The 57,671-nt window shown below is 34.9% G+C and carries 47 protein-coding genes and 1 riboswitch (1 of these 48 running past the window's edge); of the genes, 20 read left to right on the forward strand and 27 right to left on the reverse strand.

What is annotated here, in order from left to right; all coding sequences use genetic code 11:
- Nucleotides 1-205 precede the first annotated feature (205 nt).
- Together BZG01_RS13995 and BZG01_RS14000 are read left to right on the forward strand one after the other, a co-directional pair.
- The gene (locus tag BZG01_RS13995) at nucleotides 206-1,333 is read left to right on the forward strand and encodes a glutaminyl-peptide cyclotransferase (RefSeq protein ID WP_101310467.1); all 1,128 of its coding nucleotides are present in this window, start codon (nucleotides 206-208) and stop codon (nucleotides 1,331-1,333) included.
- A 71-nt stretch (nucleotides 1,334-1,404) separates the two neighbouring features.
- Entirely contained in the window at nucleotides 1,405-2,529 is a 1,125-nt protein-coding gene (locus BZG01_RS14000; protein WP_101310468.1) for a glycerate kinase, read from the forward strand.
- Nucleotides 2,530-2,820: 291 nt separating this feature from the next.
- Here BZG01_RS14000 and BZG01_RS14005 read toward each other — a convergent pair whose 3' ends face one another.
- From BZG01_RS14005 to BZG01_RS14030, 6 genes are all read right to left on the reverse strand, one after another.
- Nucleotides 2,821-4,533, reverse strand: a complete 1,713-nt coding sequence (locus BZG01_RS14005; protein WP_101310469.1) for a DUF2326 domain-containing protein — start codon at nucleotides 4,531-4,533, stop codon at nucleotides 2,821-2,823.
- Nucleotides 4,524-4,748, reverse strand: coding sequence for an ABC-three component system middle component 6 (locus tag BZG01_RS14010; RefSeq protein WP_101310470.1), 225 nt, complete (start codon nucleotides 4,746-4,748; stop codon nucleotides 4,524-4,526). The genes BZG01_RS14005 and BZG01_RS14010 overlap by 10 nt, the downstream gene beginning before the upstream one ends.
- A complete protein-coding gene (locus tag BZG01_RS14015; protein ID WP_101310471.1) occupies nucleotides 4,732-5,703 on the reverse strand; it encodes an ABC-three component system protein in 972 nt (323 codons plus the stop codon). Before BZG01_RS14015 ends, BZG01_RS14010 begins: the two co-directional genes overlap by 17 nt.
- A gap of 308 nt (nucleotides 5,704-6,011) precedes the next feature.
- The gene (locus tag BZG01_RS14020; RefSeq protein ID WP_101310472.1) at nucleotides 6,012-6,884 is read right to left on the reverse strand and encodes a DUF3108 domain-containing protein; all 873 of its coding nucleotides are present in this window, start codon (nucleotides 6,882-6,884) and stop codon (nucleotides 6,012-6,014) included.
- A 68-nt stretch (nucleotides 6,885-6,952) separates the two neighbouring features.
- Nucleotides 6,953-7,264: an MTH1187 family thiamine-binding protein gene (locus BZG01_RS14025; protein WP_101310473.1), complete on the reverse strand. Its 312-nt coding sequence runs from the start codon at nucleotides 7,262-7,264 to the stop codon at nucleotides 6,953-6,955.
- A gap of 2 nt (nucleotides 7,265-7,266) precedes the next feature.
- Entirely contained in the window at nucleotides 7,267-9,153 is a 1,887-nt protein-coding gene (locus tag BZG01_RS14030; RefSeq protein ID WP_143470919.1) for an Ig-like domain-containing domain, read from the reverse strand.
- Nucleotides 9,154-9,231: 78 nt separating this feature from the next.
- Here BZG01_RS14030 and BZG01_RS14035 point away from each other — a divergent pair, with 78 nt between their 5' ends.
- From BZG01_RS14035 to BZG01_RS14050, 4 genes are all read left to right on the forward strand, one after another.
- Nucleotides 9,232-10,554 (forward strand): hypothetical protein, encoded by a 1,323-nt coding sequence (locus BZG01_RS14035; protein WP_101310475.1) that lies wholly within the window; start codon nucleotides 9,232-9,234, stop codon nucleotides 10,552-10,554.
- A gap of 98 nt (nucleotides 10,555-10,652) precedes the next feature.
- Nucleotides 10,653-11,018, forward strand: coding sequence for a hypothetical protein (locus BZG01_RS14040; protein ID WP_101310476.1), 366 nt, complete (start codon nucleotides 10,653-10,655; stop codon nucleotides 11,016-11,018).
- Nucleotides 11,019-11,147: 129 nt separating this feature from the next.
- Nucleotides 11,148-13,595 carry a TonB-dependent receptor gene (locus tag BZG01_RS14045; RefSeq protein ID WP_101310477.1) on the forward strand — a complete coding sequence of 816 codons (2,448 nt, stop codon included), beginning with the start codon at nucleotides 11,148-11,150 and terminating at the stop codon, nucleotides 13,593-13,595.
- Nucleotides 13,596-13,872: 277 nt separating this feature from the next.
- Nucleotides 13,873-14,760, forward strand: coding sequence for a coiled-coil domain-containing protein (locus tag BZG01_RS14050; protein WP_101310478.1), 888 nt, complete (start codon nucleotides 13,873-13,875; stop codon nucleotides 14,758-14,760).
- Nucleotides 14,761-14,843: 83 nt separating this feature from the next.
- Here BZG01_RS14050 and BZG01_RS14055 read toward each other — a convergent pair whose 3' ends face one another.
- The 7 genes from BZG01_RS14055 to BZG01_RS14090 all read right to left on the reverse strand — a co-directional run bounded on the left by BZG01_RS14055 (nucleotide 14,844) and on the right by BZG01_RS14090 (nucleotide 20,600).
- Complete coding sequence (locus BZG01_RS14055) at nucleotides 14,844-15,302, reverse strand: hypothetical protein (protein WP_101310479.1); 459 nt, start codon at nucleotides 15,300-15,302, stop codon at nucleotides 14,844-14,846.
- A gap of 26 nt (nucleotides 15,303-15,328) precedes the next feature.
- Nucleotides 15,329-16,180: a hypothetical protein gene (locus tag BZG01_RS14060; RefSeq protein ID WP_101310480.1), complete on the reverse strand. Its 852-nt coding sequence runs from the start codon at nucleotides 16,178-16,180 to the stop codon at nucleotides 15,329-15,331.
- A gap of 350 nt (nucleotides 16,181-16,530) precedes the next feature.
- Nucleotides 16,531-17,310: a radical SAM protein gene (locus tag BZG01_RS14070; RefSeq protein WP_101310482.1), complete on the reverse strand. Its 780-nt coding sequence runs from the start codon at nucleotides 17,308-17,310 to the stop codon at nucleotides 16,531-16,533.
- 93 nt (nucleotides 17,311-17,403) lie between these two features.
- Nucleotides 17,404-18,219 (reverse strand): amidohydrolase family protein, encoded by an 816-nt coding sequence (locus BZG01_RS14075; protein WP_101310483.1) that lies wholly within the window; start codon nucleotides 18,217-18,219, stop codon nucleotides 17,404-17,406.
- Nucleotides 18,216-19,043 (reverse strand): DUF4296 domain-containing protein, encoded by an 828-nt coding sequence (locus BZG01_RS14080; RefSeq protein WP_101310484.1) that lies wholly within the window; start codon nucleotides 19,041-19,043, stop codon nucleotides 18,216-18,218. Before BZG01_RS14080 ends, BZG01_RS14075 begins: the two co-directional genes overlap by 4 nt.
- A 67-nt stretch (nucleotides 19,044-19,110) precedes the next feature.
- Nucleotides 19,111-19,863 carry an ABC transporter ATP-binding protein gene (locus BZG01_RS14085; protein WP_101310485.1) on the reverse strand — a complete coding sequence of 251 codons (753 nt, stop codon included), beginning with the start codon at nucleotides 19,861-19,863 and terminating at the stop codon, nucleotides 19,111-19,113.
- Complete coding sequence (locus BZG01_RS14090; RefSeq protein WP_101310486.1) at nucleotides 19,860-20,600, reverse strand: MlaE family ABC transporter permease; 741 nt, start codon at nucleotides 20,598-20,600, stop codon at nucleotides 19,860-19,862. The genes BZG01_RS14085 and BZG01_RS14090 overlap by 4 nt, the downstream gene beginning before the upstream one ends.
- Nucleotides 20,601-20,779: 179 nt before the next feature.
- Here BZG01_RS14090 and BZG01_RS14095 point away from each other — a divergent pair, with 179 nt between their 5' ends.
- A complete protein-coding gene (locus BZG01_RS14095; RefSeq protein ID WP_101310487.1) occupies nucleotides 20,780-21,868 on the forward strand; it encodes a mannose-1-phosphate guanylyltransferase in 1,089 nt (362 codons plus the stop codon).
- Between the two features lie 44 nt (nucleotides 21,869-21,912).
- Here the strand turns inward: BZG01_RS14095 and porN are convergent, their stop codons facing one another.
- From porN to topA, 6 genes are all read right to left on the reverse strand, one after another.
- A complete protein-coding gene (gene porN, locus BZG01_RS14100; protein WP_101310530.1) occupies nucleotides 21,913-22,758 on the reverse strand; it encodes a type IX secretion system ring subunit PorN/GldN in 846 nt (281 codons plus the stop codon).
- A gap of 15 nt (nucleotides 22,759-22,773) precedes the next feature.
- Nucleotides 22,774-24,321, reverse strand: a complete 1,548-nt coding sequence (porM, locus tag BZG01_RS14105; RefSeq protein ID WP_101310488.1) for a type IX secretion system motor protein PorM/GldM — start codon at nucleotides 24,319-24,321, stop codon at nucleotides 22,774-22,776.
- Between the two features lie 23 nt (nucleotides 24,322-24,344).
- Entirely contained in the window at nucleotides 24,345-25,382 is a 1,038-nt protein-coding gene (gene porL, locus BZG01_RS14110) for a type IX secretion system motor protein PorL/GldL (RefSeq protein ID WP_101310489.1), read from the reverse strand.
- Nucleotides 25,383-25,430: 48 nt separating this feature from the next.
- A complete protein-coding gene (gene porK, locus BZG01_RS14115; protein WP_101310490.1) occupies nucleotides 25,431-26,765 on the reverse strand; it encodes a T9SS ring complex lipoprotein PorK/GldK in 1,335 nt (444 codons plus the stop codon).
- Nucleotides 26,766-26,811: 46 nt separating this feature from the next.
- Nucleotides 26,812-27,744 carry a PorP/SprF family type IX secretion system membrane protein gene (locus BZG01_RS14120; RefSeq protein WP_180327327.1) on the reverse strand — a complete coding sequence of 311 codons (933 nt, stop codon included), beginning with the start codon at nucleotides 27,742-27,744 and terminating at the stop codon, nucleotides 26,812-26,814.
- Between the two features lie 377 nt (nucleotides 27,745-28,121).
- The gene (topA, locus tag BZG01_RS14125) at nucleotides 28,122-30,512 is read right to left on the reverse strand and encodes a type I DNA topoisomerase (protein ID WP_101310492.1); all 2,391 of its coding nucleotides are present in this window, start codon (nucleotides 30,510-30,512) and stop codon (nucleotides 28,122-28,124) included.
- Between the two features lie 209 nt (nucleotides 30,513-30,721).
- On the opposite strand from topA, the gene BZG01_RS14130 reads away from it, so the two are divergent.
- Nucleotides 30,722-33,103, forward strand: coding sequence for a penicillin-binding protein 1A (locus BZG01_RS14130; protein ID WP_245870377.1), 2,382 nt, complete (start codon nucleotides 30,722-30,724; stop codon nucleotides 33,101-33,103).
- 44 nt (nucleotides 33,104-33,147) lie between these two features.
- Nucleotides 33,148-33,344, forward strand: a riboswitch (cobalamin riboswitch).
- 138 nt (nucleotides 33,345-33,482) lie between these two features.
- Here the strand turns inward: BZG01_RS14130 and radA are convergent.
- The 4 genes from radA to panC form a co-directional block, all read right to left on the reverse strand.
- The gene (gene radA, locus BZG01_RS14135) at nucleotides 33,483-34,859 is read right to left on the reverse strand and encodes a DNA repair protein RadA (RefSeq protein WP_101310493.1); all 1,377 of its coding nucleotides are present in this window, start codon (nucleotides 34,857-34,859) and stop codon (nucleotides 33,483-33,485) included.
- A gap of 99 nt (nucleotides 34,860-34,958) precedes the next feature.
- Nucleotides 34,959-35,456, reverse strand: a complete 498-nt coding sequence (rfaE2, locus tag BZG01_RS14140; protein ID WP_101310494.1) for a D-glycero-beta-D-manno-heptose 1-phosphate adenylyltransferase — start codon at nucleotides 35,454-35,456, stop codon at nucleotides 34,959-34,961.
- 192 nt (nucleotides 35,457-35,648) lie between these two features.
- Entirely contained in the window at nucleotides 35,649-35,999 is a 351-nt protein-coding gene (gene panD / locus BZG01_RS14145) for an aspartate 1-decarboxylase (protein ID WP_101310495.1), read from the reverse strand.
- 18 nt (nucleotides 36,000-36,017) lie between these two features.
- Nucleotides 36,018-36,857 carry a pantoate--beta-alanine ligase gene (panC, locus tag BZG01_RS14150; RefSeq protein ID WP_101310496.1) on the reverse strand — a complete coding sequence of 280 codons (840 nt, stop codon included), beginning with the start codon at nucleotides 36,855-36,857 and terminating at the stop codon, nucleotides 36,018-36,020.
- A gap of 193 nt (nucleotides 36,858-37,050) precedes the next feature.
- Here panC and BZG01_RS14155 point away from each other — a divergent pair, with 193 nt between their 5' ends.
- The gene (locus BZG01_RS14155; protein WP_101310497.1) at nucleotides 37,051-37,860 is read left to right on the forward strand and encodes a glycogen/starch synthase; all 810 of its coding nucleotides are present in this window, start codon (nucleotides 37,051-37,053) and stop codon (nucleotides 37,858-37,860) included.
- 252 nt (nucleotides 37,861-38,112) lie between these two features.
- The gene (gene glmS, locus BZG01_RS14160; protein WP_101310498.1) at nucleotides 38,113-39,948 is read left to right on the forward strand and encodes a glutamine--fructose-6-phosphate transaminase (isomerizing); all 1,836 of its coding nucleotides are present in this window, start codon (nucleotides 38,113-38,115) and stop codon (nucleotides 39,946-39,948) included.
- Nucleotides 39,949-40,005: 57 nt separating this feature from the next.
- On the opposite strand, the gene rfbB is transcribed toward glmS, so the two are convergent.
- The gene (gene rfbB, locus BZG01_RS14165) at nucleotides 40,006-41,061 is read right to left on the reverse strand and encodes a dTDP-glucose 4,6-dehydratase (protein WP_101310499.1); all 1,056 of its coding nucleotides are present in this window, start codon (nucleotides 41,059-41,061) and stop codon (nucleotides 40,006-40,008) included.
- A gap of 250 nt (nucleotides 41,062-41,311) precedes the next feature.
- On the opposite strand from rfbB, the gene BZG01_RS14170 reads away from it, so the two are divergent.
- A complete protein-coding gene (locus BZG01_RS14170; protein ID WP_101310500.1) occupies nucleotides 41,312-42,256 on the forward strand; it encodes an HU domain-containing protein in 945 nt (314 codons plus the stop codon).
- 64 nt (nucleotides 42,257-42,320) lie between these two features.
- Here the strand turns inward: BZG01_RS14170 and metG are convergent, their stop codons facing one another.
- A complete protein-coding gene (gene metG / locus BZG01_RS14175; protein WP_101310501.1) occupies nucleotides 42,321-44,351 on the reverse strand; it encodes a methionine--tRNA ligase in 2,031 nt (676 codons plus the stop codon).
- 204 nt (nucleotides 44,352-44,555) lie between these two features.
- Between metG and BZG01_RS14180 the strand changes: the two genes are divergently transcribed.
- Both BZG01_RS14180 and BZG01_RS14185 read left to right on the forward strand, forming a co-directional pair.
- Nucleotides 44,556-45,482, forward strand: coding sequence for a S66 peptidase family protein (locus BZG01_RS14180; RefSeq protein ID WP_101310502.1), 927 nt, complete (start codon nucleotides 44,556-44,558; stop codon nucleotides 45,480-45,482).
- 2 nt (nucleotides 45,483-45,484) lie between these two features.
- Nucleotides 45,485-45,850 carry a YraN family protein gene (locus BZG01_RS14185; RefSeq protein WP_101310503.1) on the forward strand — a complete coding sequence of 122 codons (366 nt, stop codon included), beginning with the start codon at nucleotides 45,485-45,487 and terminating at the stop codon, nucleotides 45,848-45,850.
- Here BZG01_RS14185 and BZG01_RS14190 read toward each other — a convergent pair.
- Nucleotides 45,847-46,248 carry a response regulator gene (locus BZG01_RS14190; RefSeq protein ID WP_101310504.1) on the reverse strand — a complete coding sequence of 134 codons (402 nt, stop codon included), beginning with the start codon at nucleotides 46,246-46,248 and terminating at the stop codon, nucleotides 45,847-45,849. The two genes, BZG01_RS14185 and BZG01_RS14190, sit on opposite strands and share 4 nt — an antisense overlap.
- A gap of 172 nt (nucleotides 46,249-46,420) precedes the next feature.
- A complete protein-coding gene (locus BZG01_RS14195; protein ID WP_101310505.1) occupies nucleotides 46,421-48,229 on the reverse strand; it encodes an ATP-binding protein in 1,809 nt (602 codons plus the stop codon).
- An 84-nt stretch (nucleotides 48,230-48,313) separates the two neighbouring features.
- On the opposite strand from BZG01_RS14195, the gene BZG01_RS14200 reads away from it, so the two are divergent.
- The 7 genes from BZG01_RS14200 to BZG01_RS14230 form a co-directional block, all read left to right on the forward strand.
- On the forward strand, nucleotides 48,314-48,670 hold the full coding sequence (locus BZG01_RS14200; RefSeq protein ID WP_101310506.1) for an MmcQ/YjbR family DNA-binding protein: 357 nt from the start codon (nucleotides 48,314-48,316) through the stop codon (nucleotides 48,668-48,670).
- 58 nt (nucleotides 48,671-48,728) lie between these two features.
- The gene (locus BZG01_RS14205) at nucleotides 48,729-49,910 is read left to right on the forward strand and encodes a C1 family peptidase (RefSeq protein ID WP_101310507.1); all 1,182 of its coding nucleotides are present in this window, start codon (nucleotides 48,729-48,731) and stop codon (nucleotides 49,908-49,910) included.
- A 204-nt stretch (nucleotides 49,911-50,114) separates the two neighbouring features.
- On the forward strand, nucleotides 50,115-50,669 hold the full coding sequence (locus BZG01_RS14210) for an RNA polymerase sigma factor (protein WP_101310508.1): 555 nt from the start codon (nucleotides 50,115-50,117) through the stop codon (nucleotides 50,667-50,669).
- Nucleotides 50,670-50,781: 112 nt separating this feature from the next.
- Nucleotides 50,782-51,960, forward strand: coding sequence for a FecR family protein (locus BZG01_RS14215; RefSeq protein ID WP_101310509.1), 1,179 nt, complete (start codon nucleotides 50,782-50,784; stop codon nucleotides 51,958-51,960).
- Nucleotides 51,961-52,055: 95 nt separating this feature from the next.
- Nucleotides 52,056-55,715 carry a SusC/RagA family TonB-linked outer membrane protein gene (locus BZG01_RS14220; protein WP_101310510.1) on the forward strand — a complete coding sequence of 1,220 codons (3,660 nt, stop codon included), beginning with the start codon at nucleotides 52,056-52,058 and terminating at the stop codon, nucleotides 55,713-55,715.
- Between the two features lie 78 nt (nucleotides 55,716-55,793).
- Nucleotides 55,794-57,275 carry a RagB/SusD family nutrient uptake outer membrane protein gene (locus BZG01_RS14225; RefSeq protein WP_101310511.1) on the forward strand — a complete coding sequence of 494 codons (1,482 nt, stop codon included), beginning with the start codon at nucleotides 55,794-55,796 and terminating at the stop codon, nucleotides 57,273-57,275.
- An 11-nt stretch (nucleotides 57,276-57,286) separates the two neighbouring features.
- Nucleotides 57,287-57,671 carry the start of a substrate import-associated zinc metallohydrolase lipoprotein gene (locus BZG01_RS14230; protein WP_180327328.1) on the forward strand. 602 nt of this gene lie beyond the right edge of the window, so 385 of the gene's 987 nt are visible here — the first part of the coding sequence; the start codon lies at nucleotides 57,287-57,289; the stop codon falls past the right edge of the window.

Here is a 57,671-nt window from a genome sequence, read left to right on the forward strand (position 1 = left end):
GGATTTAGGTTTGTTTAATATGTCGAATAAATATGTACTGTTACAAAATTAATTTGAAATCGCCGTATACGAGAGTACGTACGGTGGTGTGAGAGGGCGAGGGAGTAATCCCTCTACCTACTCGATTTTTTTAGCTAATTTTAAAGCTCGTAATACGAAAACTAATTGTTGTTTTCACTGATCGTTTTATCCTAAAAGAATTACCATGAATACTCACTCTTTTTTATCGCTTGTTTGTTTTTTGCTGTTAGTCTCGTGCAATGGCAAGAGTGTAAACAATAATAAGTTTACCGATAAAAGTTTTGATGAGCAGACAGAAAAAACAACAGTGATTGTTAATAGTTTGCGCTTAAAACAACCGCATCGGGGTGATTTATATACCATGGGAGGAGATGTTGAAATAGAAATGACTCCCAGAAACAGAGCGGCTGGCATTGATTCTGTTCAGTTTTGGGCTGATGAGACTTTAATTGGAAGTCTGACCGATGAGCCATGGATTGTGAAATGGGTTCCTGAGGATCAAAAAATGGGGAAACACGACCTGAAGGTGATGGCTTATCATGAAGACGGGACAATTGGTATTGTTTCCACATTTGTAAATTTGAAAACGAATATCCCTCCTGTTGAATATTCATATGAAATAATTAATGAGTTTCCCCACGACAGAGGTGCTTATACCCAGGGATTGTTTTATCATGAAGGATTTCTATACGAGGGAACAGGGCAAAGAGGCGAATCTACTTTGCGAAAGGTAAAACTTGAAAATGGTGAGGCACTTTCGGTTAAGAATTTAGAGCAGGAATATTTTGGCGAAGGCATCACATTTTCCAAGGGTAAAATTATTCAATTGACCTGGAATGCAAAAAAAGTTTTTGTTGTTGATCCAGTAACTTTTGAACAGGAGGATACTTTTGAACCCAACACGTCCAATAATCAGGGCTGGGGAATTACATCAGCTAACAATGAGTTGATTCTTTCGGATGGGACAAATGTGCTGACAGTTCTTGATGCTGACAATTATAGCAGGAAGAGAATAATTGAAGTGTATGATAATTCCGGAATGGTAACCAATTTGAATGAATTGGAATATATAAATGGAAAAATTTATGCCAATGTTTGGCTTACGGACCGTATTGTGATTATAAATCCGGAAACGGGAAGAGTGGAAGGAAATTTAAATTTAGGTAAGATTTTAAAATTAGCCGACAAAAAAATATTGATAGAGGGAGATGAGGTATTGAATGGAATTGCCTGGGATTCTATTACAAATCGTTTGTTTGTTACCGGTAAAAGATGGCCTAAACTTTTTGAGATTAAAATAGATAAGAAATAAGCTTCTTTTTTTTCAATCTGTCCCAGTAATAGTAAGTTAAAATCCTCCTGATTTAAGCTAACTTACCAATGATGACAAAAATTATTTTAGCTCCTGATAAATTCAAAGGCTCTCTCACCGGAATGGAATTTTGTGATGCTGTTGAGAGAGGGATCAGAAAACATACTTCTGATGTTGAGATCATCAAACTACCGTTGGCTGATGGTGGTGATGGTACGATTGAAGTTCTGAACTTTTATCTGGAAGGAGAAATGAACTCCATCGAGGTTTATGATCCACTGCATCGAAAAATTAATGCCTTCTATTTGTATTCTGAAAAGAAGAAGACTGCTTATATTGAGATGGCAGAAGCTTCGGGAATTCGTTTGCTGCAAGGCGATGAGGCAAATCCGATGCTGACAAGCACTTACGGAACCGGCGAATTAATTAAAGATGCGTTGGACAAAGGTGCAGAACACATTATTTTGGGTATTGGAGGAAGTGCAACCAACGATGCCGGCTTGGGCATGGCACGGGCATTGGGTTATGCTTTTTTCGATAAAGGAAATTGTGAATTGAAAGGTGCCGGTCAGGATTTAATTCAACTTTATTCTATTGATGATTCAGCCGTGCATCCAAGATTAAAAGAGGTAAAGTTCGAAGTGGCCTGCGATGTTGATAATCCACTTTATGGAGAAAATGGAGCGGCTTATATCTATTCTCCGCAAAAAGGAGCAACACCCAAAATGGTGCTGGAATTGGATACCGGCTTACAGCATTTTAACGAAGTGGTTAAGAAACAATTCGAACTCGATTTACAACAAATAAGTGGTGCAGGCGCAGCAGGTGGTTTGGGTGCCGGTTGCATTCTGTTTTTAAATGCAGCCTTGAATCCGGGTATCGATTTAATTAAGAAAGAGGCCAATTTTGATGCACTCATTAAAGGTGCCGGTTGGATAATTACCGGAGAAGGAAAATTGGATGAGCAGACCTTCTCGGGAAAAGTAATCCGTGGCGTATTGGATTCCAGTACAGATCAAAAACTGGCAATTTTTTGCGGATTGCTTGATTTGGATGAGGCAAGAGTAAAAGAAATGAACATCGATTACCTATCGGAAGTGGCCGAATATGCTGCAAGCACAGATGATTCTATAAAAAACGCAGGCATTTATCTTGAAAAAGAAGCGGAAGATTTTGCCCTAAAGTTTTTGCAATAAATCGGACCACTACTGCTCCGGTAATGGGACTAGTACTAGTCCAGCAGTCGGACCACTACTTGTCCATCAATCGGACTACTACTAGTCCGGGAACCGGTCAGAAAAAATCTAATTCTGCGATATCTAAATTTAGTTTCCTGAAATCTCAAGCTGGTCATGTTCTGGCTATAAGCATGCTGTAAATGTCAGGATGTATGACTTGATTCAAATTTGATCTGATATCTGAACTGGATTTATCCATTACCATATGTTGCAGACTTAAGGTTGGTGGAGTTTTATAGCCTTTGTTTTCTAATTCTCTATCTGGAAAAGTTTATTATCTTCTGATAGTTCAACAATAAAATACTCTTCTTTATTAAGTTCATCTGGTAGCTTATCTTTTAGAATTGATGCAACAAATTGTATCTCACTTTCATTTACCAGTTCTGCTATTTTAACAAGCTGATTGTCATGCATTAATTCTTTTTTATCATTAAGAATAAAATGCATACATGGTATATTTTCATCGTCTGCGAAAAATGTATAGGCGATATCAAAACATGAAATTTCTCCTTGTTTTTTACCTGAACTAAAATTGGTATTAAAAGCACTAAACTTATAAAGTCGTTGTCCTTTTTTGTTTTTTATCTTGTCGTATTTTAAAGCGTATTTCTCATTATACAGAAGTTCCGATACGGAAGTGAAATGTTTGTTGAATTTGTTCAGCTGCGTTTTAACTGTCAATTCAAAATCATCTGAAAAAAGTTCCTCGTCAATTGAATTTAATGTCTTGTTATATGATTTAATATTACTTTCAACTTCGTTCAATTGTTGGATTATATTTTCATATTCCCCTTTTAGTCTATATTTTTCATTTAATTCTCCTATTAAAATTTCAAGTTCTTCAAAGGAATCACTTTTCGATATTACAAGAGATAATTCAGCTTCTTTTTTTAAAAGATTTTTTAATTCTCTATTCTGTTTTTTAATTTTAGATTCTATTGAGGGTAATTCATTTGATATGAATTTTGTCTTTTCAGAAATCATATTGTCATGATAATTAACCATATCTTCAAATGATTTCTGCAATTTACCTAATACATTTGTTGCCTGTTGGTATATTTGATTAAGCTGTTCTGTATCAATACCAGAGGTTGATGCTTCTAACTCTATTAGAGTTTCATTTATTAACTCTTTTCTGATATTTAATTTACTAATTTCAGAACTAAGCTTATTAATACCATATTTTAATTGATTAAGTGAATTAAGGTCTGTTTCAAAATTTTCATTTAGATTCAAACTTGATTTTTTAATATTAAGCTCTTCTATTTCACTTTCAATTAGAGACAATGTTGTTTCATAGGCAGATTTAGTTTGTACTTTTTCTAATCTTTTTCGAAATGTATCTTCCTGTCTTATTTGTTCTAACAACTCTTGCTTGCTATTGCCTTGCTTAAATTCACACCCTAATAAAAACAGATGTAAAGTTTCATAAACTGCATCTGAAGTATATCCATCAAGGGTTTTTAGTGTATTACTTATACTTAAGTCCTTATACCTAATGTTATGAGAAATAATCTGTCTTAGAGTTGGTTTATCTGTTACATGTTCAGGAAATAGTAATCCAGTTAGGTGTGGAACAAATTCATCATCTAATAATTGTTTACCATTTACTTTTCTAATCACTTTACTCTTTGCGCTTAAAAAATTTCTTTCAATTATTATTTCTGATGCATTTTCATCATCAAGATTTTCTGTCAAGCATAAAGAAATTAAGACTTCATTATCAATAAGGTAATCCTTTACAAGAGCATATATTTCTTTTTTGTTCTCGGGGTCTTCCCAGATATTTTTTGCTTTTGCACCAAAGCAAAAATCAATAAGCTTTAAAACTGTTGTTTTGCCAACACTGTTGCCAGTTATTTTACCTTCACTTCTGTCGACTATTAAATTGATACCTTTTCTAAATTCAATATCACGGAGAATAGAAGTCCCTTTTGAAATAGTAAGTGATTTTAAGAACATAATTCAACTCTCCCTTCTTTTACTTCTGCAATACGTGCAATAAATAACCAATCAAGGCACAAAATAAAAACAGGAAATGCCATTTCTTTAATTTGTTTAACTTCTTGATAAAGTTTAATTAAATCAATTCCACTTTTCTTTTGAAGTACTTGTAAAACAAGTGCACCATTATAATAGATACTATTTTCAGGGTGGATATTATCTGGTAGTAGCATAGTTGTAATTTTGAGGATTTTCAAAAATCTTACACCGAATAAATGCATCAACAACTAGAATGTCAACACATAATTCTAATTCATCAATTGGTATTTCAATGAAATTTGGGCTTTCTAGAATTTTATCTCTTACTTTTTCAACTACAGTTAAAAACGTGAGGTCTGAATTACCTATAGTTTTTACTTTTATGTATTCTTTTCTAATGGTTGATAATACAGAAATACTCTTATTTTTACCATAAGTATCAAATTCAGAATATTTTTCGTCAACTTTTTTATAGTAAACACAGTATTCATCAATTATCCCTTTTGAATCAATGAGGTCATTAAATGATATTTTTCTATCTATTTCAAAGCTATTTACAGAATCGCTTTTATTAGAATCGTCCCATGTCTCTTTTGATAGAATATTTATTACAGAAGCTAAGTTTGAATCTAATTTAACAATGTCAACTTCATTACCCAATTCACTTTTAATGAATTTATAAATATTATTTAACTCATTGCTTTGTTTACTCACTATATCATTTAATAGCGAGACAATATCAAATATATCTGAAGCTGGAGTGAATGATAAAGAATAAGGGTTCTTGAAGGTTTTTTTTCTGAGTTCCGAAGTTTCTTTTGAAAGAGATATAAACTTAAAAGAATAATTTTTATAATTATCCAATATCTGTTTTTCTAATGCAGATTCTATTTTTTGTTTTGTGCTAGTTGCTGAAACTTGAATAATTACCTGATTAGTGTGGTCAATTAAATCAATTGCTTCAACATTTTGTAGTTTTGAATTCAAATTTTTAAGCTTGAATCCATACAGAAGATTAAAGAAATGAAGGTAAAAATTCTCAGAATGTAAATGAATATCAAGAAGATTCAGCTTTCCTCTTGTTTCTATCCTTCTGGCTAAAACATGAAGCTTTTCTTCTATATAATTAAAATAAAGATTTCTATTCATTTCATTTAAACATTTGATGCAAATATACTCAATTCGATTTCAACTCAAACTTTCATTCGAAGCTCTTTCTTGCATTGGCTAAAATTAGTTCATAACAACCAATTATGGTCTAATAATCATAGATTATGTTCTAATTTCCTAATCTACAAAACAATAATCAGCCAACAAAATTTACTTAATAATATTTTACAGGATATTAGAAATAGAGTTTGCGCTTGGAAGTGTATGATTGTGCTTGGGTAGTTTGACCTTGGTAAATTTTCTTATGGAGTGAAAAAGTCAATCTAAATTGAAATTAAATCATTCTTTTACTCCGCAATATCCAGATTCCCTTTGTTATTCTTGAAGAAAGAATTTTTGGTGTTTCGCAGACCGTCGTAGCTTTCCAGAATTCCCTTAACGCTGCCAACCAATACTTTTGCTTCCACCATAATTGGAATGCGGTTGTCGTCGTTGCTTAGCCAAACGGTCATGTCTTCGCCACCTTTAAACATGGTGCCTTCAACCAAAAGGGGCGAGAATTTTAGGCATTCGAAACGTTCGCCCGAATTTGCCTTGATGGTTTCCAATCCGCGGTAGCGAATATAGAGGGAGTGAATTTCGTTATCGATCAGCATCGAAATCGGAATTTTATCGCCTTTTTTGTATTTCGAGAAATCGAGATTCCGCACATAGTAGGCAACCGATAAAATATCGAAAGTGCATGGCTTGTTTTTTAGCGTATCTAGCTTTACAGGCTTATCGCGTTTCTGAATTTGCGATCTAATCTGATTCGATTTGTAATCGAACCAATACTCATGATGTGCATCGTATTTAGCCTCATGAGTCCGTCTGTCGAAGTAGAGTGGAGCAAGAGTTTTAGCGTCGGCATAGCAGGTTAATGTATCTCTAAGCTTAAAAAACCAGTCAAATGCTTTTGTGTTTCGGCCTTCTCCTTTTATTTTGAACACCTCTTTATTTTGAAACAGGTCTTTTTTTACAGACAGTTCGACTTCACCCGCAGCAACCCAAATAAATCCCCAGTTGTAGTAGCCTCTGAAAACTAATTTTTCGCCCGATTGAAATGCGAAGTTGTTTTCCAGACACTGCGCATTTACAGCGAATGTTCCCACAAGCAAAAGCAGAACCATAATTGTTCTTTTTGAAAAAATACGGTACTTAAGTGAGGCTAAAAATTTCATTCGTGAATTTTCTTGATACTTAATCCTTGGTCCTTGACACTTGTTCCTTGACACTTGTTCCTTTTTCCTTACTTATTAACCTTGCCAATCTTATTTTCGATGGCCTCTACTTTGGTTTTTAGTCGATTGTGTTTGTTCTTCTGAATATCGATTGTCATAGTAGTATAAACACGTTCTGAATCTTCTGCTAAAACATCATAACAGCGGTTTACAAGTGCTAAAGCTTCCGGTAACGCATCGGTCTCAATCAGCGTTCCCATTGCTGTTAGTTGGTAGCTAATACCGCTTTCGCGGATCAACTCAATAACCTGACTAACTTGTTTGCTTACGCTATCGCCTTTGTCGGTTGGGAAAATAGCAAATTCCAGAAGTACTGACATATCTAATTGTTGTTTTTGGTTCTTGTTTTCTTCTTATTATTTTCAGCATCTTTCAGTAATGCTTTTTCAATCTTTTTCTGCCTTTTTTGCTCAAGTTCTATTAAATGCTGATTGAAATTGATTTCCGGACCATTTTCCGGAATATAAATACGATCTTCTACATCGAAATACGAACGGACTTTAATTTCTTTTCTAAAGTAATGAACCATTTCAGGCTGAAGACCTTCTTTGTAATTACCGGTGTCCCATTTACCATTGTCGTTCTCATCAACAATTAATTTAATGATATAGGTGTCAGGAGCTAAATAATCGAATATTACAGTTTGATCGGAATAAATCCTTTTTGCCTGAACAATCCCTTCACTTTTGTTGTTTTTTAATAGTTGAACAATCAGTGGTTTTTTTACATTGGATACATTCAATAATATTTTCCCGTAATATTCTTCTTCCCGGGTTGTAATTTTCCCATTGTATTTATCGCTGTACAAACCATAAATATTGCGAAATGCGGTTGAATCAAACTCAACCTTATATTGGGTTTCTGCTTTCCAGTCAATTTTAACATGATAGCGAAGAATAGCTGCGGAATCCTGCTCTATTTTATAATCAACAGGGATTAGTATCGTGTCCTGAAGTTGATACAAGTGAATACTGTCTTTATTGATTTCGGCAAGAGGTTCATTAAAATCGAGAATTATATCTTTATTTAAATCCTGCGAACTACTGGCGTTCAATTTAAATCCATATGTAGGAATTTTAATTTTTGCCTGTTTCTTTTTATTCTTCGAAGCTTTTGCTTTTTTCGGAGCCTTATAATTTAATTTAACCGTATCGGTAAAACTTACAAGTTTACCCAACGAGTCAGTTTTTAAATATTCCAGTTTAGCTAAAAGAGTATCTCTTTGGTAAATAGTCGAATCGGTTATCCAATAGGAAAGAGTATCGTTTGTTTTACTTTTATCAAGTAAAAACCAATTTGGATTTTCATCAACATTAATAAAATCAATCTTAAGACTATCGGTTCTTTTCGAGTTAAATTCAAAATAGATCTGTTCTCGGCGATCTCTTTTATAAGTGGTAAGGTATTGAAGAGGATTTTCTTCATCAAACATTCTAAGGTAAATATTCGAAGGTTCTGTTGTCATCATTTGTTTTACAACAACGGAGTCGGCATTAATGCTGTCCAATTGTTCGTAAACATGCATTTTTGGCGTAATTAAGTCATTGCTGAAACCGATCATTTCGCCCGGGCCATTGTAAAGAAAATCGCGGTTGCCATCAACAATTGCAAACAGCTTGTAATCCCCGCTGCTCAAATTGTTCAGCTGAAAATAACCTGCCGAATCGGTTTTAGCAACATAACTTGGAATTACTGTAAAGGGCACAGAATCATTCGTATTTAAGTAAGCCATTACCATCGCTTTTTCAACCGGCAATTGATTGAAGGAATTGTCTAATTTTCCCTTAATGCTTAGCGAATCCAGCTGATTGCCTGTTGAGAAAACAAATTGGTATTCTCCCAAAGGGTTTCCTTCATTATTATCGGCAATGCCATTTCCAAAATCGAGAGTATAGGTGGTGTTTTCGCGAAGTTTCTCTTCTAACTTCACGTAGATAGAACGACCTTTTAATTTCACCAAGGGTTTCTTTTTTAGTGGTGGGGAAATTGTGAAATTTGAACTTATATCTTTTAGCTGAACAAATTCATCAAAGAAAATTTCTACTTTTCCACCTTTAAAGTTTGTTGAGTAGTTTTGAGGCTTGGTTAATGTAACCTTTGGAGCTGTGTGATCAAGAGGCCCTCCGGTAGGCATTCCTTTTCGTGCACAAGAATATAATAGGGCTGAAATTGCAAATCCCACAAGGATATAAAAAGCTATCTTTTTCAAATTGATTAGTTTTGATATTTGATTATTAGGCAACAAAATTACAAAGATTCAAAACAAAAATAAGTTAATAAAAGTAAAATGGAGGACTCCTTACAATATTCCGTGTTAAAAAGAGATAAATTTCTTGAAACAGCAGCAAACACTCAATTCGATTTTGTGATACTAAGTGTTGGTATAAAGGAAGTTCTGTTTGCTTTTTTTGCTGCTGTTAACGGATATAAATGTGCCATTTTAACCGAAAATGATTTTCAGGAATCTTTGCACCCTATTGTTGATACTTCGGAAAGTACACATCCATTGGTTCTTGCTTTTCGCAACCGCTTCCCTCATTTAATTTTACCCGATGAATATTTAAAAGTCAAACGAAATACTTCGAAATGGGAAAAAATATTTACGGGAAGTATTCGCGATAAGGACATTTCAAAATACGAACCGACTCTTACTGCAGAAGCAGATGATGCTGTTTACATTGATAAGGAGTTTAAGATCTCAACAAACCGCCTGTTACTTTCTATACTGAAAAGTGCAGTTCAACAGGGGGCTGTAATTTTAAATCATGTTACAATAGAGATTAAAAGCGACTCAGAGATTGTATGCTACGATAAAACAAATGCGAAATCTTATGCCATTTCCTATCAATCGCTGCTTTCCTTTTCAGCGATAAAAAAAACAAAAACCAAGACCGAAATCAGGTTCTGTCTGCATAAAAAAGGCTTATTCTTAAAACGAAGTTTAAAATTTACTTTGGACGGAGTTCTGATAAGAATGGTTAGATATCAGGATTATTTTATGATTGTTTGCGATTCACAACCGGATAACAGGCAATTTGTCAGAATGATTCTTCAGGAAATAAACCGGATTGTGAAATGGGAGAATGAATTTAATGAAGATGATATCATCAGCTCAGAATTAGCAGCGACCACATCAAATGATTCTTTGAAAAATCACCTTATGGATTTTGCAAAAGTTGTTGAAAATAAGCTTTCCATTTCTTACTCTCAATTATTACAGCAAATACCATCACTTCCGGTTACCGACACACAATTTGAAGGGAAAACAGAAATACAGCAGTTGATCGAATTTGGAGATTCCCGTTTTGATGAGGCAAAGCAAACCGGTGTGCACCCTGTTCCTTTTAAAAATATGTTTTACCGGTTTGGTTCAGAAATAGAGGAGCTTACAGAAAAAGCATACGAACTACGAGCTCAATTTGGACCCGGAAATGATTTGTGGGTGTACGTTCAGCTTTGGTATTTGTATCAGAACGAGATGATATGCACGAAGGAAGATTATATTTCCCGAATCAGAAAATCTAAGCCTGTTTTGGACTCCGATTTGGGTGCTTCTGAGGATGTTATAAATGAGTATTTCAATCTCCTTAATGAAAAACATGTTAAGTAACATGGTTGGAGTCAATGAATACCAACATATAGGTATTGTTAAACAAATCCCGACTTTCTACTTTTGAGCCGTAATGTTAATGCCAATTTAATTCGGTAATGAACGGTTTTCGAAAAATAAAAACAGCGATTGTAAGTATACTGCTCCCGGCAATGATTTTGTTGGCGGGTAATGCTGTTTTTAATTGGCACGTTCATAGGCAAGTTGATGGAACTTTAATTGTTCATGCTCATCCCTATCAAAAATCAGGGAATTCTAACGGAACAGCAAATCATCATCATTCTTCTCATGAATGTTTTTCATTGCAGCAATTTACGAATTTCCTGTTCTCGCTCGGGTCAGTTTTGTTTATAGCTGCATTAATAGGAAAATCTTATGAAATCAGTAATGTTTACCACCTTTTTATTAAGAAAGGAATTATAAGTTCTCTTCTTGACAACAGGGCTCCGCCTGCCTTCCTGTAACACCTTTATTATTACCTGAAAAGGTCCATTTAAAATTAGAGTATGTAACTGTTTCCTGATACTGGATGAAAGTATGAGGGAGTGTTATGTATATCAACAAAAATAAACATCAAAAAAATACATCTAATAATGAGAGTACTAACTCATATATCTATTAGCATTGCTATGCTGATTTGTTTTGCATTTTCTGTTTCGGCCGAAAATATTACTTCCAGTGTAAAAGGCAAAGTGATTGACAGTAACAGCAGCAAACCTATTCCTTATGCCAGCGTTGCTCTCGAAGGATCGAGCATGGGAGCGGTAACAAATTTCGATGGTGAATTTGTAATTGAGAATGTTCCTGTGGGGCATTATCATGTAATTGCCACTTGTGTGGGATACAAATTGGATAAGAAGGAATTGGAACTAAAAGGAGGAAAGAACTCAGTTCTTGAATTTAAAATAGCAGAAGATTTTATTGGCTTGGATCAGGTTGTGGTTACGGCCGATCGAAACAGAATTCAACGTAAAGATGCTCCTGTTGTAGTAAATTCTATATCTACTAAGTTGCTGGAACAAACATCATCAGCAAACCTGGCTGATGGTTTGGTTTTTTCTCCTGGTTTGCGTGTAGAGAATAATTGTAACAATTGTGGTTTTTCGCAAGTAAGAATGAATGGTTTGGAAGGACCATATACGCAGATATTAATTAACAGCAGAGCTATTTTCAGCGGATTGGCCGGAGTATATGGGTTGGAACACATTCCGGCAAGTATGATTCAGCGTGTAGAGATTGTACGCGGAGGTGGTTCAGCTCTTTTTGGAGGGAATGCAATTGCCGGTACAATTAATATCATTACAAAAGATCCTGTTGCCAATACATTTAAAGCAGGAGTGAAATATGGAGTTGTAGGTGTTGGTGTTGATGGTGGTGGAGATGCTGCCAGTGATATGACTGCCGATTTTAATGCGTCTGTTGTTTCTGAAGATCATAACAGCGGGATATTTATTTTTGGGATGAACCGTCAGCGCGGCGAGTGGGATGCGAATAAGGATGGTTATTCCGACATGGTTAAATTGAAAAATATAAGTGCCGGTTTACGTGCTTATCATCGTCTTTCAGATTTAGCCAAATTGACTTTGGAATATCATGTAGTTGATGAGTACCGAAGGGGCGGAGATCAGCTGAATTTAAAGGCTCATGAAGCTACTGTTGCCGAAGAAGTAAGTCATCGTATTAATTCAGGAAGTTTGGCCTGGGATCAATATTTTAATCAGGATCGAATCAGTAAACTGTCTGTTTATGCTTCGGGACAAAGTATCGATAGGGATAGTTACTATGGAGCTGCCACTATTTATGATGAAAATGGTGTGGCCTTATCTACACCAATTCCTGATTATGGTGCTTATGGTCAAACCGATGATTTAGCTGTTTCAACAGGAATTCAGTTCTTTACAAAGTTTGATAATCTGTTTTTCGCTCCTGCAGATATCACTCTTGGATTGGAGAATGTTTACAACAGTCTGAAAGATGATAAATTGGGGTATTATGATTTTACAAATAATGAATTTGTGAAAACAACCAACATTGCCGATCAAACATCAAATACCATAGGTGCTTTTGCTCAAAGTAAATGGGATTTAGGGGCAGTAAAATTTCTATTGGGAGTAAGAATGGATTCCTATGAAATTAAAAATTCTGCTGAAAATTCCAATTATTCAAATACAGTATTTAGCCCCAGAGCTAACGTGTTATTCGATGTCTTTAAAGGATCGCAGTTGCGGGTTAGTTATGCAAGAGGTTTTAGAGCACCGCAAATTTTCGATGAAGATTTACACATTGAAGCTTCAACGGCCAGAAGAATCACACACGAATTGGCTGACGATTTAACAGAAGAAAAATCAAACAGTTATACTGTATCCTGGGATTACACCAAAGCCTTTGGTAAAATGCAGACCTATTTTCTTGCAGAGGGGTTTAATACACAGTTAATCGACCCTTTCTTTAACGAATTTAGTGAGGTAGATGCGAGTGGAAACATGGTTATGCTTCGAAAAAATGCCAATGGAGCAGTTGTTCGGGGGGTAAATTTTGAATGCAAACTGGCTCCATCCTATAAGTTGGATTTCCAAATGGGACTAACATTGCAATCCAGTAAATACGATGACGCTGTGGATCAGGGAGAGGATGAGGATACAGCCAATACGACTACTGATGATATTTTGAGAACACCAGAGCAGTATGGCTATTTTGCAATGAACTGGAAACCTCTTCATGAGTTTACTACTACCTTATCAGGATCATATACCGGACCAATGAATTTGATTCACTTAAGTGGAGGAGATGATAAATATGGAAATGAGATTCACGAAAGTTTAGTAAAATCAGATCGTTTTATGGATTTGGGAATCAATTTTTCTTACCATTTTGATTTAGGCAGTGATGTGAAGTTGCAGTTTGATTTGGGGATGAAGAATATCTTCAATTCTTTTCAGGATGATTTTGATTTTGGTCCGTCTCGTGATGCCAGTTACGTATATGGTCCTTTAAATCCAAGAACAATTTATTTTGGTGTGAAATTGGGTAACATCCTGTAGAAAAAATCTACTTCATAAAAAACAAACTATAGGGTTAGTTTGGTAACGGGGCGCATTCTTTAACAGGATGTTAGCTCCGTTATTTTGTTTAGTGATTTCAGATTTCGAAATTTGGTTTGTTTATTGCTGTGGTTCAATTGTCAATTGTATTTGGTTTTACAATGCATTGATTCTATTCATTATTGATGAGCATCATGTACTCAAACAAATATGAATTTGAGAATACTATTAAAAAAAAGATAAGTAAATTTGTTCGAATTAATTAAGTAGAGTTTTTATGGCAGAGATTAAAGGTAAAAGTAAAAAAGACAACATTTATATTGGGGTATTGTCAACTTTAGGGGTAATTCTTGTGATTTTAGCGGTTATGTATTACATGGAACATAGAGATAATAAGCGCTATATCTCCGAAATTACTACCGAGAAGATAAGTTTGGAAAACGAATTGAAATTACTTTCTCAGGATTACGATTCTCTGCAAACAAGTAACGATACTTTGAATGTTCAGCTGAAAATGGAACAGGAAAAGATAAATGAACTTTTGGATCGAATGAAAGTATTTCGAAACAATTCTTATTTCGAAATTAATAAATACAAAAAAGAGTTAGGAACTTTAAAAGGAGTATTAAGAGATTACATTGTTCAAATCGACTCTCTAAATACACGCAATCAATTGCTTACTGCTGAAAACGTAAGAGTTAAAAAGCAGATCGATTGGGTTAAAGATCGTAATACCAAACTCGAGGAATCAACTGAAACAATGAAAGAGGTAATTAGTAAGGCGGCTACTCTTTCGTTAGTGGATCTTGCTTGTTCTCCTATAAATAGAAAAGGCAAAGAGGTGAAAAAGATTTCCAAAACGGAAAAACTGGTCACTAATTTTACGATTCAAAAGAATGTAACTGCATCAACCGGGGTTAAAGCATTATTTGTGCGCATTACCCGACCTGATGAAGTTGTTTTGGGTAATCCGGAAAATCTTTTATTCGATTTTGAGAATACTAAACTTAGCTATTCTGCAACACGAGAGATTGACTACGAAGGGGAACAGCTTGATGTTGCTGTATTCTGGGATAATGATGGCAGTCTTATTGAAGGAGAATATAAAGTAGATGTTTTTGCTGAAGGAAACCATATTGGGACAGCTAAGTTTTTGCTGAAATAATAGATGAAACTATTGAAATGAAAAAAAAACCATCTTTTGCGGGATGGTTTTTTTTGTTTCGTAAGTTTCGACTCAGAAAATGATCATTTAAAAATGGTTCTCGATCCAAAAGCTCTAAAACCAACTAAAATTGAAACACAGCCACTTTCAATCCGCTCCTTTTTTTGATCTTCGGGGACTAGAACACGAATTACAAAATCATCGGTACTCTCAACCATAAAATCCCACAGGTTGGTGTGATCTTCATCAGCATTATCATACAATAAATTGTAATCAGTATCAAAAAGCTGAAATTGAATTTTACCAAGGCTCTCTTCTCCTTCAACCAAAATTCGATATTCTTGATCCTTATAAAAAGTAAGCTGCAATTCAGCAGTTTCACCTTCCGATAACACCGCATTATTTAATTGCCCGTTAAATGTATAAGGCGTAAGTTTCGGAATGCATTCCTTTTTGGTGTATTCATTACACTGCGCAAGCACAATATTTGGCAACGCGAATAAGTAAAAAATAAATAATATGGTTTTTATAGTCGTTTTCATCCCAATCTTTTTAGTGCTCCCCAATCCTATAATTCCGTAATTGTTTCTCTGATTTTGTTGTTGATTTCTTTTATCGCCCTGATTGTTTCGTTCGAGGCAGTTAAAGTAACCTGATTTTTTATAACTGTTTTGCCGTCTTTTGTTTTAATGCTCGATGCAGAAGATTTAGTTTGTGATATTTCCTGAAATTTTGCATCCAGTTTCTTTAAATCCGGCAGAATCTGATTTATTTTATAGTTATCTCTATATTGATTTAGTAAACCAATTAAGTTTTTTACAGAATGTTTTTGCTGTGAAATTAAGTTGACCATTTCTTTTTGAGGGTTTTTTAAATCAACAATATTTGTTGCCAGATATAAGGTTTCAATCCATCCACCAAAAACAATTAAAGCAGCAACACCACCTCTTTGATTTTCTTTCAGATAACTGTCCGATTTTGTAAAAGTTTCGGTAATAATCTGAAGCAAAGAATCTTGGTTTTCAATATTTTCTTCCATTCTTCGGGCAGTAATTCTCTCCTGCTCTTCAGGAATGCCCAATTCGCGTGTAAATTTCTTGATTACGGCTAAATATCTTGCTGCATCCTGAAACTGTTCATAAATCCGAATGTAACTTAAATCCGCACCGTAAATACCAATGTTGACAGCCACATCTGCTTGTGATAAATAATTATCTGCATTGGAAACCGGATTCATTAAATCGGGCTGATAGGGAAGGTTCATTTTTTTGATAATACCAGTCACTTCAATTGGGCTTGGCACATTGTAAAACAAAGTTTTAACCGATTTAAACTCCTTTTGTTGCGGAGCATTCATCTCAGGTACTTTATCAGCTGAGGGTTTCTTATTTTGACAACCAAAAGTTAGCACTGATGACATGAAAAAAAGAATGAAACAGCTTATTTTAATAGATGTTTTAAACATAGATTTATTGTTTTCTCGTAGGTTTTATTTTGTAATAAACTTAAAGTTATACTTTTAGAGAGTAATTGCAAATAAAAAATGGATATAAGCAATTATTGTAAAAAAACTTCTGGGATGGAGAAACAAAAGATATTTGCAGACGTAATAATGAAGTTAAAAATCTCACTTTGCAACAACAAGAATTCCTCTTTTATTGGGCTTTTGGCGGATAAAATGTTTTTATGCAATTTGCCTCAGCTCCCGCCGAGCATTAAAAATGAATTTCAGAAATCGATAGTCCCACATCGTTTTACGAAGACAAAATATTAACCGCTGATTTGTGTTTTAAATCCGGCATCTTCAACTTTTTGTGCAATTTGCTGCAATTCTTCCATTGATATTTTCTCCAGATTATCACTTGGCGTATCCCTCGAAATGGTATAAATCATCACCTCTTTGGGTTGGATTTTTTGCAGGTGCGTCAACCAGGCTTCTATTTCTTCTTTGGTTGTATTGTCTATAATTTTACCTTCGTATTCTCCTCTGATAAAAAGGGTTTGAATTATTAAATTGCCATCAAATTTTGAAAGAAGTTCAACCGTATTATTTAGATTGAACTTTCCAACTGGCTGATCTAAATTGATTATGGTTTCTTCTGTTCCGCCATCCAGTTTTAAAATGTTATCATCTACCTTATTTAGAGCTTCAAATACCGATTTTTTGTGAATCATCGATGAATTAGAAAGAACCGCGATTCTTGCCTGTGGAAATACTTGATTTCTAACCTCGATCGTGTAATTAATGATTTCGCTAAATTCCGGATGAAGTGTTGGTTCTCCGTTTCCTGCAAAGGTAATCACATCCAGATCTTCATTATTGGCCTTCATCAGACTCAGTTTCTCAAATAGACTCTCTTTCACCTGATCTTTAGGATGAAAGTTAATTTTTTGTTCATAGTGATCCGGATTCCAACCACATTCACAATAAATACAATTAAAACTGCAGAGTTTGCAATCGTTAGGCAATAAATTAATACCTAATGAAACCCCAAGTCTTCTGCTTTTTACAGGACCGAAAATAATTTTATCGAAGAGAAAAGTAGCCATTTACACGTTTTTTTTTGTTGTCCAAATTTAGATAAATTCCTGAGTTGATCCATTAAAACAGAGAGTTTAAATCGAGGATTTAATTCGCCTTGATTAAACAAGGACTTTCAGTTCGCTTACCGTGTTAAATTTCTGATTGGAATAATCAAGATTTGTGAGCAAATTCAAGCCAGGTTTTTTACCAATTTCAAGACTTCCAAATTTATTTTCAATCTGTAAATGTTTTGCTCCGTTTATGGTTCCCCATTTAATCAATTCCCAAAACGTAAGTGCCGGCAGAATTTTCTGAAAAGCTTTTAATTCCTCAAAAACAGATAGTTTCGAATGCGTTCCTAGTGATCCTGTGCCAATGCAGTATCGGCTCATTTCACTTGCAGCAGGTATAAACCCATTCAATTTTTCTAAGATCATTTGATTCAATAGAACGGATTGGGTTGGATTTAGTTGCTTGTTTGATATTGGGATTTGTAACGAACAGTTTGATTCTACTGCGTTACTATCAGAAAAATACAATTTAGATTTTCGTTTTTGCTCAGCATGATCATTTACAGTAAAATAGTCTGCTGCGGCAACAGTTCCATAAGCTTCTAATTGATTAATCCCTTTTTGTACTGTAGCAGGAGTAGTTTCTTTTTGGAGCAGTCTCTTTTTAAGTGCTGAACCAAAATCATCCTGCAAACATTTTTCAAAATCATTTTTTGAAAAAGAAGAAATACTGAGTAGGGTAAATACATCAATAAATCCGGGAATAATTACCCCACTGTAGAATTCCAGATTTTGAATTTCTTTAAATTGTCCCTTTGTATCAATTATATCGACAATATAATTTTTCTCATCAAGTACAATAATTCCATTTTTTAGAGGAGTAGCTGTAACTGGAAAAATGTAGTTCGCGGCTATTTTTCTCATCGCACACGCCTAAGGTTCTGTTCCACATCTTGCTCTAATTCCTTAATCACCTGCAGGGAATCAGGTCTAATCTGCGGATTGAAAATTATGATGTCCTTAATTTCGAAATGCTGAGTAAACTCAACAAGATCATTTTCTCCGGCAAATAAGTTGCCGCGCAGTTCTGTGTAGCTCGAATCCGGATAGGACAAACTTAATTCATAAGTGTTGAATTTCATTTCTTTAGCAATTGGGCGTGGCATAAAGCTTACTTTATGTTCTTCGCCTAAACTATCCTGTTTCCAAAAATAAGCCTCCAATTTAGGCTGATCAGTTTGATCATCCTTAAATATTTTAATGGAAGCTTTAATGGTGTAAATTCCTTTCTCTTTGATTGGAATCGCAAAGTCAACTTGGTTTTTATCTTTTTCAGGAACTCTCCAATCCTGTTTTTTTGTCCAAAGATTTACAGTGTCTTGTTCCAGTTTTTTGTTTTTAACTTCAATACGATATTGAGTTTCAAGTCGGTTAAGCGAATCAATAATCACATCGTAAATTTGAGTAAATCTTTTCGTATTGTTAGAATAATAGGATACGCAGGAATCAAATTGATCACGGGTGATATTGTATTTCTGAAAAATAGAATTGTAATAGTAGCTGGGGCGATAATTATCGCCGGAGCGATAAATATTTTGGGATTCTAAAGTTCCATCAATAATATGAATATCAATAAGCATCTTAGTGAATTGATCTTCATTTAACTGAGGAGTATTTTTATTATTTTCTTTGCAGGATATCAAAAAGGTGAATGCACAGCAAATAAAGAAAAGTAGTATTTTATTCATGAATTGTTTCTTGTTGATCTGAAAGCAAAGATAATAAATCGAATAGAATGTACGAGTGTGATTTCTACTAGCTTATTTTTTTAATCTTTTTATACAATTCCGAAGCAAAAACAAAATCATTTAAATCCTTATTGTCGGTATCAAATATTTCATCTTTGGAACCTTCCCAAACTTTGTTTCCCTTGCTTATAAAAATAATTTTCTCTCCAATTTCCATTACCGAATTCATATCATGAGTATTAATAATGGTAGTCATATTATACTCTTTTGTTATTTCCAGAATCAGATTATCAATCAAAATTGCGGTTACAGGATCTAAACCAGAATTGGGTTCATCGCAAAAAAGATATTTTGGATTCAAAGCAATTGCTCTTGCAATGGCAACACGTTTCTGCATACCACCACTAATCTCGGCAGGAAACAGGTGATTTGAATTTTGTATGTTAACACGGTTTAAGCAGAAGTTTGCACGATCTTTTTTTTCTTTTTCACTCATATCCGAAAACATATCCAAAGGAAAGAGTACATTTTCTTCAACACTCATGGAATCAAATAAAGCACCGCCCTGAAATACCATGCCCATTTCCTTTCGAATCTCTTTTCTTCCCTTCAGATTCATGGATGTAAAATCTCTGTTGTTGTAGAAAATACTACCAGAATCAACCTCGTGAAGTCCGATGATAGATTTTAGCAGAACAGTTTTACCGGATCCGCTTTGTCCTATAATAAGATTGGTTTTACCAGCCTCAAAATTGATTGAGATATCGTTCAACACTTTTAAGTCGGCAAAGGATTTATTTACATTACTTACAGTGATCATTTTAAAAGGATTTGTGTGAGAATCACATTAGCAAGAAGAATAAGAATACTACTGTTTACAACAGCTTTTGTGCTCGCTCTACCTACTTCCAGTGCACCTCCTTTTACGTAATATCCATAGAAGGATGGTATTGCTGTTATTATGAAGGCAAAAACTGCTGTTTTTATTAAGGAGTAGGTAATGTAATAAGGAATAAAAGCATATTGTATGCCATCAATATAGTCGGCTAAGTTAACTGTACCAGTTAAATAACCAGCAAGTAAACCTCCTGTTATTCCTACAAACACACTAAGAATGTATAGAAATGGATTAATAAAAATTGCTGCTATAATTTTTGGTAAAACCAAATGATTGGCAGAATTGATTCCCATGATTTCCAAAGCATCAATTTGTTCAGTAACCCGCATCGAGCCAATTTCAGAAGCTATGTTTGAACCGACTTTTCCAGCCAATATTAAACCAACTATTGTCGATGAGAATTCAAGAAGCATCGATTCTCTTGTAGTATAACCAACCAAATAATCCGGAAGTAAAGGGTTCAGCATATTGTATGCTGTTTGCAGGGTGATAACAGCTCCCATAAAAAGAGATATTATCACTACAATTCCAATAGAATTGATTCCGAGTTTATCAATTTCGCGGATTATTTGTGAAAATAAAGTCTTGCCTTTTTCTGGTTTTGAAAATACCAATACAAGAAATCTTGAGAATTTTCCTACGTTTTCAAACAAGTTCATAGTTATTTTGCTTTACGATAAAATTACAAATTATTTGTTTACCATCTTCCAGGATAATTGTATCTATTGAAATTTCTATTCTTTTTTGATTTAATAAGGCTTTTCAGTATTTTAGGGTATAATTTTACTACTCTTGAATTCCGATTTAATTTGGTATGGATTCAGATAAATAATTTCCAATGGATAAAAATAATTATTGCGTAATTATGGCTGGGGGCGTAGGCTCACGTTTTTGGCCTTTAAGTAAAAATAATAAACCCAAACAATTTCTTGATATTCTTGGTACAGGTAAGACACTAATTCAGTTGACTTATGAGCGTTTTGCATCTATATGCCCGACCGAGAATTTTTTCGTGGTAACCAATGCAAATTACAAGAGTCTTGTGCTTCAGCAACTCCCAAATATTAATGAGAATCAGGTTTTGTTGGAGCCAATAAGAAGAAATACTGCACCTTGTATTGCTTACGCCAATTATAAAATACAGAAGCGAAATCCGAATGCATCAATTATTGTAACGCCTGCAGATCATTTAATATTAAATGAGACTAAGTTTTTAGGAGTTTTGTCGGAAGGAATTCAATTTGTACAAGATGGAAATAAATTATTGACATTGGGTATTACTCCCTCAAGACCGGAAACCGGTTATGGTTATATTCAGGTTTCAAATAAAGCAGTTGAGAATTATTCTGATGTGTATCCTGTAAAAACATTTACAGAAAAACCACACCTCGAATTGGCAAAAATATTTCAGGAATCGGGCGAATTCTTTTGGAATTCAGGGATATTTGTTTGGAAACTTTCGACAATACAGGATGCATTCGATAAGTTTTTACCGGATATAAAAAATCTGTTTGAGGCTATATTAGATAAACTTGACACTGGAGAAGAACAAAGTTTTATTGATCAGATTTATCCAAAATGCGAGAATATTTCTATTGATTACGGAATTCTGGAAAAGTCAGAAAGTGTATTTGTGTATTGCTCTGAATTTGGTTGGTCTGACTTAGGAACTTGGGGCTCACTTTATGAGCATACTGCTAAGGATAATAATCTGAATGCAATTCAGGGCGAAAATGTGATGCTTTACGAATCAAAAAATTGTCTGGTAAATGTACCAAATAACAAATTGGTTGTTGTTCAGGGCTTAAAGGATTACATTGTTGTTGAGACTGATAATTCTCTGCTCATATGTCGTAGAAGGGATGAGCAGGAGATAAGGAAAATTGTTAATGATGTGAAAATAACAAAAGGGAAAAAATTTGTATAATAAAAAAGGACCTGTGAGGTCCTTTTTTATATCAGTATATTTTTTTAGAATTCCCAAAGATCATGTTCAAATGTGAAAATCTCATTCTTAATTCGCTCTGCTTCAAGCATTGAGTTTAAACCAACAGTGTATTCACTAATCTGACGATTGTTGTGAACATTGGAGATTTGTGAAATAAAACTCGAAAAATGTCTTTTTAAGAACAAATCATCGAAAGAATAACGAGCAGCGTCGTTATTTGGATTAAATACTTCGTGAGAAGCAAGCAAAGGCCGGGCTTCAGGGAAATAGATCCAAAACAGTTTTTTCTGTTGAATACCATCTAATTCTGAATCGCCATCTTTTATATATTCACGAATTGGACAAATTCCAATGATCCGAACCTGTAAAGTCGATGTTTGTTTGTCAAAGAACCACTGCTCTTTCACCATATATCTTTTTACATCATCCGTATGCATTTCACCGGGAAGAATTTTTTGTTCAAGTTCTCCTGTCAATCTATTGCGTTGCATAATCGTATCATTTTGAGCATCAAACTTCGAACGAATCTGATCAATCGTCATAGGAACCTTAAATTCATCATCGTTTGTCTCGTAAGCAGTTAAGCCTTCATTTTCAATTCCATACATCAATAGATCGATTAAACTGTAGCGGTCATCTTCCGGTGTTGTTGGATAATACATAGGAAGGTTCATTTTTTCCCGTAAATCCACGAATCTCCAAACTAACTTCGACCACATCACATCTGACTCACGTATATTTGAGTAAGGGATAGGTTTTCTGTTTTTGATATGATTTTTTGAATAAACACTTGTTGCATTTGTCTGTGCACTGGAATACGAGGCACAAATCAATACAAGACCAATTACTAGTAATAAGCTTTTCTTCATCATATATAAATTTTATTACTCAATTCTAAATGAAATTGTAGGTAAGTCTCTGGTTACACCATCCGGACCAACTGCCCTAATATCTTCAATATATAGTTTCTGACTTCTTTTTAAATTTCTAAACATATCAATCTGTTCCTTTGTAAATACATCCGATCTGGATTCCTGATCAACAGTAAAGCCTTTAACAATTGTAGAAACCGTAAAACCGGTAATTTTAAACTTTAAATCAAAGTCAAAATTATCCATCACTGCATCAACACCTGTTTGTACCAACAGTAAATTCTTTTTAATTTTACCACCACCTAAACCTGCAACTTTAGCAATAGGATCAGGAATTGGTTTCACTCTAAAATCAACAGTACGTAACGGCCTCCAGCCATCCTCAAATTGAGCTTCGACTTGTACCTTAGCATTCTTAAAAGCAATTTTTGGTTGTGCAATATATGCATCACCTTTTTTAATTAAGCTGCCATTTGTCATTGTCGCGCGTACTCTGTCCGATGCAAAACCAGGAGCCGATATGCTTACAGGATTGTCAACACCAACATAGAATACATTCATTTTAGTAGCCGACACCACTACATTTGGTTCTGCTACAATATAGCTTGATTTAAAGTCATATTTTTTATCAATTCCAGACGGACTGGTGTACGTGATAACACCTCCCCATGTTACCTCGCCAACTTTATCTGCTTTTGCTGTATAAACCCCCCGGCCATCTTTGAAGGTCTTAATGGCACCCTCCCGGTCAATAACTATTTTAGGATTTTGTGTCGTGTCAATAGCCGCAAGAAAAACCTGAGCCTCGTAGGTGTCACCTTTTAAAATGTAATTTGAGGGTGAAAATACTTCTGCTCTTAATTTATTGAATTTAAAGGATTCTGCTTCAATTTGATTGAATAAATAACTCACAATATCCGATTCAGTACTGCGGATATCTGTCTGAATTTTAGAAAGAAGTGTGACTGCTCCAATTAATGGTGTATGTGAAAATTGTAGAGACTCCCAAGAATAATTAGGATCACCTTTTGTCATCTTTTTTGGTTTTTCCGTATTCAGAGTTTTCATAATTGCTTTACGCAGAGTAGAATCTTTTCCTGCAACGTGACTTAATACCAAATCACGATAAGATTCAATAGCTTCTCTTAAAACTTTACCCTGTCCTCCAATAATCATAATTTCAGGAGGTACATCCAAATTGTCTCTACTCTCGATGTTATTCATATCGTATTCAGGACCATCTGCAGTTTTAACGATTCTATGTTTCAGAGAATCGATTAAATTTGATAATTTATTTGATTCGGATTTTATCTTGTTAGCATTATCCCAGGCTTCCTGAACTTTAGCCGGGTTTGCTTCCAAGGCAATTAGGAAATCCTTATATTTATTTTCATTTTTTTCTTCGAAGGTTTGAATGGTTTTAGCCAAACCATTATCAATAATCGTGAAAGCATTAAGGACTTCGTTTGATACATTTATCGCTAACATTGCTGTCAGGAATAAATACATCATCCCAATCATTTTTTGCCGTGGCGTTTCTTTACAATTCGTTGCTCCCATTTCAGCTCAGCTTGACAGTTAAATTAATTTTTTTTTCTTACATCCATGGCACTCAGCATATTACCGTATATGGTGTTAAGCGCGGCAAGATTTTCGTTTAACTGTTCAGTTTCTTTTTTGTAAGCTTGTGCATTTTGTAGAGTTACCGTAAGAGTTTCAAGAACTTTACCTAAATCCTGATGTACAGTTTTTGAATTAGTTATTTGCTCGTCACTTTGTTTTAACTGCAACTCGTAAATCGCGTTCAGTGATGACAGGTTGTTATTCAAGGCTGACATGGAACCATTAAACGTATTACTGTTTTCAGAGATTTTATCAAATCCGCTTTGTAAAGATTTGTCCAAATTTTGATAGGACTCTAACAACTGATTTCCTGACTCGTTTATATTTTTAGCAAAATTTTCACCTGATAAAGAAATTGTATTTGCAGTTTCTTGATAAGACTCTACTAATTTATTGCCTGACTCATTAACATTTTTTGCAAAACCTTCGCCTGAATTACTAATTGTATTAGCTGTTTCCTGATATGAATTACTTAGTTTTTGAGCTGAATTGGATAATTCTTCGGTTGATTCAGCGTATCTATTAGAAAATTCACCAACAGAACTTGACGCTTTCTGTATACTTTCAATGTAACCATTGGTTGCAATAGCTGCTTCAGATAGGTTCGAAAGGTTTTCTGCAACGTTGGTTAATTTTGCAAGCCCTTGACTTAAATTCGATATTTTGTCCGGATGAACACTCATTTTTTCCAGGAATGATTGTAATTGTTCCAGTCCTTCAACCTGAACACTGCCTCCGGCACCACCTTCTCTTGGTTCCAATCCAATTAATTCCGGATATACTAAACTCCAGTCTGGTTGCTCGTGTGGTGGTTCAAAAGCTGAGAAGAAAAAGATAATGGCCTCTACAGTCATACCAACGGTAAGAAGTTCTCCTGCATATGGGTAATGTTGTATTTTGAATAGTGCTCCAATTAAAACTACGGAAGCACCCCAGCCATATACATAGCCCATAAATTTTTTCCATCTAGGAGATTGAACAAGTTCGGTAATATTCATGATCAGTTAAGTTTGAAAAGGTCTAAAATAAATAGTCTACGGGTAATATTATTTACCTAAATGAGTTCTGACACAACGGAATCCGATATAAGATTTTGCAGTATCCTGATACTCGTATGTTCTGGTTGCACACTGCAAATAGTATCCTATATCTTTCCATGATCCTCCTCTGGTAACTTTTCTTTTTAAAGCTGGTGGATCATCGGGTAATGCATTGTATTCATAATTTGGATTCATATCATGAGTAAATGAATAGGCCGACTCATCGTAAGCTCCAGAAGTCCATTCTGCAACATTACCTGCCATATCATATAATCCGAATTCATTTGGCTCGTAGCTGCCAACAGGCAGGGTTACAAGACCTCCATCGTCTACGTAGTTTCCGCGCAGAGGTTTAAAATTGGCAAGAAAACATCCTTGGTCGTTTCTTGTATAGGGTCCACCCCATGGATACATATTTAATGCAATGCCTCCTCTGGCAGCATATTCCCATTCCGATTCTGTAGGTAATCGATAATCCTGAACAGGATAATCACCTTCTGCTTTTAATGCAGAATTGTGAAAACGGGTTCTCCAGATAGAAAATGCAGATGCTTGTTTCCATGAAACTCCAACTACAGGATAATCATCATAACCAGGATGCCAAAAATATTGTTTTGTCCAAGGTTCGTTATATGAGTAGGTAAAATCCTGAATCCAGCATAATGTGTCCGGGTAAATATTAAGGGCTTCTTTCATGATAAAAGAAGAACGGTCTTCAATTTTTTTACGGCCTCCTTTGTAATCATCAACCATTCCTTCATATTCTCCTGTTTCATAATTGTAACGGTTCGACTTTTTTGCGGCTTGCTGAAGATCAACCCACTCGTACTGATACTTTAGTTTACGGGAATCAATTTCTTTATTTCTGAAAAATCTTTCGTTAACAGGCAGATACATGTCTTCCAGAATTTCAGTATATTCTTCATTATCCCATTCCAATCTTTCGTCCCAATTAATAAAAGGAGGATCTATTGGATTGCCATTGTCATCTTCAGCAATTAAGAACTCTTCGAATTGTTGTCCTAATAATTCGCGTGCAATAGAATCTCTGACCCAATATACAAACTGACGATACTCATTGTTTGTAATCTCGGTTTCATCCATCCAATAAGATTCAACAGATACGGTTTTAGCCGTAGCATTAAGTGCCCAAGCTACATCCTGATCATTTGGACCAACAGTAAAGCTTCCTCGTGGAATCAATACCATACCATATGGTTTAGGTTCAAACCATTTACCTCTCTGACCCGCACCGGTAAGTTCTCCGTTCCCAGTGTTTTTGCCACAACTGGTTAAGAACAATAAAACAATTACACAAAGTGTTGTAAGTAGTTTATTCATAGTGGTTTTATAAATTATACTGATTGTATAGTTTTTCTAATTAATATTACAAAAATCGAATGCTCTTATATTTTTGATTTCGTTTTTCCAATTTTGTACTGAATCGATAAGCTAATAAAAACTCATGCGATCCTCTTGCAATTTTTGAGGTTGAAATGTCGTATGCATATCCAATTTGAATGCCATTATTAAACAAAACTCCTAACATTCCAACAATGGCGTCATCAACCCTATATGAAACGCCTCCCCAAATCTTTTTATTGTACCTGATGTTCGTATTTAAATCAAATTGAGACACTACGGCATCAGTTTTGTAAAAAACCGAAGGTAAAATTTCCCACGATTCATTTAATTCGTATCGATATCCTGCCATTGCATAATAATGACGCGCAAGATAGGTTTCAATATTTTCATTATATCCAATATTTGGTTTGTTCAGATGACTTACGGAAGTTCCTACATAAAAGTTGTCTGTTTTATAATATATTCCTAGTCCTAAATCAAAAACCATTTTACTGTCATCTACACTTGAAGAGCCCAAATCATCATCGGGTGTAGAAAAACCATCTCCGTCGGGAACAAACCATTCTCCTTTAAGGGAATTGTTTTGAAAACCGAAACTGAATCCAATATTTAAAGAACCTTCACCTGTTTTTCTTTGATATGCATAACTAAAACGTATGCCGGTATTCTTTTCGAAACCTAATTTATCGCTTAGTATAGTTAATCCAATTCCATGATCTGTTCCCATAAATGTAACTGGTGTGCTTATATTAAACACAGTGGTAACAGGAGCATTTTCGAAACCAACCCATTGTTGACGATTAATTGCCGACACAAATATATCCTTGTCTGCGCCAGCAAATGCAGGGTTTACAGAAAGAATATTGAACATGTTTTGACTGAACTGCGGATCTTGCTGAGCCTTTATTAATAAGGTGTTGCAAGACAATAATATGAAGAAAATAAATTTTTTCATGTAATACATTATGGTTCAGTAACGGTCAAAAACTGTGAGGGGTAAAGTAAATAAAAATAAATGTGCCTTACAAGTTTTATCAGAGGTTCAGGTGCATTAATCAATAATTTTTACGGTTCTATTTAAAACTTAATTTTTTTAATTATAACATTAAATTAAATAACAGGATGGTAGTCTACTTGTGTAGATTAGAGTTTCCCGTATTTTATTGTAAGTCTTATTTACGAGGGTTTTATTGTTTTGTTAAGAATTTTTGTAAATTTTAATGTGAAATTAACAATAAGATAAGATTATAGATTGTTTGAATTTAATTGTATGGCAATAAAAAAGGGCTGTCTGTATAGAAAGACAACCCTTAACTTTTTTTTTATTTTTTTTTATTTTTTTGCCTTTTTCGCAGCAACAGTTTTCTTTGTTGCCGCAGCTTTCTTTTTGGGCGGTGCTTTTTTTGTTGTTTTCTTCTTAGGTGCCGATTTAATAATTTTTAAGCAATCCTCATAACTTAGTGTCTTTGGATCCTCTAAATCTTTAGCCAGACGATAGTTTTCCTTTTGGTAAGAAATATAAGGTCCCCAACGACCGTTAAGAATTTGCAAATCTGCATCTTCATCAAAGGATTTGATGTGTTTCAATCTGTCTTTCTCCTTTTTTTCTTCTATAAGAACGATTGCTCTTTCCAAATCAATTTCCATCGGATCATCCACATCTTTCTTTAAAGAAGCAAATTTTCCATCGTGGCGAACGTATGGACCAAACCGACCAATTGCAACGACTACTTTTTTGTCTTCGTAAAGGCCAAGGTCTCTGGGAAGCTTAAATAAATCGATAGCTTCCTCAAGTGTGATTGTTTCCAGGTGCTGACCGGTACGAAGGCTTGCAAATTTTGGAGCTTCAGCGTTTTCATCATCAGAGCTTTCTCCTAGTTGTGCCATTGGACCATATCTTCCAATACGTACCAATATTACTTTGCCGGTAGCCGGATCGTTACCAAGAATTCTTTCTCCAGTTTCTCTTTCGGATTCTTCCAAAGTTTTTTCTACGTTAGCATGAAATGGATTGTAGAATTTTCCAATCATTTCGTACCACACAAGTTTCCCAACAGCTATGTCATCGAATTCTTTTTCCACATCTGCTGTGAAATTGTAATTCATGATTGTTGTAAAGTGCTTATTTAAAAAGTCAGTAACTACCATTCCTATATCCGCAGGAAAAAGCTTTTTGTTTTCAGCTCCGGTTATTTGAGTCTTGGTTTCTTCGGAAATATTATTATTTGAGAGCGTTATTATTTCATAGCTTCTTTCTATTCCGTCTCTGGATTCTTTTACAACGTATCCACGATTTTGAACTGTGGTAATTGTTGGGGCGTAAGTTGATGGCCGGCCAATTCCAAGTTCTTCTAATTTCTTCACTAAGCTGGCTTCGGTAAATCTTGCAGGACGATAGGTGAAATTCTGAGTGGCATTCATTATTTCTTCGCGAAGTAAATCGCCAACTGCAACTGTAGGCAGAAGTGTTTCTTCTTCTTTCTGATTTTCATCATCCGAAGATTCCATATACACTCTAAAGAATCCATCGAATTTGATCATTTCGCCAGATGCTACCAACTCCTTATTGTTTGTTGAGATGCCAATCTTAATATTCGTTTTTTCAAGCTTTGCATCAGCCATCTGAGACGCAATGGTTCGCTTCCAGATTAAATTGTACAAACGAATTTCATTAGATTCGCCTGAAATTTCGTCCTTATTTAAATAAGTAGGACGAATTGCCTCGTGAGCTTCCTGCGCTCCTTTGTTTTTTGTTTTATACCTCCTGATTTGAACGTATTCGGAACCATGACGTCTGGTGATTTCTTCCTTGGCTGCTGTAAGTGCAGTTTCCGCAAGATTTACCGAGTCAGTTCTCATGTAGGTAATATTTCCAGCTTCATAAAGGCGCTGAGCAACAGTCATTGTTTGTGCTACTGAAAATCCGAGTTTTCTGCTTGCCTCTTGTTGAAGGGTAGAAGTTGTAAATGGTGCTGCCGGTTTACGGGTAGATGGTTTTTTCTCGATATCATTAACCCGATACTCCGCATTTTTGCAGCTATTTAAGAATTTAAGAGTTTCCTCTTTTGTTGAAAATCTTTTAGGAAGTTCTGCTTTCAGTGTTTTTTCATCGCCATTCTTATCGGTTACAGTAAGAAGAGCAATAACTTTAAAATAAGATTCAGAGGTAAAGTCAATAATTTCCCTTTCTCTTTCAACAATTAAACGTACAGCAACCGATTGTACCCGTCCGGCCGATAATTGTGGTTTAACTTTTTTCCATAAAACAGGAGAAACTTCAAAACCAACCAATCTGTCAAGAATTCGTCTGGCTTGCTGTGCATTTACCAAATTCACATCAATATCACGTGGATTTTCAATTGCATTTAAAATTGCTTCTTTTGTAATTTCATGGAAAACGATACGTTTTGTATTTTCTTTTTTCAGCTTTAATACTTCGTATAAGTGCCATGCAATTGCTTCTCCCTCGCGATCCTCATCAGATGCGATCCAAACCGTAGAAGCTTCTTTTGCTAATTTCTTTAATTCAGCAACTACCTTTTTTTTATCTGTGGAAACAATATAATTGGGGGTGAAATTATTCTTGATGTCAATTCCAAAATCTTTCTTTTCTAAGTCTCTAATGTGCCCAAAGCTAGACTTCACAACAAAGTTTTTGCCTAAAAACTTTTCGATGGTTTTTGCTTTTGCAGGGGACTCGACTATTACTAAATTCTCTACCATACTTGTATCTTTACTTTGGAAAGTTTAGGTTAAAATTTTTGCAAAGTAAAACAATAAGGAAGCTAACTTCAAAATTTAATGATGATTATTTTGAAATTACCTTTTTCATTTATCTAAAATAATTCTAAATCAATAGAAGGTGTACCTCCAATAATTGTTCGAATAATATTTGCTATTTTTACAGCACAAATTAAATTAATTGATTTAAAATGTCAGAAAGAAACACTGAGTTTAACTCGGACAACGAACCAATTTCGAAAATACAAATGTTTAAAAAGCCATTGATTATTTTTTGGTCAGTTTTTTCGATATGTATATTAATTGCAGTACTTTTTTTTGCCGGTGTTTCAAATGGGACATTTGGCTTTATGCCTTCGTTTGAAGAATTGGAAAATCCTAAAAACAGTTTGGCAACAGAAGTGTATACAGTAGATGGAAATTTAATTGGTAAATTCTATTTTGAAAATCGATCTTTTGTTGAATATTCCGAATTGTCTCCATTTTTGGTGGATGCATTAATTGCTACGGAAGATGTGAGATTTAATGACCATTCGGGAATTGATGTACGTGGTTTAGGTCGGGTAGCAAAGGGATTGATTACTGGTGACAGAAGCGCTGGAGGAGGGAGTACAATTTCTCAGCAATTGGCTAAAATGTTATTTCCGCGAGAGAGTTTCGAGAAGAAAATGGAGATTGTTTTCAGGAAATTTCGTGAATGGGTGATTGCGGTAAAGCTGGAGCGAAGCTATACCAAAGAGGAGATCATGACCATGTACTTTAATAAATTTGATTTCTTAAACCTGGCAGTAGGTGTTAAGTCGGCTGCAAACGTATATTTTAATACAACACCTGATTCTCTTAAGATTGAGCAAGCTGCTATGCTTGTAGGTATGGCAAAAAACCCATCATATTTTAATCCGTTGCGACGACCTGAATTGACATTGAACCGACGTAATGTTGTTTTATCTCAAATGGTAAGGTATGATTACTTATCGAAAATGGAATTTGATTCATTGAAAAACCTTCCTTTAGGAATCGATTTTCAGAAGGTGGATCACAAAAGAGGAATGGCTCCCTATTTTAGAGAGTATCTGCGTACTTCTTTAACAGCAAACGAGCCGTCAAGAGACAGGTATCCATCTTATGCTGATCAACAATTTGTGAAAGATTCGATAGAGTGGGAAACCAATCCTTTTTATGGATGGTGCAATAAAAATGTAAAAGCAGATGGAACTCCATACAATATATATAAGGATGGATTGAAAATATATACAACCCTTGATTCCAGAATGCAGCGATATGCGGAAGAGGCTGTGGTTGAGCATCTAGGATCGGATTTGCAAAAAGCATTTAACCGGGAGAAAGAAAATCACAAATACCCGCCTTTTTCTGATGATTTATCTAAGGAGGATGTAGATCAAAATATCGAAACTTCAATGAGAAGAAGTGAAAGATATCGCGTTTTAAAGAAAAATGGCATGAGTTTGGATTCCATTCGGTTGGTATTTAAGAATCCTGTGAAAATGAGAATTTTCACATGGAAAGGAGAAAGAGATACCATTATGAGTCCAAATGATTCCATGCTTTATATGAAGGGATTTTTACGAGCTGGATTTATGTCGATGGAACCTCAAACCGGAGAAGTGCGTGCTTATGTTGGAGGACCAAATTATGAACATTTCATGTACGATATGGTTAATGTGGGTAAACGGCAGGTGGGATCAACTATAAAGCCATTTTTATACACTCTTGCCATGCAGGAAGGCCTGGGGCCTTGCGATAGGGTTCCCAATATCCCTCAGACTTTTATTTTGCCGGATGGAACACCTTGGACATCAAAAAATTCCACAGATGCCAGGAACGGTGAAATGGTGACTTTAAAGTGGGGGTTGGCTAATTCGGTGAACTATATATCTGCCTGGGTTTTGAAACAAACCACACCGGAATCGGTTGTTAAAATGGCTCATGAAATGGGTGTTATCAGTGAAATTGATCCAGTCCCATCTATCTTTTTAGGAACCTCAGAAATTACTGTATATGAAATGGTTGGAGCGTACTCAACGTTTGTAAATAAAGGGGTTTACATTAAACCAAGTTTCATCACTAAAATAGAAGATCATAAAGGAAATGTACTTGCTCAATCGGTTCCTCGAAAACATGAAGTAATGGATGAGCGAACAGCCTATTTAATGACAAATTTATTGCAAGGTGTTGTTCAGAGAGGAACCGGAGTCAGATTGAGATATAAATATGGTTTGATTAATCCTATCGGGGGTAAAACCGGAACGACACAGAATCATTCGGATGGGTGGTTCATGGGAATTACTCCTGAATTAGTTTCCGGTGTATGGGTTGGTGCCGAAGATCGTTCAGTTCATTTTGAGGGAATTTCGCTGGGACAGGGAGCGAATATGGCATTGCCAATTTGGGCTCTTTATATGCAGAAGGTTTATGCGGATAAAAGTTTGGGTATTACTCAGGGGGATTTTGAAAAACCAAGGGGTGTAAGTATAAATCTGGATTGCGATGATGAATCTAATGAATCGAATAACAAAGAATTGATAGAGTCGGAGAATGAAGATTTCTTTTAGATTTTCAGTAAATTTTTAGTTGGAAGATCAATATTTTTTCTTTAAAATTGTATTGAGATTCAGGTTTCCGAAAGGAAATAATAGGGAATCCTGTTTAAGCAGGAGCTGTCCCCGCAGCTGTAGATTCCGGTTCGTTTTTTCGAATCAGTATTTTAAGCAATAAAACCACTGTTCCTGAAGGAATGGGAAGGTGTTTAAAATTGGAATAAGCCAGAAGACCTGCCTGAGATCATGGATTTTAGCTTTCGGTGGAAAAAAGCGGAAAGATTCAGTTTATTTCTTTCTTATTCCGACGCTATTCGATTCGAACTGCCATACTCGAATCAACAAAATTCATAGTAACTGTTAAAGGTCGAAACGCAAGTTTCGACCTTATTTTTTATCTGAAAAGGGTTTGGAATACTTCTCCAACCTTGCTTACCAAATGAATTTTTATTTTAAATTTTGAGGTGTCAAGACCTTTGGAATTGTGTTTTGGAATGAAAATTTGTTTGAATCCCAACTTCTCAGCCTCACTAATTCGTTGATCTATTCTACTAACAGGTCTAATTTCTCCGGATAAACCTATTTCCCCCGAAAAACAGACTTCCTTAGGAATAGAAATATCTGTACTCGATGATAGTACAGCAAGAATTACTGCCAAATCGATAGCAGGATCGTTTACTTTAATTCCTCCTGCAATATTTAAGAATACATCCTTGGTTGAAAGTTTGAATCCGGCTCGCTTTTCCAAAACGGCTAAAAGCATGTTTAAACGACGAAGGTCGAAACCGGTTGATGACCGTTGAGGGGTTCCGTAAGCTGCAGAACTGACCAAAGCTTGTATTTCTATTAAAAAAGGACGCATTCCTTCTATCGATGCAGAAATAGTTACACCGCTTAGGCTTTCATCTTCATGTGAAAGAAGAAGCTCTGATGGGTTCGATACTTCCCGGAGTCCGTTGTGCTGCATCTCATAAATTCCCATCTCGGAGGTGGATCCAAACCGATTTTTTGTAGACCGCAATATTCGATACATGTGGTTTTGATCTCCCTCAAACTGAAGTACTGTATCCACCATGTGTTCCAAAATTTTAGGGCCGGCTAAATTTCCATCTTTTGTGATGTGGCCAATTAAAATTACAGGCGTTGACGATTCCTTAGCAAATCTTAATAGTTGAGATGTGCATTCTCTGATTTGTGATACACTGCCAGGTCCTGCTTCTATTGATTCTGTCGCAAGGGTTTGAATGGAATCAATAACTATAATATCCGGAGTGGTATTTTTTACATGAGAAAAGATATTCTCCATGGATGTTTCGCTAACAATCAGACAGTTTTCGTTATCGGAATTTATGCGGTTGCCACGCAGTTTTATTTGTTGGGCACTCTCTTCCCCCGACACATATAAGGTTGTATAGTTTTTTAAATTCAGGGCAATTTGAAGAGCAAGTGTTGATTTGCCAATTCCCGGCTCCCCACCAATTAATATTAACGATCCGGGAACAAGGCCTCCCCCAAGAACTCTATTTAATTCTCCGTTTTTGGTGTCGAATCGTGATGCTTCCGACGAAGATATTTCAGATATTTTTTGAGGTTTGTTTTTTTTGCTCTGTCCATTGATTCCTGCTATTGTTGATGCTGTTGATTTTACAACAACTTCCTCAACGAAGGAATTCCATTCTCCGCAAGAGGGACATTTTCCTACCCATTTTGTAGATTCTACTCCACAACTCTGACAAAACCAGGCGCTTTTTGTTTTTGCTTTGGTGGCCATGCGTAATCAATTAGTAATTATTAATTAACAATGATGAATTGTTTAGAATTCTTGAGATTGATAATTATTTAAAAAGTCTGGTTTGCTTCTTTTTAATCTCTATCCTTTTTCCTTTATTTTATTAATGATTCCGGTTGAAGAGAATCCTTCAATGAAATCAAGTGTTTTAATTTCTCCTCCTTTGGCTTTTACAATGTCGTATCCAACAATGTCTTCAGCATTGTAATCGCTTCCTTTAACCAAGATGTCAGGCTGAACAAAATTAATTAGTTCGTAGGGTGTTTGTTCGTCAAAGTAAATTACCATGTCTACAAAGCCTAATGATGCCAATAGAAAAGCTCTTGAATATTCATCAATAATTGGTCGGTCAGGACCTTTTAGTTTTTGAACGGAGGCATCAGTATTTAAACCAATAATTAGTTTATTGCCCATAGAGGCTGCTGAAGCTAAATAGTCTAGATGTCCGCGGTGAACCAGATCAAAACAGCCATTGGTGAAAACAATTTTATTTTCCTTGAATCTCCAGGTTTGAAGAAGGTTAAAGGCGTTTTTTTTATCAGATATGATTTTATTTTTTACAATATCAAGTTTATTCATTGGGCTGACTTTATTTAAAGCTAATAATTTACAAGTATAGAGTATCGGAAACAAAGTATCAAGAATCGTGATCAAATTGTTCAATCTCTATTCTGTAAGTAAATTTTAATATTTGAATCGTTTTAGAGTGGCAAGGCCATAAAAAAAGGGCTGATCGGTTAGAACAGCCCTGTACTTATTAAATACTGTAATTTAAATCAATTTGTTGGTAGCAGTATCAGGAAAAACCAAACTAGGTTCCCATAATTTTGCTTCCTCAAATTCCATAGATGCATAAGAGATGATGATAACAATATCACCAACAGCACATTTTCTGGCGGCAGGGCCATTCAAACAAATGGTTCCGGAGCCTCTTTCACCACGAATAACATAGGTTTCCAATCGTTCTCCGTTGTTTACGTTAACAATTTGAACTTTCTCATTTTCAATTAGATTGGCTGCGTCCATTAAGTCTTCATCAATGGTTACACTTCCAACATACTGAAGATCAGCACCAGTTACTGACGCTTTGTGAATTTTCGATTTACAAACTTCAATGTACATATCGTTTTTTAACTAATTTTAAAAAGTAACGTTATCTATCAGGCGGGTTTTCCCAACCTGAACTGTAATACAACCTATCTTATTATTTGACTCATTCCAGTCGTTAATCACCTCAAGGGTTGTATCGTTAACAATCTCAAAATACTCGACTGAAAGATAATTGTTTTTATTGATTTCTTCAACAACCCATTCTTTCAATTGAGAAACACTTAATTCCGCGACTAAGTTACGAGCTTTAAATAAAGTTTCAGAGATTTTACAAGCATTTTTTCTCTGATCTTCAGAGAGCAAAACATTCCTTGAGCTCATCGCTAAACCGTCCTTTTCCCTGATAATAGGGCAGGGAACGATATTAACATTTAACTTAAGATCTTTTGTCATCTGCTTAATAACAGCTACTTGTTGGAAATCTTTTTGTCCAAAGTAGGCATTTTCAGGGCTTACGATATCGAAAAGTTTACTAACAACCTGAGCAACACCATTGAAATGACCCGGACGTTTTTTCCCTTCCATAACCCTGTCAAGAACACCGAAATCAAAAATTCTGGTGTCAGGTTCAGGATAAATTTCATTTACTTCCGGAATAAAAATTAGGTCTGGTTTGCAGTCCGAAAGTTTCTCCAAGTCCTCTTCAATAGTTCTTGGGTAAGTCAATAAATCCTCTGGATTATTGAACTGTGTTGGGTTTACAAAAATACTAACAACTGTAATATCATTGTTTTTTACAGATGTATCTACAAGAGACAAATGCCCCTTATGAAGAGCTCCCATTGTAGGAACAAATCCAATTGTTTTTCCTTCTGCCTTTAACTTGCTGATCTTACTTTTAATCTCAGCAACAAGCTTTACTGTTTCCATCCCTTGAATTGTGTCGGTAAAATCTAATTGATTTTTATTTAAGACTGCAAATAAAATAAATAAATATAAATTGGAGAAATATTAATTGCATTTAATTGTATTGTAGGAGCTTTAAGCTTCGCTTTCGGACAGGTATGTTAATTATTTTTACTAATTTTGCGCAGATAATCTGTATTATATTATTAGCGACTATATGGAAAAGACAAAAGTATTGTTTGTTTCACAAGAAATTACCCCTTATCTTCCTGAAACTGAAATGTCTGCAATAGGTAGATATCTACCTCAGGGAATCCAGGAAAAAGGAAAAGAGATCAGAACTTTCATGCCCAGATATGGATGTATCAATGAGAGAAGAAACCAACTACATGAAGTTATCCGCCTTTCGGGAATGAATTTAATAATTGATGATACAGATCATCCATTAATTATTAAGGTTGCCTCGATTCAAGCGGCTCGTATGCAAGTTTATTTCATTGATAATGAGGATTATTTTCATAGAAAAGAGATTCTGTTAGATGAAAACGGAGATGCTTTTGAGGATAATGATGAAAGAGCTATTTTCTTTGCAAGAGGGGTACTTGAAACAGTTAAAAAATTGAGATGGGCGCCGGATGTAGTACATTGTCAAGGTTGGTTCACCGGTTTGGTGCCTTTGTATTTGAAAAAATCATTCAATGAGGATCCGTTATTTACTGATACAAAGGTTGTTTTCTCCATGTATGATGATGAATTCTCAACAAAATTCAGCAGTCGGTTTAGAGAAAAGTCAATTATTGAGGGAGTTAGTCAGGAGGATGTTAGTATTTTAGAAGATGCGAGTTATGTTGCACTTCATAAATTAGCAATTGATCAGTCTGATGCCCTGATTATGGGAAGTCCTCAAATAAACGCAGAAGTGATGGCATATGCAGTTGCTTCAGGAAAACCTTTTCTGGAGTATAAGAACAAGGATGAATATGTGTTGGCTTACTCAGAACTTTATGACGAATTAGTAGCAGAATAGTTACTATTTACGATATATTCAAAAGGTGTATTTAAGCATTTGCTTACTTACACCTTATTTTTTTATTCTTTAATATACTTTAAGAAGTTTGGAGAGCTTTCTAACTTATCGTATTTTTAGCTGGATTTATGATAATTCAATCGGTGATGCCTGTTTTAACGCTAACTAATTGCTGGCAAGGCATGTATCTTTATTTGATGAATTGTTTTTTAACAAGTTTCGCGTGGTACCGAAACTGAAATATTTGTATTTATGTGTGGAATAGTTGGTTACATTGGGGATAAGCAGGCTTATCCTATACTCATTAATGGTCTTAAAAGATTAGAATACAGAGGGTATGATTCTGCAGGAGTTGCTCTTCGTACAAATCGGACTCAGGTATTTAAGTGCAAGGGAAAGGTTCAGGATCTGGAAAATCATGCCAAAGGAAATGATGTTTCGGGAACCATTGGAATTGGACATACCCGCTGGGCAACTCACGGGGAACCTAACGATGAAAATGCTCATCCTCATAGTTCGATGAATAACAAATTTGTAATTATTCATAACGGAATTATTGAAAATTACTCAACCTTAAAGGATAAGCTGATTAAAAGAGGATATGCTTTTCAAAGTGATACAGATACAGAAGTTCTGGCAAATTTGATTGAGTATATCTATTTGAAAGGTGAAGTTTCTGCAGAACTTGCAGTTCGATTGGCTTTAACAAAAGTGGTTGGAGCTTATGGTTTGGTTGTTATTTGTGATGATGAACCAGATAAATTAATTGCGGCCAGAAAAGGAAGTCCATTGGTGGTTGGAGTTGGAAACGGAGAATATTTTCTTGCTTCGGATGCCACACCTATTATTGAATATACTAATAGTGTTATCTATCTGAATGATAATGATGTTGCGATTATAAGCAGAGATGAATTGGTTTTAAAAACCATTCAGAATGACAAATTAACTCCCCATGTTCAACAATTGGATTTGGATATTGAGCAAATTGAAAAAGGCGGCTACGATCATTTCATGTTAAAAGAAATTTTCGAACAGACCAGCTCTATTTATGACACTATCCGGGGAAGAATTTCTACTACAAATAAAGAGGTATTTTTAGGTGGGATAAATGATGTTATTCCGCAATTGGTGAATGCCCGCCGAATATTAATTATTGGATGTGGAACATCATGGCACGCAGGAATGGTAGGGGAATACTTGTTTGAAGAATTTGCCCGAATTCCTGTTGAGGTAGAATATGCATCTGAATTCCGTTATAGAAATCCTGTGATATTTAAGGATGACATCGTTTTGGCGATTAGTCAGAGTGGTGAAACTGCCGATACCTTGGCTGCTATTAAATTAGCTAAAGAGGCTGGTGCTACTGTTCTTGGTATTTGTAATGTGGTAGGATCAAGTATTCCCCGTGAAACTCATGCGGGTGTATATACTCATGCCGGGCCGGAAATTGGAGTTGCTTCTACAAAGGCATTTACAGCGCAGGTTACTGTGCTAACCATGATGGCAATGCTTGTTGGATACCGTAAAGGAACTCTGGCTAAGGATGTATATGAAGAGCTTATTGCAGAATTTCCAAATCTTCCGGAAAAGATAAAAAGAATCCTGGATAAAGAAGATGACATTAAAGAATTATCGAAACAATACATGAATTCTACCAATGCTCTTTATTTAGGACGAGGTTTCCTATTTCCGGTAGCTTTGGAGGGAGCTCTAAAATTAAAAGAAATTTCCTACATACATGCCGAAGGATATCCTGCTGCAGAAATGAAACATGGACCAATTGCTCTTATAGATGAACAAATGCCGGTTTTTGTTGTTGCAACAAAGGATAAATCTTACGATAAAATTGTAAGTAATATTCAGGAAGTAAAGGCAAGAAAGGGACACGTAATTGCTATTGTTACTGAAGGCGATACTGTAATTAGTAAAATGGCCGATTTCGTGGTGGAAATTCCAGAAACCTTGGAACCATTGGCACCATTGTTAACGGTTATTCCTTTTCAGTTGATTTCTTATTATATCGCTGTTTACAGAGGCTGTAATGTTGATCAGCCAAGAAATTTAGCAAAATCTGTTACTGTAGAGTAACTTAAGATTTAAGAATTACAAATAGAGCGATGTGATTGTTTCACATCGCTCTTCTTTTTATCGGTTGGTATATTGTTGTTCGTAGAACTTTTCGTAGTCTCCCGACAGAATATTATTCATCCAGTCTGAATTTCGCAGATACCAGTCAATTGTTTGCTCAAAACCCTCTTCGAATTGGATGCTTGGCTGCCATCCCAATTCTTTTTTAATTTTTGTTGCATCTATAGCATAACGCTGGTCATGACCTGCTCTGTCCTTCACAAAAGTGATTAATTGCTGTGAACTTCCTGTTTCACGATTCAGTTTCTGATCCATAATATCACAAAGTTTTTTCACTAAATCCAGGTTAGTCCATTCGTTATCTCCTCCAATATTATAGGTCTCTCCAATCTTCCCATCATGGTAAATGGAATCAATTGCCAAAGCATGATCTTTTACAAACAGCCAGTCTCTTATATTATCTCCTTTGCCATAAATAGGCAATGGTTTAGAATTTTTAATGTTGTTTATTACCAACGGAATGAGTTTTTCAGGAAACTGATTTGCACCGTAATTATTGGAGCAATTCGACAATACAACCGGAAGTTTATAGGTGTGAAAGTACGCCCGCACCAAATGGTCTGAGCTTGCTTTTGAAGCAGAATACGGACTTCTCGGATCGTAAGAAGTTGCTTCGGTAAATTTCCCTGTTTTTCCTAAGGAACCGTATACTTCATCGGTAGATATGTGGTAGAATTTTTTGTCATCCATATCATTGGCCCAACATTCTTTAGCTGCATTAAGAAGGTTTACAGTTCCAACAATATTGGTCATAATAAAGGCTAAAGGATCTGAAATTGATCTATCAACATGAGACTCTGCGGCTAAATGCAGAACGCCATCAAATTTATAATTTTTAAAAAGGTTTGATACAAATGCCAGATCTGTTATGTCACCTTTTATAAAAGTGTAATTTACTTTGGAGTCGATATCTCTTAAATTTTCAAGATTCCCGGCATAAGTAAGTGCGTCAAGGTTAATGATTCGATAGTTTGGATATTTGTTTACAAACAAACGAACCACATGTGAACCAATAAATCCGGCACCTCCCGTAATTAATATATTTTTTTTCACGTTCAGATAATATTTATAGTTATTTCACCTTAAAATACTCATAATAATCTCAAGGGTAAAAAATATTGGAAACAGTTTATGTATTATTTTTAATGCTATCAAAAATACAATAGTTTATTGGAGAGTACCTCTTTCTGAATTGATGCATAATATATTTTTGTGTTGTGAAAAGCTTGGTTTATAGTTGATTACTTTTTTTTACGATAAATTCGATTTGAGTGGTGTATATTTTTGATTATATTTGTGTATTATGCTGGAAGTATCAAAATATATTAAAGATCTTTTATTTATTCACGATTGCGTGATATTACCTGGGTTTGGTGGCTTTGTTGCCAACTATAAACCTGCTAATATCGACGATAATTTGAATATTGTTTTTCCTCCGTCCAAAGCTATTGGATTTAACCGTAATTTATCGAAAAATGATGGTTTGCTGATTAATAGATTGGCTGAATCGGAAAATCTGAGTTATTCAGAGGCTGAAAAATCTGTTCAGTTTTTTACTGAAGATATCCGTGTTCGAATTCAGCGTGGAGAAAGAGTTGTGTTGGATCAGGTAGGATGTTTTTACAATGACAGAAGGCATAACATGCTGTTTGAGCCTTCAAAAGAAATTAATTATTTGGTAGATGCATTTGGTTTGGAGCAAATAGATCTTCCTAAACTATCCTTATCTACAGAAGAAAAAATTCATCCGGCAATTATATCTCAAGCTAAAGTAAGGACGCTTTTTACGACAAAACGTTTGTGGTATGCCGCAGCAGCTATTCCTTTTGTATTGACAATAGCCTTACTTCCAATGAATTCTGAACGTTCATTCTTTGGTAACGAAGCTTCTATGGGAATGATGGAAGGCAAGAAAGAAATTACCGAGAAGATAGTTCAATTAAAACCGGTAATTTCCCCACCTGAAGAGATGGTTATATTTGAGCCAAAGCTTACAAAGGAAGTGAAACTGGATGAGTTGCGTGAAGGCAGATTTTATTTGATTTCGGGTAGTTTTACTTCGATGAAAAATGCAGAAATATTAAAACAGGAATTGATTTCTAAATCTTATCCTGCTGTCATAATTAAAAATAAAAATTTGTATTCCGTTGCGATCAATCAATTTGATAAAAGAGCAGATGCTGATCAATTTAAAAAGAAGGTAATTGCTAAGAATTCAAAAGCTTACTGCTGGGTTCTGAAAAAATAAAGATCTAAAAAAAACGCTTTCCGATAGAAAGCGTTTTTTTTATCTTAAATTTTTAAGTCCTGAATTATCTGATTTCAGAACCTGGTTTTATGCTTTGGTCCGGAGAAACAAAAGATAATTTTCCATCGGCATCTTCAGCCATCAAAATCATCCCCTGAGATTCAATTCCTTTTAATTGTTTTGGCTCCAGATTCACTAATATACTCACCTGCTTACCAATAATTTCTTCAGGTTTGTAGTGTTCTGCAATGCCTGAAACAACAGTTCTTTGATCAATTCCGGTATCAACAGTTAGTTTTAAAAGCTTTTTTGTTTTTGCTACCTTTTCAGCTGCTGTAATTGTTCCAACACGAACATCCAGTTTCATGAAATCATCAAAGTTGATATTATCTTTTGCCGGTGCAACTACCTTTTTTTCTGCTTCGTTAGCTGCTTTTGTTGCCAAAAGCTTGTCTACCTGAGCTTGTATTGTTTCATCCTCAATTTTTTCGAAAAGTAAAGATGCAGTATTTATTTGATGATGATTTGCAATAACATTAGCACCAATATTTTCCCAGGCCAAAGTCCCGATGTTCAAAAATCCGCGAAGTTTGCTGGCTGTAAATGGCAAAAACGGCTCGATTAAGGTCGATAGATTGGCTGTAATCTGAAGACTAATATTCATGATCGTTTTTACTCTTTCTTCATCAGTCTTAATCAGTTTCCAAGGTTCAGTATCTGCTAAATACTTATTTCCCAGACGCGCTAAATTCATTGCTTCTTTTAATGCTTCACGAAAATGATAAGTTTCAAGATTCTTTTCAACTTGTTCTTTAAAGACAGGAATCTGGGCTAATGTTTCTTTATCGAAATCAGTTAATTCTCCTTGCGCAGGAATTATTCCATTGTAATATTTATGAGTAAGAACCAAAGCACGATTCACAAAGTTTCCTAAAATTGCAACCAGCTCATTGTTGTTTCTTGCCTGAAAATCTTTCCATGTAAAGTCATTATCTTTAGTTTCCGGAGCATTTGCGGTCAAAACATACCTTAAAACATCTTGTTTATCAGGGAATTCCTCTAAATATTCGTGCAGCCATACCGCCCAGTTTCTACTTGTCGAAATTTTGTCACCTTCCAGATTTAAGAATTCGTTGGCAGGAACATTATCTGGTAGTATATAAGATCCTTCAGCCTTAAGCATTGCCGGGAAAATGATGCAATGGAATACGATATTGTCTTTCCCAATAAAATGAACCATCTTCGAATCATCAGATTTCCAGTATTTTTCCCAGTCGGGAGTTAATTCTTTTGTAGCCGAAATATATCCAATTGGGGCATCGAACCAAACGTAAAGAACTTTTCCTTCTGCGCCCTCAGCAGGAACAGGAACACCCCAATTTAAATCGCGGGTTACTGCTCTTGGGTGCAATCCGGTATCCAACCAGGATTTACATTGTCCGTAAACATTTGGTTTCCATTCTTTATGATCTTCGAGAATCCATTTTTTCAGATCATTCTCATATTTATCTAAAGGCAAATACCAGTGTTTGGTTTCTTTTAATTCCGGCTTATTTCCGGTAATTGATGAGGTTGGATTGATTAAATCTGTTGCATTTAGTGAAGTTCCACAGCTTTCGCATTGATCACCATATGCTCCGTCGTTATTACAATGAGGACAAGTTCCGGTAATGTATCTGTCTGCAAGGAATTGATTCGCAATAGCATCGTAATATTGCTCACTTGTTTTTACGATAAATTCTCCTTTGTTATCTAAGGTCTTAAAAAATTCAGACGCAGTTTCGTGGTGTGTTTCTGAGCTTGTTCTGGAATAAATGTCAAAAGTAATTCCGAACTTCTCAAATGAATCTTTGATGATGTTGTGATATTTATCCACAACATCCTGCGGGGTAATGCCTTCCTTTTGTGCTTTAATAGTAATAGGTACACCATGTTCGTCTGAACCTCCAATTAGTAGTACATCTTCTCCTTTTATTCTAAGGTATCTTGTGTAGATATCTGCAGGAACATATACTCCAGCCAAATGACCAATATGAACCGGTCCGTTTGCATAAGGTAAAGCCGTGGTTACAAGTGTTCTATTAAATTTCTTCATTTGTGATTATATTTTTTCTTAAGGAATTGCCTTTTATTGTTTTGAGATGAAGGATTCCTCTGTTAATTTTGTTTACTGATTATTGTTTAAAACTTTGACCTTTGGTCGAATTGTTTGCAAAGATAAGATAGAATTGGCAAAAACGTAGTTATCCATTTGTATTTTATTCTTAATTTGTTCTTACTTCAAAAAAACTAAATAGATATGTATCAGCCGGCTGCTTTAGTAAAAGGAGATAAAATAGGAATCATCTCTCCTGCAGGAAAAATTAATCCTGAAAAAGTGGGAATTGCAGTCACTAGATTGGAAGAGGCGGGTTACAAAGTCGTTCTGGGAAATCATGTGTTTGATGTTGAAAACCAATTTGCAGGCAGTGATATGAATCGGTTGCGAGATCTTCAACTCATGTTAGATGATCCTGAAATAAAAGCTGTTCTTTGTGCCAGAGGTGGATATGGGAGTGTGCGAATATTAGAGCATTTAGATTTTGATCTGTTTATTCGCAATCCAAAATGGATTGTTGGATATAGTGATATTACTGTATTTCACAGCTATTTGAATAATATATTAGGCGTGGAAAGTTTACATGCGACTATGCCTGTTAATTTTCCTTCAATGAAGGAGAAGGAAGATAATTCACTATCAACTCTTTTGCATTCATTGGCTGGGGATTCGGAAAATTATGAAATTACTTCTCACGAATTAAATCGAAATGGTGTTACAGAGGGAGAATTAATAGGAGGAAATTTATCTATTCTTTATAGTTTACGTGGAACTGTAATGGATTTTGAACCGCATGGGAAAATTCTTTTTATTGAAGATGTTGGAGAAGAATTGTATCATTTGGACAGAATGATGAAGAATTTGAAAATGGGTGGTAAATTATCGGAACTTCAGGGATTGATTATTGGAGGTATGAGCGATATGAAGGCAGGAAATCCTGATTTTGGGAAAACTGCTTACGAAATTATTTTAGAGTCCATTGAAAATTATTCTTATCCGGTTGTCTTCGATTTTCCTGCCGGTCATATCATGGAAAATTGGGCTTTGCCGTTTGGTAGATTTTTAAGGTTGGATGTAAGTGAAAAAGGAGCGAAGTTTACATGGGATAAATGTAAGGAAATGGAATAATTATGGCTGCACACAATGACTTAGGGAAAATGGGGGAAGACCTTGCCGCGAAGCACCTGCTTCAAAAGGGGTATAAAATTCTGGATCGCAATTGGATTTATCAAAAGAAGGAGCTGGATATTGTGGCGGTAAAAGATGATTTTTTGGTTGTTGTGGAAGTAAAATCAAGATCAACCGAATATTTTGAGCACCCGGCTGATGCCATTACACTCTCAAAAATTAAATTTTTGGTACGCGCAACACAGGGGTATGTCGATTCAAAAGAAATAGAACAAGAAGTACGATTTGATGTAATAAGTGTGATAAAACAAGATGCAGAATTTGTAATTGAACACATCGAAGATGCTTTTAGTGCACCTGTTGATTAATCGGCAAGATATTTATCGATAGTTGATAAAAGTTCCTCAAAACGAATTGGTTTTGATAGATAATCGTCACAGCCGGCATCCAATATGCGTTCCTTGTCCCCTTCAAGTGCATATGCAGTTTGAGCAATAATTGGAATTTGTTTGTGATTTTTTTTGATTCTTCGTGTGGCTTCACAACCGTCCATTATAGGTAATCTGATATCCATTAAAATGACATCAATATCATCTGATTCTTCAATTATATCAACCGCTTCTTTGCCATTTTTTGCCCACAACAATTTCGATTCAGTTCTGCTTAAAGCTGCATCAAAAAACATGTTATTAATCTCTTCGTCTTCAACAATGAGAATTCGTTTGTTTTTCCAATTGTATTTTTGGGCGTAGCCAGTTTCTTTCATGAGTATATCTATTTCTTACTTTTCTGTGAACTAAATATACAAAATTGAGAGAAGTAAAAAAAAAATCATTTATATCATTGGGCAAAACATTTTTTAGGATTTATAAAAAGGCCTGTAAATATTGAACAAAATACAATTTTTATGAAGATAAAAAAAATTATGTAGTATTCATTTAGCCTGACAGTAGTGTTAAATTTTGGATGTTATCATGAATTTTTTTGTTTGAGTAGTTTGGATTGATTAAATCGAAAGTGGCGGTGAATTGAAAAATGGAACCTGCCCGAGGATAACTGGTTACATTAATTTCCCCTTTCATTAACAACACTAACTGTTTGCAAATTGCAAGACCAAGCCCGGTTCCTCCATATTTTCTATTTGTGAAAGAGTCTACCTGACTGAATGATTTAAATAGTTTAGTAAGATCTTCAGGATCAATTCCAATTCCAGTATCCTCAACTTTAAAAAGAAGTTCTATCTCGGAGCAGGATTCAGATTTTTTTTCTATTTGCAGAGCAATACTTCCGTTGTTGGTAAATTTTATTGCATTGTTGATCAAGTTTGATAAAATTTGACGTAATCGAGTAGGATCACCCAAGAAATAAGGTATATCTCCATTAGTGTTAGTCGAAAATCTTAGACCTTTCTTAATTGCATTATTTTTATACAAATTCTCTACTTCATCAATAATACTGTATATATTGATGGGAAACTTTTCTAATTTTAGTTTGTGAGTTTCCATTTTAGAAAAATCGAGAATGTCGTTTAAAACAGAAAGGAGCTGATCTGAAGATTGCTGTAAAATACTTAGGTAAGACTTTTGTTCATTTGACAATTCGGTTTGGTTTAAAATTTCGGTTATGCCACATATACCATTCATCGGTGTTCTTATTTCGTGTGACATATTTGCCAAAAAGAGAGTTTTTGCATGGGTGTTTGCTTCGGCTTCTTCCTTTGCGAGTTTGTATTTGGTTGCTTGAGTTTCCAGTTCCTTTGAACGGGAAAAAATAAGCTTGCTTTTGTTGTAGTTGTTGAGAACCAGCCATCCAAGAGCGATGAGGTTTATGTTGATAAATATGAAAATGAGAAGAAAAATTAGATTGGCGTTTTCACGATTTAGGTTTTCTGAGATTGAGCAGATTGAAGCGAAGGGTTCTTTTTTGAAATTGTATAACGGATGCATATTAATATCAAAATAATGCCCATCTATTTTAATGGTGAATATATGAGTGCCGGATAATGATGAATTGCTTAATTTTGAAGCAATGTTTTGTTTAATTTTGTGTAAGATGTTGGTGTGGATTTTTTGATTTCCTGCGATTGAGATTATTTCTTCTTTTTTTTGAAAATCATCTTCAGAGATCGTAAAATATTGTTCGGGATACAGTTGGTTTAAATTTTTAAGAATACTGGTTATAGGGTGAGAAATTTCAACAGTACCTACATGTTCACTTTTATAATTTAATGGGTATATTATCCGGTAACCGGTAAATTGTTTTCCATTTTCAAATCCTTTGATGCTGGTTTGTCGGATGTTCGCCAATTCAACTGAAAATTGATTGTCGAATAAATTAGTCCCAAATTGATTGATTTGGTTAAAGCAGATGAATTGTTCTCCATCCCGCAAGTGTATCTGAAATTCACTGATTCCCAATTCATTGAGTTTTTCGTAAATGTTATCATACATATTGATGATACTGTCCCTAATCAGATTTATGTTCTCGGGTTTGTTTGAATAAACCCTTAGCATGGCATCTAGGAATTTATCGCTGTTAACCTCATAATTAAAAATGTAGTCTGATAATTCTTCTGAGTTGGTAGTCACACAATTAATATGATCTTTTAGCTCGGAAATTTTGGATTGATTGTAAACTGTTGAGGAAAGATTCTTTAAAATAATAAGTGAGCCAATTAATACCGCCCAGGTGATAATGAAAATTATTATTAGTCTGGGCCTCTCAAACCAAATATTTTGAATGCTCATGAAAATACGAAGTTAAACTTGTGCCCAAAAGTATTTATATTTGTTTGTCTCAGGTTTAAGTAAAACTTAACAAAGTATTAAATAATGAATATTGAAGAGTTACGGGAGTATTGTCTTTCAAAAACTGCAGTAAGTGAAGGATTTCCATTCGATGAAGAAACCTTGGTTTTTAAGGTGCTGGATAAAATGTTTTTGCTCACAAATATAACAGGTGAACTTCAAATGAATGTGAAGTGTGATCCCGAAAAAGCCATTGAGTTACGGGAGATGTATTCTTCGGTATTGCCGGGATATCATATGAATAAAAAATATTGGAATACTGTAGTGATAGATGGTAGTGTATCAGATCGGCAACTGGAGCAATGGATTGATGATTCGTATGATCAGGTTGTTGCTAAGATGACTAAAAAGAAACAGAATGAATTAATGAATTTGAAATAGACAAATTAATAAGTTCCTTTAGATTATAATATACTAACAACAAATACGTACTAAAACGATGAAGAAAACATTTTTAACAATCATTATTCTTGCCTTTTTTAGTGTTAATCTAACAATGGCGCAAGAAACAACGAAAGAAGAAAAGGTTTATTCTACTGTGGTAGATATTCCAACAACATCGGTTAAAAATCAGCAAAGTACAGGAACCTGCTGGTGTTTTGCAGGAATCTCGTATATCGAAACTGAGTTACTGCGCATGGGAGCTCCAGCAATTGATTTATCAGAAATGTATATTGTTCGGTTAGCTTATTCTCAGAAAGCCAAAAGGTATTTTCGTTATCATGGCAAAGGAAACTATAGTGAAGGCGGACAAGCTCATGATGTTCTAAACGTAGTAAAAGAAAATGGATTTGTTCCGGAAAGTGTTTATTCCGGGAATAAGTATGGCAGCGATTTTCACATTCATAAAGAGATGGTTCAATCGACCAAAGCTATGCTGGATGAGGTTATCAAAAATCCAAATAGAAAAATCACACCTGTTTGGGAGGAATCAGTAAATGCAGTGTTGGATACTTATATGGGAAAAGTACCAAGTAATTTTGAATTGGATGGAGTTAAATATACTCCTGTTTCTTATCAAGAGAAATTAGGCTTTAATCCGAAGGATTACATTGAATTGACTTCTTATAGTCATCATCCTTTTTATCAGAAAATTAACTTGGAGATTCCGGATAATTGGTCAGATGATTTGTATTATAATGTACCAATGGATGATATGATGGAGGTAATTAACTACGCTCTCAATAATGGCTTTTCAGTTTGTTGGGACGGCGATGTTAGTGAAAAAGGATTTTCCCATAGAAATGGGTATGCTGTTTTGCCATCAGAAAAAACGGTTGATATGACTGATTCTGAAATTGCAAAGTGGGAGAAAGATCTGGCAAAAGATGAAAAGGGAAATAGTAAAAAAGATATTGAGCCCGAAGTAAGCCAAGAGCTTCGTCAGGCCACCTTTGATGATTTTGAAACGACAGATGATCATTTGATGCATTTAACAGGAATTGTTAAGGATCAGTATGGAACGGTTTATTATAAAACAAAAAATTCCTGGGCTGAAAACAGCAATCAATTTGGTGGCTATTTAAACATGAGTGAAGCCTATGTGAAGCTTAAAACGGTTGCTGTAATGGTTCATAAAGATGCGGTACCTAAAGAATTGAAAAAGAAATTGGGCTTGTAATAAAGATTGGTAAATAAGTGAAAGGATGTTCTTTGGACATCCTTTTTTTCGTATCAGTAATTTAAAAATTTGAATTTTATTTTGTACAGGGAAAAGTGAATTTTAGAACGTTTAGGGAAAATACTTGGTTGATAATTAGCATTATTCTGAAAATAATTTATAATATTGTTAGCCCTGTTTTAATATTATTAACCACTACCAACTATGAAAACCTTCGATCAAACTTTCCTAAAGTTATTTAGGAATGGTAATCAGGACTCATTTAAAATATTGTACGACAAGTATTTTGATGCGCTGTTTCTGTTTGGTCATAAATATGTTTTGGCACAAGATGTTGTTGAAGATATAATTCAGGAAAGTTTTATTAAAATTTGGGAAAAAAGATCATCTTTTTATCATGAAGGAGCGATACGAGCATTTTTGTACAAAACAGTTCGTAATTCATGCTTAAATCAAATTGAACATCAAAAAGTCCGTAAATCTTACGAGGGGCAATCCGATAAAAATATCTGTGATGAGGATTACTTTCTTCATAATGTGATTGAAGAAGAAGTGAGTCGAATTATTAAGGAAACGGTTCATAAATTGCCTGAATCAGCCAGATTAATTTACTTATTAAGCTTAAAGGGATTAAAAAATGCTGAAATAGCTGAAGATTTGGATATATCTATCAATACTGTTAAGACACAAAAGCAAAGAGCAAGTAAATTTTTAAAAGAGAATTTAAAGAATTTGTTCTCGATTCTTTACTTCATTTAGAATTGAGTAGAAGCGAAATATTAAAAAGGGTGGTAAAAGTTAAAACTTTTGTCACCCTTTTTTTCATGTCGCCTGTTATAATAAATGTTAATCGCACACAGAAAATTGTAATATGACTAATTTACCATCTGGTTTTAAAATTGCAGATTTAATTGTGAAGAGGCTTGAGGGGAAGCTGAACGCAGAAGAAGAGCAATTTTTGGAGGAGTGGAAACATGCAGAAGAGGAAAATCTTGTGCTTTTTCATAAACTTGCTCAAAACCCGGAGAAACTGTACTTTAAGAAAGAAGCAAAACTTGAAAGTGCAAATAAAGAAGATGTTTGGAGGCAAATACAAACTAAAGTACGAAGAGACAGGCGAATTCAATTAAAGCAACAGGTAATGAAGATTGCTGTGATGCTGATTGTTGCCGTAGGTGTTGGAGGCTTTTTGTATACTATTAGCAACAATTCTGTTCACAATGAGCCCATTGCGATTTTGCCTGGTAAAAATCAAGCCCTGCTGGTATTAAGTGGTGGTGAGAAATATCAGTTGAGCGAAAAAGTTAATCTGGAAGAAAAAGGGATACAGATATCCAATAATTCGAAGGAGTTGGTTTATAGTAAGGTTGCAGAAAAGGTGAGTGAGGAACAGCTGACATACAATACCATTATTATTCCCAAAGGAGGTGAATATAAGCTGACTCTTGCTGATGGAACTAAGATTTGGTTGAATTCTAATTCTAAATTGAGATATCCTTCGCAGTTTGGCACGGGAGTTCGAAAAGTACAATTGGAAGGGGAAGCCTTTTTTCAGGTGGCAAAAGACAAGGAACATCCATTTATTGTTGATGTAACTACTGCTGAGGTTAAAGTTTTGGGAACGTCTTTTAATGTAAATGCATATAATGATCAGGATGAGATTTTCACGACTTTGGTTGAAGGCAAGGTTGAGGTTAACGATGATTTTCGTGGTACTAGTCAGAAATTAATACCGAATGATCAATTGTGTTTTAATAAATTGAATGGTAAAACTTCAAAAAAAATTGTTGACACAAGATTATATACGGCATGGAAAGACGGACGTTTTGTTTTCGAAAACAAAAGCTTGGAGGATATAATGATTAGACTGTCGCGATGGTATGATGTTGATGTGTTTTTCCTGACCAATTCAATAAAACATTTAAAATACACAGGAGATGTTGCCCGCTATGATAATATTAACAGCATTCTTGATATGATAGAAGTAACTGAAAAAGTAAAATTCACAATAAAGGATCGTAGTGTTATGATCGAAGAAAATTGCAAATAAAAAAAGCCGGAGTTTGCAGCCACAAACCCCGGCAAAGTCAATAAACATTTCTTTTTGAGGAGAAATGTAGTACTAACCAAATCACATTCAAAATTATGAAAAAAAATCGGGAAAAGTCTTTTATGCAGAAAAGAAAACCATTTTTTGCAAAAAGACTCTTGCTTTTGTTTCTGGTAGTTAATGTCTTTAGTTTTCAGACATTAGCAAACCTTCAGGGCGAAATTCTGGAGTTGGAAATGACAAGAGGTTCTTTAATTGAGGTTTTCGCAAAAGTTAAGGAGAAAACCAATTACACATTTCTTTACAATGTTGATGACATTAAAGAAGTGAATAACGTTACTATAAGCGCTTCACCCAAAAGCGTTCAAACCATATTAACGGATTGTTTAAAAGATACCGGACTTACGTACGAAATTAGAGACGAGGTCATTATCATTAAACCAGCAGCTAAACCTGTAACTCCTGCAAAGGAAGAAAAACCTGTTGTGGAGGTAAAAAAGGTTGGCGGTGTTGTAACTGATAATACAGGTGTCGGGTTACCAGGTGTTTCTGTTTTTATTAAAGGTACCAGTATTGGAACTACCACAAATATCGATGGAAAATACAACATTCAATTGCCGGATGCATCAGAGGCCATTTTGGTTTTCTCATTTATTGGAATGGACACTCAGGAAATAACTGTTACGAATCAAAAAGTAATAGATGTAGTTCTTGTTGCGGGTTCAGAACAGATTGATGAGGTTGTTGTTACTGGATATCAGAAGATTGATAGACGATTGTTTACAGGTTCAGCAGCGAAAATAAAACCAGCAGAAATTAAATTAGAAGCAACTCCTGATGTATCTAGATTTCTACAGGGGCAAGTTGCAGGTGTTTCTGTGGATAATGTTTCTGGTACTTTTGGAGCGGCTCCAGTTGTACGTATTCGTGGTAATGCTTCTATAAATGGAAATAATAAGCCTTTATGGGTAGTTGATGGAGTTGTTTTAGAAGATCTAATTCAAGTTTCGGCCGATGATTTAACTTCTGGTAACTTATCTACCGTTCTAAGCTCGGGCGTTGCAGGTTTAAATCCTGATGACATTGAAGATATTCAGGTTTTGAAAGATGCTTCGGCTACCGCACTGTATGGTGCTCAAGCTATGAATGGGGTTATTGTAATCAATACCAAAAAAGGTAAGTCTGGAAAAATGTCAGTGAATTATACTGGTAGTGTAGCGATAAAGGAACGTCCTACTTATTCTCAGTTTGATATTGCGAACTCATCAACAGAGATGTCTTTTTATAAAGAATTAGTTCGTAAAGGATGGATTGATTTAGGATCATCTGTAAGAGCAAAGGATTTTGGAGTAATTGGAAAAATGTACAATGAAATTGATAAGGGAAGTATCAATTGGGGTGCCGATGGAGCATTGAATGAAGATTTTCTTTCTAAATATGGAAATGCTAACACTGATTGGTTTGATGTTCTTTTTAAGAATTCGATAAGTCAACAGCATTCGTTTAGTTTTTCAGGCGGTTCTGAAAAAGCAACTTACTATACTTCTATTAGTTTGTATAATGATAGTGGAAGAACAATTGCAGATGATGTAACAAAATACACGGCAACAATGAAGGCCGATTTTAAATTAACAGATAAATTTAAGGTTGGTGTAAAGTTGTCAGTAAATCATAGAGATCAGAAATTGCCAGGATCAAAGGATAGAGATTTTAATGCTGTAGATGGTGTTTATCAAAGAGATTTTGACATTAACCCTTTCTCTTATGCTTTGAATACCAGTAGGAGTATGCGTCCGTATGACGAAAATGGAGATTTGGAGTATTTTAGAAGAGATTATTCTGATTTTAATATTGTTCATGAATTAAATCATAACTCAGTTAATTTAACAGCAACAGATGTCGTTGCTCAAGTAAATTTAGATTATGATATTACGAAAAATTTAAGTTTTAGCAATATTTCTCAGGTGCGAAGAAATTCCGCATTACGAGAGCACAAAATTCATGAGACCTCAAATCAAGCTAATGCCTATAGAGCCATGTCTACCCAGTTTATTCGTGATGCAAACCAACTTTTATTTAAGGATCCTGATAAACCCAATTCAAATCCATATTCTATTTTACCTGAAGGAGGTTTTTATAATACTGTAAATAATAGTCTGGATTTTTATTCGGTTCGTAATTCACTTTCTTGGAATTCTTCTATCGATGATACACATATTATGAGTTTCTTATTGGGGCAAGAAGTAAAGTATACAGATAGAAAAGAAATCGTTAACGATGGTTGGGGGATTTTATATGATCGTGGAGGATTGTATAAAGAACATAAAGATCTTTCGAAGTATCTTAGTTTGAATAATCAGGTGAGAAATAAATTAGAAGAGGAAAGAGATCGATATATAGGTTATTTTTTTAATGCCGCTTATTCTTATCAAGGGAAATATACTTTTAATGGTACCATTCGTCGTGATGGCTCAAACCAACTTGGAAAAACTAAAACTGCTCGTCATTTAACATCATGGAATGTTAGTGGAAAATGGAATGCAAGTGAAGAAGGTTTTTTGGCTGATAGTGAGATTATAGATTTGCTTAGTGTTAAGGCTACTTATGGATTGAGTGGAGTTATGGGACCTAATGCAAGTGCTATACAGAAGTTGATTGCTTACCAAACATGGAGACCTTACGATAAGGAGACTGGTGTAGATATTGAAGATTTTACCAATGAAGATTTATCTTGGGAAAAAATGTACGAATTCAGTGTTGGCGCTGAGGCTGCTTTTTTTAACAATATAATTTATACTGACTTTGCCTATTACAGAAGAAACTCATTTGATTTGATTGGTTACGTTAGAACATCTGGTGTTGGTGGAGGATCAATTAAATATGGCAACTTTGGGGATATGGAAATTAATGGATTTGAGATTGCCATTAATACAACCAATATCAAAACTCCTGATTTTAAGTGGACTACTAGTGTTAATTTCGATTACAACGAAAGTGAGATTACCAAACTTGATAATTACGATAGAATTGGGGATTATGTTCGAAATACTGGTGGTAATATGTTAGGAAGACCACGTAGAGGTTTGTACTCAATTCGATTTGATGGTTTAACCAATCAAGGCCTACCAACATTTATTGACAGTAAGGGTGATGCTATTAACGAGAATTTGAATATGCAGGCTAGAGAAGATGTGATGAAATATCTTAAATATGAAGGCGTTTTAGATGCTCCCTATTCTGGAGGTATGACCAATACATTCGCATATAAAAACTTCTCATTGGGAGTTGGACTTGTGTTTAGAGCAGGGAATAAAATTCGTTTAGATGATCTATTTAAGACAAGAGACTTACACCAATATGGATATTCATCATTGTCTAAAACGATGGAAGATCGTTGGTCTGCACCAGGCGATGAGCAATTTACAAATGTACCAACTATTGTTGATAGACGATTTGATGATGACTTAAATGCTCAGAGTTTGAATTTGTACGAAATGTATAACAAGAGTGATGTTAGAATAGCTGATGGTAGTTTTGTTAGATTAAAAACAATTAGTGTGGGATATAATATTCCAAAAACTTTTGCTCAAAAAATAGGTATTCAAAACGCGAGAGTTTCAATGCAAGCACAAAATATTGCTTTATTGTATTCCGATAGTAAATTGAATGGATTGGATCCTGAGTTTTATCGCTCTGGAGGGGTTGCTTTACCAGTACCTAGAACTTATACATTCTCTCTTAACGTAGGATTTTAAATAATTCACAAGTAGTTTGTTGTAACAGACAAAATTACTTAAGAGTTTACTTTATTAAGAATTAATAAAACATAAAACATGAAAAAAGCACATATAATATATGCAATTGTATTGTTGTTTTCTTTTGGTTGCTCAGACTATTTAGAAGAAACGCCAGACAATAGAATTGAGGCAAATACATTAGATAAAACGGCAGAGCTTTTGGTTCCTGCCTATCCAAGAGGAGATTATTTCTTTACCGATTGGATGACCGATGATGTAGAATACATTAATACAAATAGTCAAAAAACTCATATGACCGATGCCTTTATGTGGAAGGAATTAGATGAGTTTGACGATTACAATACTCCTACATATTATTGGAATAGTTCATATAAGGCAATAGCACAGGCAAATTCAGCTTTAGAAGCCTTAGAAAAAATTGAAACAGATGAGATAGATTATAAAAATGCTATAAAAGGGGAAGCTTTATTATGTAGGGCTTATGCACACTTTATGTTAGTATCATTTTTTTCGAATAATTATGATCCAGCAACTTCGGATTCAGATTTAGGTGTGCCTTATGTTACGCAAGCTGAAAAGGTACTAATAAAAGATTACAAAAGAGAGACTGTAGCTAAGGTATATGAATTGGTAGAAAAGGATTTGATAGATGGAATGGCTTTGTTATCTGATGATTACTATTCTGGTTCTAAGCGTTATCATTTCACAACAACGGCAGCAAAAGCTTTTGCTTGTAGGTTTTATATGTATAAAAAAGAGTATACAGAGAGTATAAAATATGCTAATCTCATTTTAGGTGAAAATATTGTTAATACCAATTTCATTAAAGATTATGACGAATTGGGAAGTCAGTCTGGAGCTCTTGCTAAGAGAAATTTCTACATTTTAAATACCGATGCCAGTAATATTTTAATAGTTGAAAAGCAAGTAGGGGTTGGCTTAAGATACAATTATGGTTACCGTACTGGTGTTCGACAGTGGAATGCTTTATTTGATAAAACGATTTTTGGAGGTGATGATTTGAGAGGTAATAACTTAGGATATTACGGAACAGGTGATCGTAATTCAATTATGGCTCCAAAGTTTAAAGAAGAGTTTTACAAAGAAAGTTTAACTGCAACAACTGGTTTTCCTTTTTATGTGCAGGCAGTTTTAAGAGGAGAAGAACTCGTGTTTAATAGAATAGAATGTAATCTTGAGCTTGGAAATTATATGTTAGCTCTTAATGATTTAAATGCGATAGGAGCTTTACGTCATACAGCAGCTACTGAATTATCAATTGCCGATATTCAGACTTTTTATTCAACATTAAATGAAAGTAACAATACTGTAACTCCTTCTGAAAAAGACGCTTTATATAGTCTTATGCTTGACGAGAAAAGGAAAGAGTTTATTCAAGAAGGAATGCGTTGGTTAGATATTAAACGACATGGAATTTCTGTTTCGCATCTTACTTTTGATGGAAAAGAAATAAAATTAGAGGCAAATGATTTGAGGAAGGTTCTCCAAATACCATTGCCAGCTAGTTCGAGAGGTATTGTTAAAAATCCACGTTAAAATTGGAAATGATGAGAAAAACAAGAATATTATTTTACTTATTAGTCGCAGGTTTACTTTTCTCTTGTGACGATGATGATAAAGCAGTATATGTTCCAGAGGTTACTGAAGAATCTACAGATGAAATCAGTGTTTATTTTAGAGCGAATTTTCTAAATCCTTATGGAACAGCAGTAAGATGGCAATGGGTAGATCGTTATGTTGATGATACCAAAAAGGTAACGCCTCCTTTGCGTGATGTATGTATTCCAATGGGAAAATTCATTTTGGATTTCTGGCTTGCTCCTTTTATAAAAACAGAGGCAGGTGAAGCTTTTATGCAAGAACATTTTCCTCCTGAAATTATTTTTATTGGTTCGCCCATGTATAATCCTGATGGACAATCTGTTACCTTAG

The sequence above is a fragment of the Labilibaculum manganireducens genome (assembly GCF_002843385.1).
Classification (GTDB): domain Bacteria; phylum Bacteroidota; class Bacteroidia; order Bacteroidales; family Marinifilaceae; genus Labilibaculum; species Labilibaculum manganireducens.

Bases quoted from the DNA above. Each gene is read 5' to 3' on its own strand.
- BZG01_RS13995 (WP_101310467.1), top strand. From the start codon at position 206: ATGAATACTCACTCTTTTTTATCGCTTGTTTGTTTTTTGCTGTTAGTC.
- BZG01_RS14000 (WP_101310468.1), top strand. From the start codon at position 1,405: ATGACAAAAATTATTTTAGCTCCTGATAAATTCAAAGGCTCTCTCACC.
- BZG01_RS14005 (WP_101310469.1), bottom strand. From the start codon at position 4,533: ATGTTCTTAAAATCACTTACTATTTCAAAAGGGACTTCTATTCTCCGT.
- BZG01_RS14010 (WP_101310470.1), bottom strand. From the start codon at position 4,748: ATGCTACTACCAGATAATATCCACCCTGAAAATAGTATCTATTATAAT.
- BZG01_RS14015 (WP_101310471.1), bottom strand. From the start codon at position 5,703: ATGAATAGAAATCTTTATTTTAATTATATAGAAGAAAAGCTTCATGTT.
- BZG01_RS14020 (WP_101310472.1), bottom strand. From the start codon at position 6,884: ATGAAATTTTTAGCCTCACTTAAGTACCGTATTTTTTCAAAAAGAACA.
- BZG01_RS14025 (WP_101310473.1), bottom strand. From the start codon at position 7,264: ATGTCAGTACTTCTGGAATTTGCTATTTTCCCAACCGACAAAGGCGAT.
- BZG01_RS14035 (WP_101310475.1), top strand. From the start codon at position 9,232: ATGGAGGACTCCTTACAATATTCCGTGTTAAAAAGAGATAAATTTCTT.
- BZG01_RS14040 (WP_101310476.1), top strand. From the start codon at position 10,653: ATGAACGGTTTTCGAAAAATAAAAACAGCGATTGTAAGTATACTGCTC.
- BZG01_RS14045 (WP_101310477.1), top strand. From the start codon at position 11,148: ATGAGAGTACTAACTCATATATCTATTAGCATTGCTATGCTGATTTGT.
- BZG01_RS14050 (WP_101310478.1), top strand. From the start codon at position 13,873: ATGGCAGAGATTAAAGGTAAAAGTAAAAAAGACAACATTTATATTGGG.
- BZG01_RS14055 (WP_101310479.1), bottom strand. From the start codon at position 15,302: ATGAAAACGACTATAAAAACCATATTATTTATTTTTTACTTATTCGCG.
- BZG01_RS14060 (WP_101310480.1), bottom strand. From the start codon at position 16,180: ATGTCATCAGTGCTAACTTTTGGTTGTCAAAATAAGAAACCCTCAGCT.
- BZG01_RS14070 (WP_101310482.1), bottom strand. From the start codon at position 17,310: ATGGCTACTTTTCTCTTCGATAAAATTATTTTCGGTCCTGTAAAAAGC.
- BZG01_RS14075 (WP_101310483.1), bottom strand. From the start codon at position 18,219: ATGAGAAAAATAGCCGCGAACTACATTTTTCCAGTTACAGCTACTCCT.
- BZG01_RS14080 (WP_101310484.1), bottom strand. From the start codon at position 19,043: ATGAATAAAATACTACTTTTCTTTATTTGCTGTGCATTCACCTTTTTG.
- BZG01_RS14085 (WP_101310485.1), bottom strand. From the start codon at position 19,863: ATGATCACTGTAAGTAATGTAAATAAATCCTTTGCCGACTTAAAAGTG.
- BZG01_RS14090 (WP_101310486.1), bottom strand. From the start codon at position 20,600: ATGAACTTGTTTGAAAACGTAGGAAAATTCTCAAGATTTCTTGTATTG.
- BZG01_RS14095 (WP_101310487.1), top strand. From the start codon at position 20,780: ATGGATAAAAATAATTATTGCGTAATTATGGCTGGGGGCGTAGGCTCA.
- porN (WP_101310530.1), bottom strand. From the start codon at position 22,758: ATGAAGAAAAGCTTATTACTAGTAATTGGTCTTGTATTGATTTGTGCC.
- porM (WP_101310488.1), bottom strand. From the start codon at position 24,321: ATGGGAGCAACGAATTGTAAAGAAACGCCACGGCAAAAAATGATTGGG.
- porL (WP_101310489.1), bottom strand. From the start codon at position 25,382: ATGAATATTACCGAACTTGTTCAATCTCCTAGATGGAAAAAATTTATG.
- porK (WP_101310490.1), bottom strand. From the start codon at position 26,765: ATGAATAAACTACTTACAACACTTTGTGTAATTGTTTTATTGTTCTTA.
- BZG01_RS14120 (WP_180327327.1), bottom strand. From the start codon at position 27,744: ATGAAAAAATTTATTTTCTTCATATTATTGTCTTGCAACACCTTATTA.
- topA (WP_101310492.1), bottom strand. From the start codon at position 30,512: ATGGTAGAGAATTTAGTAATAGTCGAGTCCCCTGCAAAAGCAAAAACC.
- BZG01_RS14130 (WP_245870377.1), top strand. From the start codon at position 30,722: ATGTCAGAAAGAAACACTGAGTTTAACTCGGACAACGAACCAATTTCG.
- radA (WP_101310493.1), bottom strand. From the start codon at position 34,859: ATGGCCACCAAAGCAAAAACAAAAAGCGCCTGGTTTTGTCAGAGTTGT.
- rfaE2 (WP_101310494.1), bottom strand. From the start codon at position 35,456: ATGAATAAACTTGATATTGTAAAAAATAAAATCATATCTGATAAAAAA.
- panD (WP_101310495.1), bottom strand. From the start codon at position 35,999: ATGTACATTGAAGTTTGTAAATCGAAAATTCACAAAGCGTCAGTAACT.
- panC (WP_101310496.1), bottom strand. From the start codon at position 36,857: ATGGAAACAGTAAAGCTTGTTGCTGAGATTAAAAGTAAGATCAGCAAG.
- BZG01_RS14155 (WP_101310497.1), top strand. From the start codon at position 37,051: ATGGAAAAGACAAAAGTATTGTTTGTTTCACAAGAAATTACCCCTTAT.
- glmS (WP_101310498.1), top strand. From the start codon at position 38,113: ATGTGTGGAATAGTTGGTTACATTGGGGATAAGCAGGCTTATCCTATA.
- BZG01_RS14170 (WP_101310500.1), top strand. From the start codon at position 41,312: ATGCTGGAAGTATCAAAATATATTAAAGATCTTTTATTTATTCACGAT.
- metG (WP_101310501.1), bottom strand. From the start codon at position 44,351: ATGAAGAAATTTAATAGAACACTTGTAACCACGGCTTTACCTTATGCA.
- BZG01_RS14180 (WP_101310502.1), top strand. From the start codon at position 44,556: ATGTATCAGCCGGCTGCTTTAGTAAAAGGAGATAAAATAGGAATCATC.
- BZG01_RS14185 (WP_101310503.1), top strand. From the start codon at position 45,485: ATGGCTGCACACAATGACTTAGGGAAAATGGGGGAAGACCTTGCCGCG.
- BZG01_RS14190 (WP_101310504.1), bottom strand. From the start codon at position 46,248: ATGAAAGAAACTGGCTACGCCCAAAAATACAATTGGAAAAACAAACGA.
- BZG01_RS14195 (WP_101310505.1), bottom strand. From the start codon at position 48,229: ATGAGCATTCAAAATATTTGGTTTGAGAGGCCCAGACTAATAATAATT.
- BZG01_RS14200 (WP_101310506.1), top strand. From the start codon at position 48,314: ATGAATATTGAAGAGTTACGGGAGTATTGTCTTTCAAAAACTGCAGTA.
- BZG01_RS14205 (WP_101310507.1), top strand. From the start codon at position 48,729: ATGAAGAAAACATTTTTAACAATCATTATTCTTGCCTTTTTTAGTGTT.
- BZG01_RS14210 (WP_101310508.1), top strand. From the start codon at position 50,115: ATGAAAACCTTCGATCAAACTTTCCTAAAGTTATTTAGGAATGGTAAT.
- BZG01_RS14215 (WP_101310509.1), top strand. From the start codon at position 50,782: ATGACTAATTTACCATCTGGTTTTAAAATTGCAGATTTAATTGTGAAG.
- BZG01_RS14220 (WP_101310510.1), top strand. From the start codon at position 52,056: ATGAAAAAAAATCGGGAAAAGTCTTTTATGCAGAAAAGAAAACCATTT.
- BZG01_RS14225 (WP_101310511.1), top strand. From the start codon at position 55,794: ATGAAAAAAGCACATATAATATATGCAATTGTATTGTTGTTTTCTTTT.